Genomic DNA, 57671 nt, shown 5'->3' with positions numbered 1-57671 from the left:
TTGTTGAATAAAACGCTGCTGTTGTTCAGGTAATTTTTCGGCTTCAAATTGGCGTTCTAAACCAATCCAGCTCATTGCCCAATTTAACGATAAATTAATTAAAATATTGGCCAGAATGTGAAAATCTTCAGCATGCTGAAAATGTTGTACGCTTTCGACCCGTTGTAAATCATTAGCTAAATCTTCAATTAAAAAATCAATTTCACGGGCGATGGCTTGCCGTAAAATGGTCGAACCGCCCCAGCGTTCGGCAATTAAAAAAATCCATTGTTGTGGATGTTGATCGACAGATTTAAAAAATAGGGTCAATGCCTTTTCGGTCTGTGCATCGGGTTGGTATAAATAAGCTTGTCCCAACTGATACAAAATACCTTTAATGTGCAAGGCAACTTGATCGACCAAATCTAGCCCCAACTCATCCATATCTTGAAAATGCCGATAAAATGCGGTGGGCACCAGTCCAATCTGTCGTGAAATTTCTCTTAAGCTAATGCTGCTAAATGCACGTCCTGCGCTGCTGAGTTGCAGCACTGCCTCCATAATTGCCTGACGACTTTGTTGTTTTCGTTCTTCCCGAATCGACATTGTATTTCCTGATTCTGCCAGTGCCGCGCAGTCTAACAAAAACCTGTGTTTCACGATAATACTAAAAGATGAATGAAGCCACTTTGTAAAAATACAGGCAAAATTTACCGAAACAGCACACGTCAAGCTTTGGAAAAGCGACCTGCGCTGTGGCATCTGTTATACTTGCGGGCAATTTATTTGAGCCAAAAATAAGGACACATTATGCGTATTGACCAACGAGCTTTAGATCAATTACGTGAGGTAAAAATTACCCGTAACTATACTCGCTATGCTGAAGGTTCAGTGTTGGTAGAGTTTGGTCATACCAAAGTTTTGTGTACCGCAAGTATTGATAACTCTGTACCGCGCTTTTTAAAAGGGCAGGGACAAGGTTGGGTAACTGCAGAATATGGCATGTTGCCACGTTCAACTCATACCCGTAGTGACCGTGAAGCGGCGCGTGGTAAACAAAGCGGACGTACACAGGAAATTCAGCGCTTAATTGGTCGTAGCTTGCGTGCCATGGTCGATTTGAAGAAACTGGGTGAAAACACCATTACCATTGACTGCGATGTGATTCAGGCCGATGGCGGTACCCGTACTGCAGCCATTACAGGTGCAGCAGTGGCATTGATTGATGCTATGAATGTGTTGCTGGAAAAGAAAAAAATTAAGCATGACCCATTAAAGGGTTTGGTGGCTGCAATTTCTGTGGGCATGTACCAAGACCAAGTGTTATTGGATTTGTGCTATGAAGAAGATTCAAATTGCCAAACTGATTTAAACGTGGTGATGACACAAGCAGGTGAATTTATTGAAATTCAGGGTACTGCTGAAGATAAGCCGTTTAATCGTGTGCAATGTAATGCCATGTTGGAAATGGCAGAAAAAGGTATTCAGGAATTGGTAAAAAAACAGCAGCAAGCTTTAGGTTGGTAAGCTAAGCTTTTTGATGTTTTTCTGCTGTTTAAGAGCGCATCTTCGGATGCGTTTTTTTATGGATGAGATTTAGATTGCGATAGGAAGCGTGAAGCAAAAAGCTACAATATTGCAGGATGCGTTCTTTTAAGATGGAAAACTGTATGCAAAGAGCCTGAATGAAAAGAGGAGGAAAGCATGAAACTATTGATTATTTTAATGTCTGCCATGATGTTGTTTTTAACTGCATGTGATTCACGTACTGAGCGTGAAAATGAAGACAATCGTAGTGTACTCGGTCAAGCTTCTGACAACGACAACGACAACGACAACGACAACGACAACGACAACGACAACGACAACGACAACGACAACGACAACGACAACGACAACGACAACGACAACAAGGACGATGATTAAATTCAAAATTGAGGCATAAAAAAAGGAGGCTCATTTGCCTCCTTAAAATCAATTTTTGGAAAAAATTAAGGGTGCAGATTGCACCCTTAATTTTAAAAGTAATCGTTTACGCATTAAAACGCATTGATAAATCCACAGCTTTGACATCTTTGGTTAAAACACCCATCGAAATATAATCTACGCCTGTACTAGCCACTTCACGTAAATTTTCAATGGTGATGTTGCCCGACGCTTCAAGTTTACAACGACCTGCCACATGCTTGACCGCATCAATCATTTGTTGCTGGCTAAAGTTATCCAACATCACAATATCAGCTTTGGCTTCAAGGGCTTGATTTAGTTCATCCCAAGTTTCCACTTCAACTTCTACAGGTTTGCCCGGAGCAATGGCATGTGCTTTGGCAATTGCCTGAGTAATGCCGCCTGCTGCCATAATGTGATTTTCTTTAATCAAAAAGGCATCAAATAAGCCTAAACGATGGTTTTGTCCACCACCGACCGTGACAGCATATTTTTGTGCAATGCGTAAACCCGGTAAGGTTTTACGGGTATCTAGCAGTTTGGTATTTAAGCCTTCAAGTTGTTGCACATAGGCTGCGGTTTTAGTCGCAACAGCAGACAGGGTTTGCACAAAATTCAGCGCAGGGCGTTCTACCGTTAACAGGCTGCGTGCAGAACCTGCCAATTTCAAAAAGGCTTCATTGGCAGCAACGTGGTCGCCATCATTTTTTAACCACGTGACTTGCACATTGGCATCGTATGCTTGAATCAGGGCATTTACCCACGGTTGACCTGCCAAAATCATGTCTTCACGGCTAATAATGGTGGCAGTGGCCTGCTCATCTTCAGGGGTCAATAATGCGGTAATATCACCATCGCCAATATCTTCTTGCAAGGCTTGCTGAATATTGATTTGGATGGATTGTTCAAGCAAAGCTGGAGAGATGCTCATAAGATTTTCCGTGTCGATCTTGCCCATGAAAATTGCGCGTTATATTAACACTGTTCTGCGTCAGGATGTGTTTTTTAGCCACGTTCGGGTGTAATTTAAGATGTTCATTGTCACGCGTTGGCATTAAACTGAAATTTCTGTTCTATTTTTCTATTCTAATGGTTTGGGGATTGCCTTATGCAGCATGTGCCGTCGTTTCAGGTGGTTGAGGGTCAATTACAAGGGGCAAGACAAGTCCCATCTCCGAATTTCAACGCCCGTCCGACAGACCAAGAGATTCAATTGCTGGTCATTCACAATATTAGTTTGCCGCCGTCACAATTTGGTGGTGGTTATATTGAGCAATTTTTTCAGAACCAAATGGATTGGTCGCAGCATCCTTACTTTCAGACCATTCAGGGCCTGCAGGTTTCGGCACATTTGTTGATTTTAAGAACAGGCGAGGTGCTGCAATTTGTTAATTTTGCAGATCGGGCGTGGCATGCGGGGCGTTCTAGTTATTTGGCACAGCCTGAATGTAATGACTATTCAATTGGGATTGAATTAGAGGGCAGTGATGACTTGCCTTTTGAAACAGCGCAATATCAGAGTTTGGTGCAGGTGGTACACAGTTTGCAGCAGGCCTATCCGAGTATTCAACAGCATATTGCAGGACATTCCGATATTGCACCGGGACGTAAAACTGATCCAGGGCCGTATTTTGACTGGCAGTATTTTCGTGAACAGTTATCTCAACTTAAAGCTTCGACATCACAGGAAAAATTGATCAATCAATAACAAAACTTTGTTGATGCTTTGATTACAATAGCGACTAAATTTTTAATTGGGTGGTAACGATGGCGCTTTGGCGATCGACCTTTATTGTCAGTGCAATGACCATGCTGTCACGGGTGCTAGGATTAGTCCGTGATGTGGTATTGCTGAATGTGTTTGGTGCAGGTAAAGATTTCGATACCTTTGTGGTGGCGTTTCGTATCCCCAACTTTTTCAGGCGACTGTTTGCCGAAGGGGCGTTTTCGCAGGCATTTATTCCTGTATTGACCGAATATAAAACCAGCCGCACTCATGCCGAAGTACAAATTTTAATTAGTCGGGTTTTTGGCTGTTTAATGACGGTAATGACAGGGCTAACCTTTACCGCCATGGTGGCTGCGCCTGCGGTGATGTATATCTACGCACCGGGTTTCCATAGCGACCCTGAAAAGTTTGCGCTAGCCACCGATATGTTCCGCCTGACCATTCCTTATTTGTTGTTTATGTCGCTGACGGCATTTGCCAGCAGTATTTTGAACAGCTATGGCTCATTTACCACGCCTGCCTTTGCGCCTGTATTGCTGAATGTGGCGATGATTGCAGGTGCATTATGGCTCACACCGTACATGGCAGAGCCGATTATGGCACTGGGTTGGGCGGTGATTATCGCGGGTGCTTTACAACTTGCGATTCAAATTCCAGAACTATGGCGTAAAAAGCTGCTGATTCCCCCTAAAGTTGATTTCAAGCATGAAGGGGTGGATCGGATTATGAAGCTGATGCTGCCTGCTTTATTTGGGGTATCGGTCACGCAAATTAACCTGCTACTCAACACCATTTGGGCATCTTTTATGCAGGATGGTTCGGTGTCGTGGTTGTATAGTGCGGAACGTATGACAGAGCTACCTCTGGGCTTAATTGGTGTAGCGATTGGGACGGTCATTTTACCGTCACTGTCTGCGCGTCATGCAGAACAAAATATGGATAAATTCCGCGGCATGATGGACTGGGCTGCACGGGTGATTATTTTGGTGGGTGTCCCTGCCAGTATTGCACTGTTTATGTTGTCAACGCCTATTATTCAGGCCTTGTTTGAGCGTGGTCAGTTTAGTTTTAAAGATACGCAAATGACCGCTTTGGCCTTGCAATGTATGAGTGCAGGGGTGATTTCATTCATGCTGATTAAAGTCTTTGCACCGGGTTTTTATGCACAGCAAGACACCAAAACACCAGTACGTGTGGGTTTAATGGCTGTGGCTGCCAATGCGATTTTAAACGTGGTGTTTATTGGCTTCTTTAAACTGATTGACTGGCAAGCTGAACACATGGCATTGGCACTGGCATCATCAGGTTCGGCTTTGGTGAATGCAGGCATGTTGTATTTCTATTTGCATCAACGCAAGATTTTCCGTTTTGGTGCGCACTGGAAAAAACTCATGGTGCAGTTTGCAGTGGCAAATGCCGTGATGATTGCTGCGTTGTGGTATGCCTTAACTTGGTATAACGGTGATGTATCACAATGGATGCGTGTGGCAGAAGTCACTGCGCTGTGTGTGGTGGGCGTAGTGGCCTATGGGGTTGGATTGTTGGCAACGGGTTTTAGACCACGTCATTTAAAACCTTAATGAAGCGAAGTTGATCTGAAAAAATACCGCAATTTAAATTGCGGTATTTTTTTGTTTAAAGATGATGCGGCTTTGGATTATTTTACAATTTCTAAAAGTTCCACATCAAAAATAAGCGTGCTGTTTGGCTCAATTGCATCGCCTGAGCCAATTTGACCGTAGGCTAGAGCAGCAGGAATAAAGAAGCGATATTTGGCACCAACTTTCATGAGTTGTAAGCCTTCAGTCCAACCTTGAATGACTTGGCTGACCTGAAATTCTGCAGCTTGATCGCGGGCGATAGAACTGTCAAATACCGTACCATCAATTAAACGACCTTCATAATGGACTTTAACGGTAGAGGTGGCTTTGGGTGATTTGCCCGTACCTGCCTGTAAGACTTGATATTGCAAGCCAGACTTGGTGACTTTGACCCCTGCCTTTTTGGCATTATTGTTTAAAAAGGCTTGCCCAATTTTAGCATTGCTATCGGCTACTTTTTTAAGCTCAATCAGTTGTTTGGCTTCGGCTTGCTTTTTGAATTGAGTCAGCACTCGTGCCATTTCTTCATCGCTTAAACTGGCGGCTTGGTCTTGTGTTGCCATTTTTAAGCCAGCAATGAAGGCTTCGAGATCAATATCTTTTAAGGTTTCCGCATTGCTGCGCCCCATTAAATAACCAAAGCTATAACCGACCTGATCTGCAACAGGACTTTTATTGGTCACGGTTTTGGCAAAACTGCCACTGCTGAGCAGTGCGATACACACAAGGGCAAGGTGTTTTTTCATTCTTTTCGTCCTAAGACCATACAGGAGAGCCAAGCTCTCCTGAAAGGGTGATGTTGTTATTTCACTTCAATCAGTTCAACATCAAAAATTAAGGTGCTGTTGGCAGGAATCATGCCTGGTACACCTTGTTCGCCGTAGCCCAGTTTCGATGGAATATACAGCGTAGCTTTACCGCCTTCCTTCATGAGCTGTAAACCTTCAGTCCAGCCCGGAATGACTTGATTCAGTGGGAATTCAATTGGCTCACCACGTTGTACCGAGCTGTCAAATACTTTGCCATCGACCAGTTTACCCGTGTAGTGCACTTTGACCACAGAGCTTGCCGTTGGCTGTTTGCCTGTGCCTTCTTTAATCACTTGATATTGCAAGCCAGAAGCTGTGGTTTGTACGCCTGCTTTTTTGCCATTTTCAGTTAAGAATGAATCACTGGCTGTTTGTGCAGCTTGCGCTTGAGTGGCTTGTTTTTGTTGCAACTCTTGCTGGAATTGCTCATAGGCTTTTTGTAATTCTTCTTCGGTGTAGGCAGGTTGTTTACGCGCATGACCTTCACGAACACCTGTTACAAAGCTGTTGATGTCTAGCTCTGGTGGGGTTTGATGTGCCACTTCATAACCCAAAGCGTAGCTGATTTTTTCAACCGCAGAAGCATTTGCCGACGCTTTAGAGGTCGCCACTGCTGGGTTTTGAGAGGCATAATAAACAGGAACAAGTGCAGCACCGCCTAAAATTACAGCAACAGCGATGGGTAAGGCTTTACTCATAGGTTTTCTCAAATTCATTTTATAGTTAAAAAAGCAGCATTCATCTTAGCAGACTTTTTCACAGACTTTTCTAGTTTGGCACGTGGCTTTGCAGCCTGTGTCGATTCAACTTTTTTAATATATGCTGCTTACGCAGTTTATTCTATAACAGACTGAATATCTAAAACATTTTTTATACATAAATCTTATCAATTCAGGACTAGATGTGGGTCATTTAAGAAAAGTCAGATTGCGTTTGGGCTGTAGGTAAATTTTTATTGTAATCGCATAAATGATCAAGACAGCGTCCTGATGGGTTGTTGTCCAATAATAGGATTAACCTTCGGTTCGACCCACTTTTGTTTCGGCAAAAGTGGGCAAAACCATTGTCATCCACAAAACCTGTTTAATTCTTGTATCTCATTCATTATTTCGCAGAAACAATAATGGTCTAATGCTACGCAGGTTGTGGATGACACTTCCGAGTATCCTCATGTGATCTAGGTTTTTAGATGAGCGGTTTTACCTAAATAAAGATAGAAATATATTTGACTATCATGACTTATCTTAAAAGTCAGTCAAAGTCGGCCTTTAACACAACCCGATAGCGTGCCTTGCCCTGATGCAAATGTTCAATTGCCTGATTGATTTGTGACATCGGAAAAACTTCCACCTGTGGGGCAATCTGTTTGCGTGCGGCAAATTGTAGTAATTGACGCAGCGCTGCAGGCGAACCTGTCGATGAACCAGTAACCGATTTTGCACCGCCAATTAAGCTGCCCGCCTTAATTTGCATGGGTTCTAGCGCTACACCTAGCATGTGAATAGTGCCATGTGGTGCAAGCGTACTTAAATAAGCATTCCAGTCCAAGCTTACGTTTACCGTACTTAAAATCAGGTCAAACTTGCCACGCTGGGTTTTAAGGGCAGCAGCATCACGGCTGTTCACTACATGGTCTGCACCCATAGCCAGTAATTCTGCGGTTTTGTCTGGATTGGAACTGAACGCCGTAATTTCACAGCCCCATGCTTTTAATAATTTGATGGCGATATGCCCCAAGCCACCAATACCAATCACCGCAACATGATGTACTGCCTGAATTTGATGTTTCAAGATCGGATCAAATACGGTAATTCCACCACAGAGCAAAGGCCCTGCACTGACAGGATCGACCTCATCGGGTAATGGAATTACCCATTGCCAACCTGCACGGACTTTATCGGCAAAACCACCTGCATGTCCCACAATGGTTGCGGTAGTGCCATTGCTGCACAGCACTTGTTCGCCTGCAATACAGGCATCGCAGTGTTGGCAACTGTCTGCAGTCCAGCCAATGCCTACACGTTGCCCCACGGTTAAGCCTTTGGCCTCACTGCCTAATTGGGTAATCGTGCCAATAATTTCATGTCCTGCCACCACAGGATATACCGAGGAATGCCAGTCATTTTGAATGACTGAAAGATCGGAATGGCATAAGCCACAATATTCGACTTTGACTTCTACCTGATGCGCCTGCAGTTCACCCGCATCAAATTGATAGGCTTGCAGGGCTTCACCTGCCTGCATTGCGGCATAGGCTCGAATGGTATTACTCATATTGCACCGTCCTTGTCATCGACTGACTGTATTGATTGGTGATCTTGCTGTTATGGGGTGAGCAGTTTTGAATACTAAAGCTTGGATGTTGTTTTAAAGTGACAGTGATTTTCATGGTCATCGACCATGCCCACAGCCTGCATAAAGGCATAGCAGGTGGTCGGGCCTACAAATTTAAAACCATTTTTCTTTAAGGCTTTCGACATGGTAACACTGGCGTTGGTTTGTGCAGGTGCAAGACGATAGTCAGGTACATCATTCCTAATAGGTCGCTGTGCGACAAAATCCCAAAGCCATGTCACGACGTCTATATCGGCATCTTTTAGTTTTTGCCATGCACGTGCGTTGTCACGAATTGCTTGTAATTTGCCTCGATGTCGAATCAATCCAGCATCTTGTAATTTGAGCGCAATATCATCATCACTGAAGGCGGCAATTTCAGCAATGCTGTATTGAAAAAAATGCTGACGATACGCTTCACGTTTTTTTAATACAGTAATCCAAGACAAGCCTGCTTGCTGTCCCTCTAAACACAGCATTTCAAATAAATGCACTTCGGCAAATACAGCTTGTCCCCACTCTAAATCATGATAGGCAATATAGAGCGGATCATCGGAACACCAGCCACAGCGTTGTATCGTCATGGGTCATGCTCCTTGTTGAATAGATAGCTGAATAGATGTGAATGGGACGGACTTAAAGCTGAAATGCTGCCCATTGGTCATGTTGGTTATCCCAATAATATAGTTCTGCCTGTTGCAGATCGTGAAAGGAAATCCAGTTGTCTTTACCAACTTTATCTGAATAACCTGTGCTGATGAGCAGGGCATCTTCAGTAATTTCCATGACCCAGCCTTGATGGACTTGTCCTGCCAATACAATTTTTTGTTGATTGCCAGATTCTGCAAATTCCACCAATCGATTTATCAAGGCTTCAGACATGAAATGTTCCTAACAAAATTAACGTAAATAAGGATAAGGATTGACCGCACCGCGTCCTTTACCATTTAAATAAAGTCCGTAATGCAAATGTGCGGCAGTGTGTCGGGCGTTGCCTGTATTGCCGACATAGCCAATATGCGTTCCTGCCTTGACATAATCGCCCACGTTTAAACCGCGTTTATGTCCATCCAAGTGTGCATAGTAATGCCAAGTGCCTGCAGGCCCTAATATCCAAATTACTTTACCACCTAAGCGATTATCGCGTAAGTCTGCAATTAAACCTTCTGTAGCGCTATACACTTTGCTGCCTTTGGCGGCAAGAATATCAATGCCTTCATGCAAACGTCCGCTACTACGAGATGCACCCCAAGTGTCATTCAACTGATGCGCTTTAATGCCCTGCACAGGAATGGGCAAGCGAGTTTTTAAACTCATTTGATTGAGTTTTTGCACCAAGGCAGGCGGGAGTGGGGTACTAGGACGTTTCGGTGCAGAACTACAGGCCGCAATCAATAAGGTAAAGAGTGACAGGCTTAAAACAGCAATCCATCGAAACATAAGACATCCTTGTAATGGCAGTGAAAGCAAAGATTTCATTCATCACGATGCTTGACTATGTCACAGATTGATTGCCGAGATCAATTTTTTCATGGCCGTCGGAATGCCCAAATCGCTGGCTTGTTGCGGACTATACCAATCTGCATTCAGTTCTATTGCCAAGTGTTCTTGTAGATCAGCATCGACCTGAAAACACAGTGCTTCAAGCTGCCAAGTGAAATGGGTAAAGCTATGTGAAATCTGTGCGCGTTGCTGTACCTGTTTAAGGCTCAAGCTTTGACACAGTTGCTCAAAAGCCTGTGCATCTTCAATGACAGGCAAACACCATAGTCCACCCCAAAGTCCTGTATTGGGACGTTGTTGCCATAACCACTGATCTGCGCATTGCAGTACTAAGACCTGTGCAGATTTAACGGGTACGGCTTTTTTCGGTTTTTTAAAGGGCAATTCCTGCTCTAAACCTTGTTGATGTGCTTTGCAGTGTTGTTGCATTGGGCAATATAAGCACAGTGGTTTTTTGGGGGTACAAATGGTGGCGCCCAAATCCATAATAGCCTGCGTATAGTCGTGATTACGCACTTCGGGGCAGAGCTGTTCTGCCAGTTGCCACATGGCACGTTCATGTACAGGTTTGGATAAATCATCTTCAATAGCAAAAAAACGTGCTAAAACCCGTTTGACGTTGCCATCCATAATGACGCCGTATTGGCGTAAACCCAGCGACATCATGGCACCACCCGTAGAGCGACCAATGCCCGGCAAAGCCATCCACTGTTCGAGCGTACTTGGAAAATGTCCTTGCTGTGCCACAATGGCTGCGGCTTTATGCAAGTTGCGGGCGCGGGCGTAATAGCCTAAACCTGCCCAATACGGTGCAACTTCATCCCAAGTTGCACGTCCTAAATCTTGCACTGTCGGAAAGCGCTGCAAAAAACGCTCAAAATATTGCAATACGGTTTTGACCTGAGTTTGTTGCAGCATGATTTCAGACACCCACACCGCATAGGGATCATCGGCGACTTGCCACGGCAGGTCATGGCGTCCGTGTTGATCGAACCACGTGAGGAGAGCATCGGAAAATGAAAAAGCAGTCATGCGAACCCAGTTTGTAAAGTAGCGGCTTAGTATAGCCAAACTGGCGTGGGAATTACGTGCATAAAAAAAGAAGATGAGCGTGCATCTTCTTCTTTAGGTTTGGTTTCACTTGGTTTGGGATAAAACGAGTCGTGGTTTAAATTTGACCGCTCATACCCCAACGGTTATCCAATTTTAAGGTCTGACCTTCATAGCGTGGAATAATGTGGATGTGTAAATGCTCAGATTTAGCATCAAACACATCGCCATCATTAAAACCAACATGGAAACCTGCAGGTTGATGACGCAATTGCAACTCATTGCGCGCCAATTCTAATAAAGACAATAAACTTTTACGTTCTTTGTCTGTAATGTCAAAAAAAGAGCCGACGTGACGTAGCGGAATGATTACGCAATGTCCTTTAGACAGGGCATTGGGTTCAGGCAAAATTACCCCAAATTCATTTTTTGCCAAAACATCATAATCATCAAAATTGCAATAAGGGCATTGCTCAGTCATTGTTATATCCTCTTCTTTAAAATTTTCTTGGCTTGCGTTGAGTATATGCTGCGTAATGTGAACAGCAGATTAATCTGCTAAACGACGATCTAGCACTTCATACATGGCAGCTAAACCTTGTTGCTCTGCCGATGCGTTGTAGCCTAAATCGACCCCATTGGCTTTGGCACGTTCATCAGCTTGAGGGTTACTAAAGCCGTGTTTGGCATCTTCAAAAATAATCACTTCATGCTCTACTTGAGCCGCGTGCATTTCTTCACGGAAACTTGCGACGTCGTCTAAAGTCACCATGCTGTCCAGTTCACCATGCAACACCAAAATCTCGGCTTGTACCTGACCTTGTTGTGCAGGGGCTTTCGGGCTGAGGTTGGCGTGGAAGGTCACCACTGCTTTTAATGCTGCGCCAGAACGAGCCAAATCCAGAACGACTTTGCCGCCATAACAGAAACCAATTGCAGCGAGTTTATCGCGATTTACTTCAGGTTGGGCAGCTAAAGTGTCCAAAGCTGCAGACGCACGAGTCACAATTGTGTCAGCATCTGCAAAAGTTTGCATCATCCATTCATTGGCTTGGGCTGCGGTGGTGGTGACTTTTTTATCGCCATACATATCAATCGCTAAGGCTGCAAAACCATGTTCAGCCAATTCACGCGCGCGTTGTTCGGTGTATTCGTTACGTCCCCACCATTCAGGTGCGACAATCACCCCCGCGACAGCTTGTGCTGTTTCTGGTGCAGCAAAATAACCGATCAGTTTGCTGCCATCTGCAGCCGTATATTCAATTTCGCGAGTTTTGATTGCTAAAGCCATGCCTTATTCCTTATCGTTTTCAATGCCATGATTAAAGCATAATAATATGGCACGCATTTTTAAAAACAGGGTAAATACTGCCTATAAATGTGAGAAAATATTTTTAAAATAGCCAAATTGGCATTTGTTGCGTAAAAAGCGGACATAAAAAAAGAAGGAAAAATCCTTCTTTTTTATCTGATTTTTAGGAATTTATAGACGAGGTCACTAGATTTTTCCGCGAGAGAGGAAACCAACAATTGCCAAAATCACAGCAATCACCAATAAAATAATGGCAAAGTCTTTGGATAAACCTGCGACACCACCAAAACCAAGTAAACTCGCGATTAACGCAATCACTGCGAAGATTATAGCCCAACGAAACATAATTGTTCTCCATGTGTTTTTATAGCTTCTGAATTTAGTATAGGGAGCTGAACGCAGCACACTGTTTTGTTTTTGTGTATTAAATGTTCAGTTGTTTGAGTTAAGTGTTTGATTCATTTAAAGACTAAACAAAAGCAACAAGTTGAAACAAGGCTGTTATAATGACGCAGTTTTGTTATTTTCTGTGCGCTATGTCTGATCAATTACGACCTGAATTTTGGAAAAACTATCCGCTGAATGCCTTAAATACTGCGGAATGGGAAGCCTTGTGCGATGGTTGCGGTTTATGCTGTTTGGTCAAACTAGAAGATGAAGACACGCAAGAAGTGGCCTATACCAAAGTGGCGTGCAAGTTACTGGACTGTAACACAGCACGTTGTTCAGATTATGCCAATCGCTTTGACTTTGTGCCCGATTGCATTCAACTTACCCCCGAAAAACTAGAAAAAATTCACTGGTTGCCGCCAAGTTGTGCCTATCGTCGTTTAAAACAGGGCAAAAATTTGCCATCTTGGCATTACTTAAATACGGGCTCACGCCAAAGTGTGATTAAAGCCAAAAAATCTGCGGCAGGGCGTTGTATTTCAGAACTGGATGTTGCAGAAGAAGATATAGAAGATTATGTGGTGCGTTGGGTGCGTTAATTCATACTGCAGAATAAACTTTGAATCGTGTTTTAGCGATAAATCGGTACGATTAGAAATACTCCAAAGCTTGAGATCATAGTAGACTAGGTTGAAGTCAAGTATAGAAATAACAAGATGTCAGAGAGTCATATTCCACTGCCTGAGCGTTTGCGTCCACGCGATTTATCGCAAATTATTGGTCAAGATCATCTTTTAGGTGAGCAAGCGCCGTTACGCCAAATGATTGATCAGGGGCATTTGCCTTCAATTATTTTCTGGGGGCCACCAGGGGTGGGGAAAACCACCATCGCTTTGCTGTTGGCGCAGGCGGTAGATCGTCCTTTTATCAGCCTTTCTGCCTTGAATACTGGGGTCAAAGAGCTGCGTGAAATTATTGCCGAAGGCGGCGATTTGCTCACACCAGTGGTGTTTATTGATGAAATTCATCGCTTTAATAAGTCGCAGCAAGATGCCTTATTAAATGCGGTGGAAAAGGGCAAAATCACCTTAATTGGTGCGACCACTGAAAATCCATCTTTTGAAGTCAATAGTGCGCTGCTTTCACGTTGTCAGGTCTATACCTTAAAGGCTTTAGATGCCGATTCGATTCAGACTTTGCTGACTCAAGCCATTCAGCAAGATCAATTCTTAAAAGACCGTTATATTCAGATTGAAGAATTTGATGCTCTGATTCAGTTTGCTGCAGGTGATGCACGCAAGGCTTTAAACCTACTGGACTTGGTGGCAAGCACCTTTGAACCCGAGGTGGAAAATATCATCACCAACGCGATTGTGGTCAAGGTTGCGCAACAAAACATTGCCCGTTATGACAAGTCAGGCGAGCAACATTATGATTTGGTATCGGCTTTTATTAAGTCAATTCGTGGCAGTGACCCCGATGCTGCATTGTATTGGATGGCGCGCATGCTCAAAGGCGGTGAAGACCCGAGCTTTATTGCGCGTCGCATGTTGATTGCTGCTTCGGAAGATATTGGCAATTCAAATCCGAATGCCTTGTTATTGGCAGGCGAGTGTTTCCGCTCGGTACAAGTGCTGGGTATGCCCGAAGCGCGGATTATTTTAGGACAATGTGCAGTATATTTGGCAACCAGTGCCAAAAGTAACAGTACTTATTTGGCAATTAATAAAGCCATGGATTTGGCTGAAAAAACCGCCAACTTACCTGTGCCACTGCATTTGCGTAATGCACCGACCAAACTGATGAAAGAACAAGGCTATGGCGTAGATTATTTGTATCCGCACAATTACCCAGAGCATTTTGTGCTACAGGACTATTTGCCGCCTGAACTGAAAGGCACAAAGTTGTATGAGTCGGCACGTAATAAACGTGAAGTGGAAGGTGAGCGTTTACAACAACGTCGTTGGCAGCAGACTCAATCCTAAGCGATTTGGTATAGCTGAAAAGATATTTGTAAAAGTATTGGCATAAAAAAAGCTCAAGAATCAACTTGAGCTTTTTTAGATTTGTTTGCAGCCTTGAGTGCTGCATTCAAAGGTTTAAAGCGGTTTGATGTTTACAGCATTCGGGCCTTTTTGACCTTGCGCAATGCTGAATTCAACTTGCTGACCTTCGTGTAAAGTCTTGAAGCCTGAGTGTGCGATTTCGCTGAAATGCGCAAACACATCTGGACCAGATTCTGGTTGAATAAAACCAAAACCTTTAGTTTCGTTAAACCACTTTACCGTGCCTTTCATTGTCGGATTTGACATAGGGAAATATCCTGCTGAATTTTAATATGTTGCAATCTAAAAAAGATTTGGAATAACTGGGAAAAAGATGCGACTTAAAATCTGAACAAACGAAGGATTACAAAATAAAACTACGGACTTAGACGATTAAAACGAACTTCATATTTTTCTAGTATGACAACAAGCATACACGGAATTGCAGAATACACAATTTAAATTCAGATAAATTTAAAAATAGGCAGACAGACTGGGCATTGTGGATGGGGCGATTTTTTCAAAGATTTGGTTTGTAAACCCTGTTTGGTCTACAGCAAAATACAAAAAACCGAGCAATGTTGCTCGGTTTTGGGAATTCAGCTTTTAAAATTGAAAAGCTTGAATTAGATATTGTCTAAGTCGATGCCTAAACGTGCAGCAACTTCTTCATAAGCTTCAACCACACCGCCTAAACCTTGACGGAAACGGTCTTTGTCGAGTTTCTTCTTGGTGTCTTTGTCCCATAAACGGCAACCGTCTGGAGAGAACTCATCACCCAACACAATACGGTCGTGGAATACACCAAACTCAAGTTTGAAGTCGACCAAAATCATGTTACCTGCATCAAACAATGCTTTTAATACATCGTTGACTTGGTAAGTTAATTCTTTCATTTTTACCAATTGTTCAGCATTGGCCCAACCTAAAGCAATCGCTTGAGATTCGTTTACCATTGGGTCGCCAAGAGCGTCATCTTTAAAGAACAATTCAAATGTAGGTGGGGTCAGTTCTTTACCTTCTTCTACACCTAAACGACGGCAGAGTGAACCTGCAGCGTAGTTACGAATAACGCACTCTACAGGAATCATGTCTAACTTTTTCACCAATACTTCGTTTGGTGTAAGTAGTTTTTCAAAGTGAGTTTCGATACCCGCTTCAGCCAATTTTTCCATGATAAAGGCGTTAAAACGGTTGTTCACCTTACCTTTACGATCTAGTTGTTCGATTTTTTCGCCATTGAACGCAGAGGCATCATCACGAAAGACTAAAATCAGGTGGTCTGCACTGTCTGTGGTATAAACAGATTTTGCTTTACCAGTATAGAGCAAGGTTTGTTTTAACATGAGGGAACCTTTTTCAAAAAAAAATGCCTAGTACGGCTAGGCTGGCCAATTTTGGTAAATCTGGGCCAACAGATCTGCAGCTTTTTCTTGATCTGCAAAGCTGTTATCGGCATTGAATACAGCTAGGTTGTTGCTCGAACCGACAGAGGTCAATCTTAAGACATAAATCTGTTGATCGACCTTAATGGTTGCCTCGTAACGGTTCTTACTTTGACCAACAATGCTGTAATTCAGACTGCTGAGGGTGGCAAGTGTGTATTGCCAAATTGTAGCAGAATTTCCATCAATTTTGAGCAACGGATTTTGGTTTCCGTCAACTACGGGTTGAGGACGTCCAATTTGCGTACTGTCTTGAACTGTGTTGCTGCTGGCTTGCATGGCTTCAGGACGTGGCATCGCAAAACGGTTGCCACGTGCATTTTCAAGCTTAGGTGCATTTGCCGTTGCTAAAGGGTCAACGCTTGGTGCAGGATACAACGGTGTTGCAGGTCGAACCACAGAACCTTCTGGATATTGAAGTGGTGCTAAAGTAGCGGCGTCTTTATAGTCCAATGAACCATTATTGATGGCAAGAGAACTACAACCAGCCAAACTCAATACTGAAAGTGCGGCGATAAAACCAAAACGTAATTGCATCATACTAAGCTCTTTTATTGAATGACACCCGCAGCCTGAAGGGCTTCGCGTAACGGTGCACGATATTGTTCTGCAAGCGGAGTTAATGGCAGGCGAATTCCTGTACCAATTAATCCCATTTCATGAAGTGCCCATTTCACAGGAATTGGGTTCGATTCACAAAATAGAATATTGTGTAAATTTGCAATCGCACTGTTTTGTTGCTCTGCACCTGCAGCATCACCTGCGATTGCAGCCGCGCAAACTTGGCTCATGGCTTTTGGTGCAACATTGGCGGTTACAGAAATATTGCCTTTTGCACCGTGCAGCATCAATTGATATGCCGTAGCGTCATCGCCTGAATACACCACCATGTTTTTGCCTGTTAAGCCAGCCAATAATTGCTGACCACGTGGCACATCGCCCGTTGCATCTTTTACGCCCACAATATTTGGGATGTCTGCAAGACGGATGACCGTTTCATTTGACATATCTACACCAGTACGACCCGGTACATTATATAAAATGATAGGTAAATCAACTGCTTCTGCAATTGCTTTATAGTGCTGGTATAAACCTTCCTGAGTTGGCTTATTATAATAAGGCGTTACCAATAAGGCCGCATCTGCGCCCAATTGTTGTGCTTCTTTGGTCAGTTCGATGGCTTCATGCGTTGAGTTTGCACCAGTACCAGCAATGACAGGAATACGCTTATTTGCGACGCGAATAATTTCTGCGATCACTTTGGTGTGCTCTTCCATACTTAAGGTCGATGCTTCACCAGTTGTACCTACAGCAACAATACTGTTGGTACCTTGTTCTATGTGCCACTCAACGAGCTTCTCGAGACCTTTCCAATCTACGCTGCCATCTTCTAACATTGGGGTGACAATTGCGACAATTGAGCCTTGAATGGTCTGTGCTTGCTGAGTCATTTTTTAAAAAGATCCTATTTTTCCATCCACAGAGGTGTAGAAAAGGTAGATGTGGATGGTTGCAGTATTTTGATTTGGGTCAAAATTCAATCAAATTGATTAAATAATGCTTAGCCAAATTATGACTGATTCAGTGTGTCAGAACAATATGCTTTCGTCAAAGCAATCATAAACTTTGTTTAATGTAGTATTTTAGGATCAGCAGCTTGTTGTTCAAAATAAAAAAATAATAACCATCTCCTTTGTACCCAAATTTTCATTGGTATGGCGCAACCCTCATCAGCACTTTTTTAGCCTCAAGTTTGAAATACAACGCTGAATATAGGGTCTGTTGACATTTCATAAATGGCTTGCGCTGTAGGCTAAAACTGAGCAGATCAGGCATGAAACGCAGGGAATAGCGAGACTATTGCCAAGTTTCATAACGCAATCTGAGAAAGTTTTAGCCACATGAGCAAGAACAAAGCGCTGCTTTGTTTGCTGCGCAAGGGGGCGAGCATATTTTTTGCTGCTATTGCGTTATGTGCCAGTCATTTAGAATGACTAAATTTCCTGTCTCATGCTTTATATCAGCTAAAAAATCTTGCGAGATATATCTCTCACGTCGCAAACATAGATGAATTGTCAACAGACCCTAGATATTTATATAAAAAAACGCTCAATTCAGACCTTATAGCTCTTATATCTGACTGTTTTAATCGGGATATTTTGATTTTTGATTCTTAAGAATAATAGCTTTTAAGTCTACCTATGTTGTCGCTGACTTCTTAAATGGTGAGAAATCTTGCGCTGAATTTACTGCATTAAGCGGGAAAATAGCGTGTAATTTGCCAGATTTATTGTTTTTTTCGCTATGTTTTTTTCTACATGCTTCGCAACACGTTTGCGCTGATCTGAAAAAATTCACTTTGGTCTAACACTTATTGATAGCTATTGCTGCAGTTTAAAACTGCGCAAGATGCAGGCTTTCACATGGCTATCTAATTCTAGTAGAGGGACCCAATGGATAGATCAACACAACATAGCGATCAGCGGCATGCGGTTATTACCGTCGCGATCTGCTTTTTAATTGCAGTGATTGAAGGTCTGGATATTCAGGCAGCAGGTATTGCTGCGGCAGGTATCCGTGAGCATTTTGGTTTAGACAGCTCGCAGCTTGGGGTATTTTTTAGTGCGGGTATTTTAGGTTTATTGCCAGGTGCTTTGGTTGGCGGACGTTTTGCAGACCGTATTGGTCGTAAAAAAGTATTAATCTGGTCTACAGCAGTCTTTGCTTTATTTACCTTATGTACGGTGTGGGTGAATAGCTTTGAAAGCCTATTGGCGGTGCGCTTCTTGGCAGGTGCGGGTTTAGGGGCAGCCATGCCAATTTTAATTACTTTGGCATCTGAAGCTGTTTCGCCACAAAACCGTGGTCGTGCTGTGGGCTTGATGTATTGTGGTATGCCTGTGGGTGCAGCCATTTTATCTTTAATTGCCAGTACAGATTTTGGCTCAAACTGGAAAAACATTTTCTATTTGGGTGGTTTGCTGCCATTTATTGTCATTCCATTGATGATGTGGTTATTGCCAGAATCACGTGAATTCTTAAAAGCACAAGCGGCAGGTAAAGATGTCACAGCACAAAATGCTGCGCCAAAAGCATCTTTTAAAGATTTGTTTAATTCACAAAACTTATTGCGCACCTTATTTATTTGGGTGAGTTACTTCTTTACCTTGATGGTGGTTTACATCATGTTGAGCTGGTTACCATCTTTATTTATGGAATTAGGTTTCTCGCGTAAAGAAGGCAGTACTGCACAGTTCTATTTCATGGTGAGTGCGACAGTCGGTACTGTAATTTTGGGTATGCTGACCGACCGTTGGAAAAAAGCCTACGTGATTTTATTGATGTATGGTGGTATTTTGGCAGGTTTATTTGCTCTAAATGCAGCGGGTTCACTCATGCAAATGTATATGGCTTCAGCTTTGGTCGGTGCTTTTGTGATTGGCTGTCAGGGCGTGTTATATGCTTTTGGTAGTATTGTCTACCCAACCGAAGTACGTGGTACTGGGGTCGGTGTTGCCTCTGCTGTTGGTCGTGTAGGCGCAATGCTTGGCCCTGCTATTGCAGGTCAGTTGTTGGCAGCAGGCTTTGGTGCGGCTGGGGTTATTTCAGCAGCCATTCCATGTATTATTATTTCAGCCATTTTCATGTTGTTATTGGTACGTCGTATTCAAACTGTTTAAAAGGATGAGAACAGTTGAAAGACCAAATAGCCTGCACCTGCAGGCTATTTTTTTGTATGTTGATCGCTGATTTTTGAGAGAAAATGCTCGAATGAAGTGTGACAAGTACTGTCGCAAAGCTGCCTGTTCTACTGGGTGGCAATGACGCAAGCAGGGTATAATAAGTCCTAAAAAACAGTAAATATAAGAGTATCATTTGAAGCAGAAAAAATTGATTGCAGAATTTCAGTTGGATCAACAGCAGTTTTCGCTGTATCTGATTGAATATGAATTTATTTTAGAACTGAAACGCCATTTTCGAGCAACACGGACTTCTCCAAAACAAAACGCGTGGCTGGCATTTGCCGATCAAGCTACTTATGAAGATGTCAACGCAGGTATTGATGCCTTTCAGGTGATGCGTTTAACCCGACAGCATTTGGTCAATTATTTAACTCGGCATCCACTGCCTTATTTTTATTTTCATGCCGCGACTGCACGCAAAGCCAAAATCTATCCACGTTTTGTACGGCAATTATTGTTACAGCTACCGAACTATCAACATTGTGCCGAAAACGATTCTTTTTATTTTTATCAAAGCGATACAACTCAGACTTAAATTTCAGCTATGCTGAGGGTAGCGTTTAAGATGGGAAAGGAAACAGCATGCAGCAGCTGAATAATGCCTTGATTGTGGTTGATGTGCAAAATGGTTTTTGTCCAGGAGGTAATTTGGCGGTTGCAAATGCCGATCAAATTATTCCCTGCATTAATGCGTTGGGACGTGTGTTTCAGAACATTGTGATCACCCAAGACTGGCATCCTGCAACGCATGTGTCCTTTGCTGCCAACCATGCAGGCAAACAGGACTATGAGCAGATTCAGCTCAGTTATGGCGAGCAAGTGTTGTGGCCTGTGCATTGTGTGCAAGGCACAGCTGATGCTGAATTACACCCAGATTTAGATTTGCCTACAGCACAATTGATTATACGCAAAGGTTTTCACGAGCAAATAGACAGTTATTCTGCCTTTATGGAAGCAGACCGCAAAACCACCACAGGCTTGGCGGCCTATTTAAAAGCCCGTGAAATTGATACGGTTTATATTGTGGGCATTGCCACCGACTTTTGTGTGGCGTGGACGGCAATAGATGCCTGTGAGTTGGGTTTTAGCACCTATGTGATTGAAGATGCCACCAAAGCGATTGATTTAAATGGCTCTTTAGAACAAGCATGGCAACAGATGTTGGCACAAGGAGTACAGCGAGTACAAAGTCAGCACTTACTTGGCTAAAACTAGATAACGAACTGGCCGCGAAAGGGAAGGGCGAAATCTTCCTTTTTGCTATAAAAATAGATTAAATGTAAAATAAAATAAATAAAAATCAATTTTTTACATATACCCAATTTTGACGAAATGTTCTGCGATTGATTGTGGGTGTAACATGATTGTCATAATCTCTACCTACCATGCCTTGCACAGAGGCGAAATAAGCAGACTGTCTTAAAAACAGCATAGAGAAGATATGGAACACTTTCAGCATTCATCTGATACTTATTTTAATCGTGAACTCTCTTTAATTGAGTTTAACCGTCGGGTCTTGGCGCAAGCTTTAGACCCAGAGTTACCTATTTTAGAGCGACTCAATTTTTTAATTATTTTTTCACGTAATTTAGATGAGTTTTTTGAAATTCGCGTTGCAGGTTTAATGAAGCAACTCGATTTGAATGCCATTACCCGTACCCCAGATGCCATTCCGACTGAACAGGTCTTGGTAGAACTGTCTGATAAAGTGCATCAGGCGGTGAAGCAGCAATACGACACTTTAAATTATGCCATTTTGCCGCAGCTGCAAAGTTTAGGGATTCACTTTATTCAATACCATGACATTGTGGATAAACATAAAGCGTGGATTGCCGATTATTTTGCCCGTCAGGTACAGCCTGTTTTAACGCCAATTAGCCTAGACCCATCGCATCCATTTCCGCGTTTGGTCAATAAAAGTCTAAACTTTATTGTCAGTTTACAAGGCAAAGATGCTTTTGGACGTGAAATTGAAATGGCGATTGTGCCTGCGCCACGCTCTTTGCCACGTTTAATCAATTTGCCAAAAGAAGTGGCAGGTAGTGCGACTGAACATATTTTCTTGACTGCGATTATTCAGCAGCATATCAATGATCTGTTCCCAGGCATGAAAGCCACAGGTTGCTATGCGTTTCGAGTGACCCGCAATGCCGACCTGATTTTGGCCGAAGATGTCGATGATTTGGCAGTTGCCTTAAAAGATGAATTATCGTCACGTCGTTTTGGGCGTGCGGTACGTTTAGAAATTGAAGATGATTGCCCGCAAGATATTATTGATTATTTGCTCAGAGAGTTTGATTTAGATGAGCAGCAATTATATCGGATTAGCGGGCCGATTAACCTGTCGCGTCTGACCAGTAGTTTTGACCGACCTGAATTGAAATATCCACCTTTTGCACCTGTGATTCCAAAAATATTTCGGAAGCAAAAACCGATGTTTGAGATTCTGAAAAAGCAGGATGTGTTGCTACATCACCCATTTGACTCTTTTCAGCCGGTGATTAATTTACTCAAAGAAGCGGCGAAAGACCCAAATGTGTTGGCGATTAAGCAAACGCTGTATCGTAGTGGCCCAGATTCTGAAATTGTGCAGGTACTTGCAGAAGCCGCACGTAATGGCAAAGAAGTCACTGCCGTGATCGAGCTACGCGCACGTTTTGATGAAGAATCCAACATTATGGTCGCCAACGTCTTGCAAGAGGCAGGCGCAGTGGTGGTGTATGGCATTGTCGGCTATAAAACCCATGCCAAAATGATTTTGATTGTGCGTCGTGAGCAAGATCAGTTGGTGCGCTATGTACATTTGGGTACAGGCAACTATCATGCGGGCAATGCACGTATGTACACCGACTATGGTTTGATGACCACACATCCTGATATTTGTGAAGATGTGCATCGGGTGTTTCAGGAACTCACAGGCATGGGCAGATCGGCAAAATTAAAAAACTTGCTGCATGCACCATTTACCTTGCACAGTGAATTGCTCAAACTGATTGAACAAGAAATCGGGTTTGCACAAGCAGGCAAAGCTGCCCGAATTATCATTAAAGTCAATGCATTGACTGAGCCTGAGTTAATTACGGCTTTGTACCGTGCTTCGCAGGCAGGGGTACAGGTCGATTTAATTATCCGCTCGATTTGTTGTTTGATTCCAAAAGTGAAAGGTATGTCTGAGCGTATTCATGTCCGTTCGATTGTGGGACGCTTTTTGGAGCATACCCGCGTGTATTATTTTGAGCATGGTGGTGCAAAAAAATTGTACTGCGCCAGCGCAGACTGGATGGGGCGCAACTTATTTTCACGGGTGGAAACTTGCTTCCCTATTTTGGATGAGAAAATTAAACAGCGTATTGTAGAAGATGGCTTGCTGAGTTATTTGCATGACAATCAAAATGCGTGGGAGCTACAAGCCAATGGCGAATGGCAGAAAGCTGCTGTGGTGGGGCAGGCTGCTGTACACAATGCGCAAATGTATTTGGTCGAGCAGAAGCAGTTGAATGTGTAAATTGGGCTGCAGTAAATGGATGTGATCTAGCATCTGTGAGTATAAAAAACCTGAGTATGTGTGCATACTCAGGTTTTTATGCTTTTAAGGCATCTCATGGATTATTTTAAGAAGCTCTTGAATGTTTGCCTTTTAGAATTTCAGTTCGCAGGCTTTGCGCCAACTCAGCCGATTGGCTGTCCATGCCATTAACCATAAAGGCATGGCGCATCAGCACATTGGTCGGATTTGGCATACTCACTAATTCATAATGCGTAGACAGTTCATCTAGTAATTCATTCGGTAAATGCACTGCATTTTCACGAGCAGATAATTGATGCACCAAACGCTCTGCTGCCTGCACTGCAGATAACTGCATGGCTTCGACTGCGGTTGATAAACCACTGCGAGTTTGCAACACAAAACGCTTTTCTTCACGATAACGCTTATACAGCACTTCAGACAATAACTGGAACACCGTGCCAATCATGGCCATACAGGCTGCTGCATTTGGTGTATTGGCTGCAATACTGAGTGTTGCGCCATCTTCATGGAATGGTTGTACTGTTTGAATGTCGGAACGGTTTAACTTGTAGTGTTGTACGCACAGTTCAATGCTTTTGTTCAGGAAAATCTGACATAAGCTAAAATAAGGCACAGACACACTTTGCGTGACCGTGTCTAATAATTGTTTCGGGTCATAAAACTGAATATTCAGCGCAATGTTGTTTTGCTCTTGGCTTTGCTCAATGGATTTGTTTGCTTTAGGCGACATCACAGGTTTAGGCTGTTGCTGTGCCTGCGCAAGTGCCAAAGCCGTTTGATGTTTTTCTTGTTCAAGGGCTTGCGTCAATAATTGTAATTCGTGTTTAAGGCGAGATTCATTATTAATGCGTGCTAAATATTCACTACGACTTGGACGGGCAATCGCGCGATAAGCCAACCATAACAAGCCATGAACCAATAATGATAAAAGTGTCGCTAACCATTGGGTACGCAGAATTTCACCAATACTTGGCTGAATTAAGGTAATTTCAATGCTGCCGACTTTCTTTTCATTGATGATTGCATCGCGGACAAAGACTTCACCTTCACGGGTACGTGACTGTCCACCTGTCGCCAAGACCTGATTTTGCGCATCTAAAATACGAATAGAAGCAATGCTTGGATTGGTGGCATAACGATTCACCAATAATGCCAGTGATACTGTATTGGCAGGTTCCAGCTCAGAAAGGCTGTCTGTGACCAGTTGGCTGGTCATTAACTGCCCCTGATTGGCGCGGTTTTCATTTAATTGGTGTGTTGTTGCAAGCACCAATAAAAAGGTGTGAAAAGCAAAACTTACAATCAATAGGCTAGCAAATAGCCCTTGTCTAGGCGCATTCAAGGTAAAACTTCCAAGGCATTTATATTCAATTTAGATTATGATTCTCACAATAGTTGTAGCTCAGACCCGAGTCAATTCATGCGAGAAATCATTCTTATATCATTTTTAGGACCTGACCAACCTAATCAGTTTACTCGATTAATGCAGGTATTGTCCGCTCATTCCTTACAAATCTTAGATGTTGGCCAAGCTGTTATTCATAATCAACTGACTTTAGGTATTGTTGTTGCATCAGAAGACCAGACTGCAACTGCTTTAGCCATGAAGGAGATTCTGATTTTAGCACATGATATTGGCTTAACTGTGCGTTTTAAACCAATCTCTGCAACTGAATATGAGCAATGGGTCAAAGAAGGCGGTCGTACCCGTTATATCGTGACTGCACTGGCACCAGAGCTGAATGCCTCACATTTACAGGCGGTCACGCATATTGTATCTAGCCAAGGTTTTAACATTGAAACTGTAACCCGTTTGTCGGGTCGCCCACAGCTTAATGTAGCCGAAGATGAACCTAAACGTGCTTGCATTCAGTTTGGATTAAGTGGACAAATGCTAGATGCAGTTGCCATGCGTGCTGCGTGTTTAAGCCTGTCGAATGAACTGAGTGTGGATGTCGCGGTACAAGAAGACAATGCCTACCGTCGTAACCGCCGTTTGGTGTGTTTTGACATGGACTCAACGCTCATTGAACAAGAAGTGATTGATGAGTTGGCGATTGAGGCAGGTGTGGGCGATCAGGTGGCGGACATTACCGAACGTGCCATGCAGGGTGAACTGGATTTTCAGCAAAGTTTCCGCGCGCGCGTAGCATTGCTCAAAGGTTTAGATGCTGCTGTGTTGCCTAAAATTGCCGAACGTCTGACCGTGACCGAAGGTGCTGAACGCCTGATTTCAACCCTGAAATCTTTGGGTTATCGCACCGCTATTTTGTCGGGCGGTTTCCAATATTTCGCAGAATATCTGCAGGAAAAATTGGGGATTGATGAAGTGCATGCCAACATTCTAGATGTGGAAAATGGCATGGTTACAGGCGAAGTAAAAGGTCACATTGTGGATGGTGCGCGTAAGGCATTATTGCTACGTGAACTGGCAGACAAAATGGGGATTTCTTTGGAACAAGCCATTGCGGTGGGTGATGGTGCGAACGACTTACCAATGCTTTCTATTGCAGGTTTAGGTGTGGCGTTCCGTGCTAAACCGTTGGTACGTCAAAACGCCAATCAAGCCATTTCAAGCGTGGGCTTAGATGGTGTGCTGTACTTATTGGGCGTGCATGACAAAGACTTGAACCGTGCCTAATATGACAATTCAATGAAAAAAACGCAGCAGTCATGCTGCGTTTTTTGTTTGTATAATCAGCAGATAACGATGAACGGTAAACAAAAACTGTCGATAAAAACCGCAACAGCATTGAATGAAAAAAATATTTTTTAAGGCAAAAAAATAAGGTGTTTTTTTGTAATGACACGCGAATAAAGAGCTAGCTTAGCTTCCCGAAAACTACAAAATTTAAAAAATGTAATGACAATATAATATTGCGACAAGGTGTGTCGCTTTATAAAAATACAAGTCTTTTTTTATCTAGAAAACGCAGCATAATGCAGACATAGAATTTAAATCGACATCCATTATTTATTTAAACGGTATTTGAAGTCGCAGACCAATTCAAAAAGAGGCTGCATCTTTAGACGGAGGTTTTTATGCTAACAGCGAATTTAGCGACCATTGTAGGCTTAAGCCTCGTCGCAGCTGCGTTGATTGCTGTTTTCTTTTCGCCTTATCGTCGCTGGTTAAACTTTATGTTGGCAGGTATGGTGTTTTGGGGTTTATTGGAAGTGGTGCGCTACAGTGTGCAAAGCGTATTTGAACTGCCAATTACCTACAGTTACTTGTCGGCAATTTTCTTGGCGATGACTTTGGTGACTTTATTATTATTACGAGAAGACCGTCGGGCAGAGCGTGCTTTGGCAAAACGTCGCTATATCGAACATACCCCAGTCTATGAAGACGATCAGCAGCAGTGCTCAAGCCGCTAAATCGTACAGACTAAATTCAAAAACTTTAAAAAGATGCAACTGGTTTGCATCTTTTTTGCTTTATCTGTACGGCAGTTTGCGCCATCCAAACAGCGACAAAATTTTAACACCCTCCTAAAGATTGTTATACAAAGCCTTGCAGCAAAAAGCGGGAGTTGTGATAGGATGAGTCTGTTCATTATCCAACAATTACAATAGGCTTCACTGTCATGAAACTTTCTGCAATTCCTGTGGTCAAACTTCCTTTGGTTGATGTCAGCACCGATCCACTTGACCTTCTCGTGGCAGGTTTGGCATTGCGTATGAAACAACTGGCACGTACCAGTCCAAAATTTATTGAGTTGGTGCATGAACGCCAGTTCCGTATTCAAATTGGCACAGACTTGGGTATGGCGCGTCAAATTATTGTCAACAATGGACATATTGACACTGTGGCAGGCGATGCAGAAAAAGCCGATTTTATTTTGCAGTTTGCAGACAGCGAGCAAGGCGTAAAAACCTTAATGAAAGGTGATCCAACTGCATTTATGACAGGCATGCAAAATGGCAGCATTAAAATGGAAGGTGATTTTGGCTTATTGGTGTGGTTTAACCAAGCAGCGAAATTGATTCCACCTAAACTACCAAAACCTGTAAAAGAAAAAATTAAAATGGCACGCCAGTTTATTAAACAAAAAACGGGTAAATAAGCTGCTCAGACCCAAACAAAAACCTCTGATCAATTTTTGACAGAGGTTTTTTTATATGTGATTTACTCGACTTCCAAACAAAAAGTCACAGGCCCGTCATTTACCAAATGCACTTTCATATCGGCAGAGAAAATACCTGTTTCCACCCTGTCAAACTGACTTTTGGCATAGTCCACCAATTGTTCATACAGCGCTTTGGCATCGTTTGGGGGCATCGCAGGGCCAAAATCAGGACGTAAACCTTTTTGAGTCTGTGCCATGAGGGTAAATTGTGAAACCAATAACACACTGCCATTGGCCTGACTGACATTCCAACCCATTTTGCCTTGTTCATCATCAAAAAAACGATATTTTAAAATTTTATCAATCAGCTTTTTGCCTTTCTCAAAATTATCGTCTTTGCCTAAGCCCAAAAATACCAAAATACCCTGTTGAATCTCGCCAGTGATTTCACCATCGACCACGACTTTGGCTTCAAGAACTCGTTGTAATAATGCGCGCATGGGGGACTAATTTTCTCAGTGTGGGGGATGGCTGCAGATTGTAGCAAACTTAGGCACTTTGGCGTGCATTAACATCAATCACGAAAGCATCACAACGGTAGCTGCCCGCAGAGAGGTAAAATATCTTGGGAAGGCTACACTTCAGCAAAGTTGTAACAAGATTGTCGATAAAAGCCCTTTTTTGCTGAATAAAGTATGCTTTAATGCAAGAAGTACCGCGAAATGATGATCCCTATGACCCCCATTATTCAATCTCTGCTCGATACTGATTTATATAAATTCACCATGTTACAGGTGGTGCTGCATAAATTTCCGCAAACGCACAGTGTGTATCAATTCCGCTGCCGTAATCTTGAAGATACCGCGTATCCACTGAGCGATATTTTAGCTGAGTTGAATGCGCAGCTTGATCATTTGTGTCAGTTGAAATTTAAAGAAGATGAATTGCAGTATTTGCGTAATTTACGCTTTATTAAAAGTGACTTTGTCGATTATTTAGAATTATTTCAGCTCAAGCGTCGTTTTATTCACGCCAGTATTGATGCGCAAGGTCGTTTGGATATTCGGGTAGAAGGCCCGATGGTACAGGCCATGATGTTCGAGATTTTTGTCCTGGCAATTGTCAATGAACTGTATTTTCAGCGCATCCGTAATGATGAGGTTTGGGCAGAAGGTGAGCGCCGTTTACAGCAAAAAATTGCCCTGATTCAAAGTTACCAACAGCAGCAACTGCCTGAAGATCCACCATTTTTGGTTTCAGATTTTGGTACGCGCCGCCGTTATAGTTTTGCATGGCAAAAGCACGTGATTGCGGCTTTTCATCAAGCTGTACCTGAAGTGTTTCGTGGTACTAGTAATGTACTGTTGGCTAAAGAATTAGGCATTACCCCAATTGGGACAATGGCACATGAGTTTTTACAGGCATTTCAGGCGCTAGATGTACGTTTACGTGACTTCCAAAAAGCCGCACTAGAAACTTGGGTGCAAGAATATCGGGGTGATTTAGGCATTGCCTTGACTGATGTGGTCGGGATGGATGCTTTCCTGCGTGACTTTGATTTGTATTTTGCCAAGTTATTTGATGGCTTGCGACATGACAGTGGCGACCCGTATGTGTGGGGCGATAAAGCTTATGCACATTATAAAAAGCTAAAAATTGACAGTAAAACTAAAATGCTGACCTTCAGTGATGGTTTAAATGTCGAAAAAGCATGGGCCTTGCATCAGTATTTTAAAGACCGTTTTCAGGTTAGTTTTGGGATTGGTACCAACTTAACCAATGATATGGGGCAAACTGCGCTAAATATTGTGTTGAAATTGGTGGAATGTAATGGTCAGTCGGTGGCGAAATTGTCCGATAGTCCGGGTAAAACCATGACCGATAATGACACCTTCTTGGCATATTTACGCCAAGTTTTTGAAATACAAACGCCTGTTTAAAACCTGAGCACATTGAAAAAACCGAAGAAAATCTTCGGTTTTTTTCTAGATTAAAGCATGTGATTGTTAAAATTCTGCGAAAGTTATGAAAAAAACAGCATGCTATCAAAAATGACCTATACTAAGTTAAAGTTGATTGCCAAACAGACTGAACCGCATAAAAATGAGCACTTCTCCATTCAATTTTGGACTGCTGATTGAAGCAGAAGATTTAGTTCCCTTTTTAGGGCATGAAAAATTGCGCATTGTCGATTTGAGCCGCAATTCGGTGTACGAGCAATTGCATCTTCCGCATGCTTTACAGGTCAAACCGAGCATGTTGCTACGTCAGGATGAAGATACATCGGGTTTATTGCCTGAACCCGAGGCTTTACAAGACTTGATTCAGTATTTGAGTATTTCCCCTGAGCATCATGTGGTCGCCTATGACGATGAAGGTGGCGCATGGGCAGGGCGTCTGATTTGGAATTTACACTGTTTAGGCTTTGAAAATACCAGTTTACTAAATGGTGGGATTCACGCATGGTTGGCAGCAGGTTTTCCAACTACTTCTGAGGTTGAACCGCTAACACCCGTCAGCATGCTTGTTCCTGTTGCCGAGCAAAATCAGTATAGAATTCAATATGATGAGCTATTAGAAAAGTGCCAAAACCAGTCGGTGCAACTTTGGGATTGCCGCACCATAGATGAATATACAGGGCTGCGTTTGGCTGCACGACGCGGCGGTCACATTCCTGGGGCATTGCATTTTGAATGGAGTACTGCCCTTAATCGTGAAAATCATTTAAAATTGCATCCCTTAGAACGCACACGACAGCGTCTGGAACAACTCGGATTCAATTTAAACGAACCTGTAGTGGTGTATTGTCAGTCACATCACCGTTCAGGTTTGGCCTACATTTTAGGGCGTTTATTGGGTTGGAAAATTCAGGCCTATGATGGTGCGTGGAGTGAATGGGGCAACCGCCCTGACAGTCCTGTTATTACTGGAGAGTTGCCGTCTTGAGCCTCACATCACGTTTAAAAAAACAAATTTTCATTCAGGCACAACGCGTTGTGCCACAACATCAATTATCACGTGTTGTGGGTAAACTTGCAGCCAGTGAGCATCCTGTGCTCAAAAATGCGGTGATCACTGCATTCAAGGCGCAATACGGCATTGATATGTCTTTGGCAGAACAAAGCAATGCCTTGAAATATAAATCTTTTAATGAATTTTTTACCCGTTCTTTAAAGCAGGGTGTGCGGGAAATTGACAGCAATCCGAACAGCATTGTATCGCCTGCAGATGGGGCGATTTCACAGTTGGGTAAAATTGAAGATGGGGCAATTTTTCAGGCCAAAGGTCAGCAATTTACTGTTGAAAACTTAATTGCCGACCCGCAATTGGCTGAACCATTTAAAAATGGTCAATTTGCAACCGTGTATTTATCTCCGCGTGATTATCACCGTGTACACATGCCTTTTGCAGGCACACTCACCGAAACTTTATATGTGCCAGGTGAGTTGTTTTCTGTCAATCAAACCACAGCCGAAAATATTCCGGGTTTATTTGCCCGCAATGAGCGCATGGTGTGTTTGTTTGATACCGAACTGGGGCGTATGGCAGTTGTTTTAGTGGGTGCCATGATTGTAGCGGGCATTGAAACCGTGGCGACAGGCAAAGTGAAACCATCAGGGCGTTTGGAGCTGAATCAGCACCAATTATTCCTTGAAAAAGGTGCAGAATTAGGACGTTTTTATTTGGGTTCAACCGCGATTGTTTTGTTTGAAGAAAATAAAATGCAGTGGGATGCTGAATTCAAAGCCAATTCTGTAGTGGAAATGGGGAAAGCCCTGGGACATATCGTTTCTGCTGAATAAAATATGTGAATAAAGAAATAAAAAACGCCAAAGTAATTTGGCGTTTTTTTGTTTTTTAAATCTGTAATTTATTGTCTATTTTAGCTCAACCAGCGCTTAAGTTTCGTAATACAAACGCTCTTTTGGGAACACGACTTTAAATATAGAGCCTTGATTTTCTTTAGATTCGACTTCTAAGTGTGCATTATGCTGCATCAAAACGTGCTTCACAATTGCTAAACCTAAACCTGTGCCGCCTGTTTGTCTGCTACGCGCGCTGTCTACACGATAAAAGCGTTCAGTTAAGCGTGGTAAGTGTTTCGGATCAATCCCGATGCCAGTATCTTCTACAGTAAAATAGCCTTGATTGCCATTATCATGCCAGCCAATGGTAATCGTCCCGCCTTTTGGGGTGTATTTAATTGCATTGGTGATTAGGTTGCTAAAGGCGCTGGCCAATTCTACATCTGAACCAATCAGATCATAATGACTGTCAATATTTAAGTTGAGTGTATGTCCATAATCGACGTTATAGGCATGTGCATCGTCAAATAATTGATTCATTAAACTTGGCATTTCAATGATTTGATTTTTGGCGATGGTTTTTTCATTTTCCAGACGTGACAGCAGCAGAAGGTCATTCACTAAAGCATTCATGCGTCGGGTTTGTGACTGCATTTGCTCAAAAGCACGTTTCCAACGCGGGTTAATATCATCCTGATCGGTAAAGGTTTCGATATAACCACTCAGCACCGTTAGCGGAGTGCGTAATTCGTGTGAAATATTATCGACAAAGTCTTTACGCATTTGTTCTAGGTTATGCATACGCGTCATGTCGTAAGCAAATAACAAACGGCTATCGCCACCAAACTGAGTCATTTTGACTTGCACATATTGCCCTTCATGCACGCTAGATTTCATTTTTAAACCGTCAGGTGCTTGATCAATATGATTAAAATATTCAATAAAACTAGGTTGGCGCAAAATAGTGAGGATGTTGCGTCCACGGTCTAAAGGCTGAATACCCAATAGCTTTTCAGCAGCAGGGTTCCACCATTCAATTTGATGATTTTCATCAATCAGCATCACGGCTTCATCCAACGCCACCAATGAAGACTGGGCGCGATCAATCAACCCGACCATTTCGGCCTGAACGATACGTTCCTGACGTTGTGAGCGATAAACATTGAACAGTAATGCACCCCAAATACCATGCAGATTTGGCGGCACATCATAAGGACGATTGGAAATCCAATCATTAACTAAATAGAGGGAGCGCATTTGCTGAAGAAAAAACAGCAAAAAGGCGAGGCTAATACAAATCCAAAAATACCCAATCCCAAAACCAATCAAGCTTGCAATAATTAGGAAAAAGGCCAATAAACGAAAATCTTGTTTGGCAAAAGTCCATAAACTGCTGTAACGAACTTGTTTGAGGTCACGGGCGAGTTCAGGGACTGGGTAAGGTTCGTACATAAAATAATTTTAGCCTAAAGCAACATCCGCACGTGTCGAGAAGCGATAGCCTGTACCACGTACCGTTTGTACAAAACGGTCTACGCCATACGGTTCTAAAACTTTACGTAAACGACGAATATGCACATCAATAGTTCGGTCTTCAATATATACATTGCCGCCCCAGACTTGGTCAAGCAATTGCGCTCGGGTGTAAGCGCGCTCTGGGTGCGTCATAAAGAACGCCAATAGACGATATTCGGTTGGGCCCATTTCTAAAATATTGTCACCAAAACTGACACGCTGGCTGACTGGGTCCAAAATTAAACCGTTGGCATCAATAGTTTTTTCACCGCTTAAGGCATTGGCACGACGTAAGACCGCTTTAATACGTGACACCAGTTCACGGGTCGAGAACGGCTTAGTCATGTAGTCGTCCGCGCCAGCATCTAAACCTTGAACTTTGTGATCTTCTTCGCCACGTGCAGTGAGCATAATCACAGGAATTTCAGCAAGGTTGTCATCGCGTTTTAGGCGACGGCACAAGTCTACACCGCTGACACCGCCTGGCATCATCCAATCAAGCAAGATAAGCGCTGGACGTTGATCGACAATCATCTGATGAGCTTGTTTTGCATCTTCTGCTTGTAAGCACTGAAAGCCTGCCATATCTAAAGAGGTATGGATCATCTCCCGAATTGGAAGTTCGTCATCGACGATTAAAATGTAGTCATCTTTCACAACGCAATATCCTATAGATGTTAACGGTGGACCGTTTTATTTATGACAGGCTTATTACAAAGATTAATTATGACAGTATCATTGCAGAAAGGGCTGAATGGGCTATTTTTGCAATAATTTGTGACAAAATAGTGTCGATTTGATGAAAAAACTGAACAGATTCAGTCAAAGTAAATAGGGTCTGCTGACACTTCGTCTATGTTTGCGACGTGAGAGATATATCTCGCAAGATTTTTTAGCTGATATAAGGCATGAGGCAGGAAATTTAGTTATTCTAAGTGACTGACTCATAAAGCAATAGCGGCAAAAAAATATGCTCGTTCCGAAGGACTGTAGCTAAAACTTTCTCAGATTGCGTTATGAAACTTGGCAATAGACCCACTATTCCCTGCCTGATCTGCTCAGTTTTAGCCTACAGCGCAAGCCATTTATGAAATGTCAGCAGACCCCTCTGAATTTGAAAAATATTATGAATATTTTTCGATTTTATGACAATGTCGAAGAATCTTTCACAAAAGCTTGCTCTTTTTCCGAAAAGGTCTGTAATAACGATAAAAATACAATACGGCAAGAAGACAAGACATCTTCCATGGATTGTTTGAAATCGCTCATCACCCAGCGAATCGCAATTTGGGTGACATAACCATTTAAGCCTGTCGCTACCAGTGAAATTTCTCGGTTGGGGCGGTCTAAATGCGGCATCATCAGCATGACAAAGGCCTGAATCATGCGGTCAAAACGCGACATAGTTTCGTGAATGGTGGCTTGGTTATGTAGTTCTTGCACCAGCATGGCATCAATATAAATAATACGTGCCATTTGCGGGTTATTTTTTAGCGTGGTCAGTAAAGCAGTCAGTCCTGCATCAATCATTTTTTTAGGATCAGCCGAGGCTTGCATAATGGCTTGCATGACATTTTGCTGTAATTCATCAATCAATTTTAAAAAAATGGTCTGAAACAGTTCTTCGCTTTTTTTAAAGGATTCGTAGAAATAGCGCTCGGTTAGTTTGGCTTCGGTACAAATATCTTTTACGGTCACGGCAAAAAAACCATACGTGCCATAGGCTTGAATACCTGCCTCAATCAGTTTTTCACGACGCGCCTGTTTGCGCTCAGTTAAAGACAAGCCTTTAAACTGACGTTCTTTTTGTTGTTTCTGGGTGGTTTTTTCTGTTTCTGCAGTCACGGGCAGTTGTTCTGTCATGTTCAGTTAAGCCAAATAAGAACCGTAATTAGGCTTTATACTAGCAATAATTATCTGTTAAACCTATGTTTTCAGATTCATTTGCGATATTCGTACTGGCTTATATTGACAATACTTATTGTCAAAATTATATTTAAACCACAGCGCATCGCACAGCCCTACAAAACAACAAGCAGGTCTGAACTGTGCACGCCACATACTCAAGGAAATCACATGAAAAATTTTAAAAATAAAGTTGCCGCAATTACAGGCGCAGGCTCGGGTATTGGGCAGCAATTGGCTGTTCTATTGGCGAAGCAAGGCTGTCATTTATCGCTCAGTGATGTGAATGAACAAGGTTTGGCGCAAACAGTGGATTTGCTCAAAGACAGTAATGTGCGCGTGACCATTAAAAAGGTGGATGTTTCTAAATTAGAACAAATGCGCGAATGGGCAGCTGAAACTGTGCGAGACCACGGCTCGGTCAATATGATTTTTAATAATGCAGGCGTGGCGTTGGGTTCTACTGTAGAGGGTGCAACTTACGAAGAGCTGGAGTGGATTGTGGGGATTAACTTTTGGGGCGTGGTATATGGCACCAAAGAATTTTTGCCTTTAATCAAACAAACGGGAGATGGTCATATCATTAACATTTCCAGTTTATTTGGTTTAACTGCACAGCCAACGCAGTCGGCTTATAACGCAACCAAATTTGCGGTGCGCGGTTTTACCGAGTCTTTGCGTCAGGAATTGGATTTGGAAAATTGTGGTGTGAGTGCGTTGAGCGTGCATCCAGGCGGGATTCGTACCAATATTGCCAACAATGCTAAAATGAACGACAGCATGCGCACTTTGGGCATGAATCCTGAAAAATCGGCACGTGCTTTTAATAAATTATTGCGTTGCCCGCCTGAAGAAGCGGCGCGCCAAATTTTAGAAGCGGTACAAAAAGACAAGCGCCGTTTATTGATTGGTAATGATGCCAAAACTTTGGATTTAATCCAGCGTATTGTTCCAACGGGTTATCAGAAAGTTACCGCATGGGCGACTAAGTTGGGCAAGAAACGCGGTTAATCTAACTTACAAATATAACAGACCATTCAGACCAAAACCTGAATGGTTTTTTTCTTCCAGACAAATTGATAATACGCACCTTGACCGATGCACAGACTCACAAATGCCAAGGCATAGGCATACCAAATTCCTTGCAAACCCCACCACTGACTGAAGAAATAAGCACACGGTACTTCAATTAAAACAATCGCTAAAATATTGATGATCATTGGAACATTGACCGTGCCACTGGCGCGCATAATGGAGGCAAAAATTGCACTGGCACCAAAAAATAAAATGGCCCATAACACAATAAATAAGAGCTGCTGACCCAGTACCACCACCGCAGGATCGGTAATAAACAACGCCATCAGATATTTAGAAAATAAATAACCCAAGGTGACTAAAATACCTGTAATCAGCAAATTCATGCCTAAGGCTGTACGGGTCACTTTAGCCAGTAATTCGGCTTTGCCTGCACCAATGGCTTGTGCAGCAAAAATTGAAGCGGCAATTGCAATAGATAGCGCAGGAAATTGAATATAGTTCAACACCTGATTAACTGCGCCATAGGCGGCAGTGGCCTCAGCACCATGCCGATTGACCAAACCGACAATCACCAAACCTGCCATAGAGGTAGTGACCATTTGTAAGCCTGTGGGAATCCCTAAGCGTAAAATCACCTTGCTTAAATTGGGTTGATGCCGAATTTGACGTAGTAGATGCACATCCATTTTTAAGGGATGATTCTTTTTATTCAGGTAAATCACCAAAAAAATTAAAACAGCCAGATAGCCCAGAATGGTGGCAATTGCAGGGGCAATAATGCCCAAGCGAGGAAAGCCAAAATAACCTGCAATCAGGATGGGGGTAATCACCAATCCCATTAAACTAGTCAAACTCAGGGCAATGAGTGGCGTAAGGCTATCGCCCACTCCACGTAAAATAGAGGTATAAATAATATAAACAAACAGCAGTGGGCTGCCTGCCAACATCCATTGCACATACGGCAGGGATAGATGCATCACTTTAGGGTCTGTGCCTAATAATATTAAAATTTGTTCGGCAAAAATCACCCCCAAACAGGCAATGAAACTGCCGCCAATTAGGGTCATAAATAAAGTCGAACCGACAATACAACGCACTTTTTCGACATTTTGTGCGCCCCACGCTTGCCCGACCAACACGGTCGATCCTGCCGAAAGCCCAATCACAAAGGCCATCAGGCAAAAAATAATGGGAAAAAATACCGACACCGCAGCAATGGCTTCCACACCGAGCATTTGCCCGACAAAAATCGTGTTAATGGTGCCCGAAAGATTTTGCAAAATATTGGTGGCAATCAGTGGCAATAGAAACACCAAAAAGGTTTTCCAAAGCTGAGGGTGATCGACCAGTGCCTGAGGTCTTGCCATGCCAAATCCTGCGCTTCAATATGCGGTTGTTTGAAATTTCACCCTAGCATGATTTGGTCATAAAAAGCCTTAGCTTTTCAGTAACTCAGTGACATTTCAGTGGAGCTTCATCGCTTAAATTGCCGATAAAATTTCACCTGCACGCAACAGGGTTTCGGTTTTTTTAGCAAAGCAGAAACGGATTAAACGTAAATCATCGGGTGGGGTTTGATAAAATGCAGACACAGGAATACCGACAATGCCGTGCTGCTCGGCTAGAAAATGGCACATATCGACAGCATTTAAGCCGGGACGGATATTGCTGTAATCTAAATTTTGAAAATAAGTGCCTTGTGCAGGGCTGAATTGAAAGCGTGAATTGGCAATGCCTTGATTAAACAAATCACGTTTGTCCTGATAAAACTTTGCCAGTTCTGCAATATGTTCAGGGTGCTGCTGCATATAATTTGCCAAAGCCACTTGCACAGCGCTAACTCCGCAGAAATTAATAAATTGATAGGCTTGGCGAAAGAGCTGCATTAAGGCAGGTGCAGCCGCACAGTAGCCTGTTTTCCAGCCTGTGACATGAAAAGTTTTACCAAAGGAACCCACGACAAAACTGCGTTCCCTAAGCTCAGGAAAAGACAGTGCAGAGCGGTGTTGATGCGCATCAAAGACCAAATGTTCATAGACTTCATCGGACAGCACCACAATATTATGTTCCTGAATAACATCAATTAAATGCTGCCAATCTTGCGCTGACCATACTGTGCCTGTGGGGTTATGTGGTGTGTTGATGATGATCATGCGGGTTTTGGCATGAATCGCATCTTTGACCATATTCCAGTCCACCTGAAAATGTGGAGCCTGCAGCGGAATATGAACGGCTTTTGCACCCAACAATTTTACACAGGGTGCATAACTGTCATAACTTGGATCAAAAATAATGACTTCATCGCCTGCCTGCAGCACGGTTTGCATGATGCTAAAAATAGCCAGTGTTGCCCCTGGGGTGATGGTAATTTCACTGATCGGGTCGAGCATTAGCTGATCACGCTGTAAAAATTGCTGTGCCAGTTGTTCGCGTAGTGGCAAGTAACCATCGCCCGAAGGATATTGATTGAAGCCTGCGTGTGTGGCTTGGCTTAAAGCATCCAGTAATGCTGCAGGTGGGGGAAAGTCGGGAAAACCCTGCGATAAATTTAAGGCATTCAGTTGTTGTGCCAAGTTAGACATGGTACTAAAAATACTCAGACCTTGAGCAGGCAGTTTCGCGTGAATATCGAGCATAGAGAGTTCTGGTTATGGCAGCAGCTTGTTTTACATCGTAGCGTTTTCAGGGGGGAATGCAAATGGGGTAAAGGGTGATGATGTGGCTTGAATAGATCGTTCGAGGCGTTATTTTTGATTGAACACCTCAAGATCGACTTATCAAAAAAATTTCATCTCAAATCAACTCCACCAATGCCCGAATAATCCCCAATCCCAGACCAATAAATGCACCTACCACTACACCATTGACCCGAATCATGTGTAAATCACCACCGACTTCGTTTTCAATTTTGCCAATCATTTCGCGCGAGTCCCATTCATGAATGCGCTCACTAATAAAGCGAATCACTTTTTCACTATATTGATCTGACAAGTTCACCGCAATCGTACTCATTTTTTCATTCAGTAATTGACGTACTGCGGTATTGGCAATGATATTTTCACCGACTTGCTGAATGGCAATACGCAGGTTTTGCGCAATTCCCGAATCAGATTTTTGTAAATCTTCCTTAATCGCATTGCAGAGAATCACCACTGCACCACTAATAAAATTCAAGACTTGCGGACTGTCTAATAGGGCATTTTTAGTGTCATTTAGACGTAGACTGGCACTGCTGTTGTTATCTGCCAGTTGTAACATCAGTTGTTGCCCAGCATCTTCAATTTTTTGTCGCCAAGGATGTTCAGGGTCTGCCAACATAGATTCGACCCGTTGCAGTAAAGAATCTATGGTGCGTTGCTGCACATCAATTCCAATCCAGCTCGCACCTTTGGCCAGTTTCCACACGCCAAGCTCTTTAAACAATTGACGGGTCAATTCACGGCTTTTTTCAGGATGTTTCAGCATCCAGTCATGGGCAAGGTCTAAACCGCGTTGCAGCACATCCTGATGAAAGTCATTTTCCAAAACCGCACGCAGCATTTCACTGGCCAAGTGGTTGACCTGAGTATTGCGAACCCATTGCACACTGTTGCTTTGAATAAAGCGCCCAATTTGTTCTTGCCCGACAAATTCAAAAATTTTCGGTACAGTTTGCTGAATGACTTGGGTCACTTGCGCATTATTTTGCGGATTCGCCAACCATTTACCCACGGCTAAGGATAAGTCAGTGCTATGCAGGCTTTTTTGTACCACTTGGGGCGATAAAAAGTTTTCCTGCACAAAGCGCCCCATCGACTCGGCAATACGGTCTTTGTTGCGTGGAATAATTTCGGTGTGATCACGTAAGAATTTAGGAATTGGCATTTTGCCAAAAGGATTGCGAAACAGCACCGTAATCGCATACCAGTCTGCCAGACCACCGACCACGCCTGCTTCGGCAGACAGCATTAGAATGTGAATCAACCACGTATATTCAGGCAGTAATTTTGCGGTTAGCATTAATGCCAGCCATGCCAGCACGGCAATCACTAAAGCAATGGTGGCAAAGCGTTTACTGCGTTGCAGGCTCGGAGAGCTATGCTGCGAGCTGCTCGCTAAAGTGTGGTCAGACGCTGTATTCATGCAGGCATCCTTATCTCATTAGGGCGCGGCAGGGGCAGAGGTTGGTGGGGGTAATGGTTGTCCTGTGGGACTTAAACCATATTTTGCCCCCAGTGATTGTAAAATTAGGCTCGCATCAAAGGCATCTTCAGGTGCAGATTTTTGATCTTTAAAACACTGAATGGTGTAAGACACTTGAGTCGGATCGAGGGTCACCACTTGCGGCATATCATAGAATGGGTCAGGCCAGAATGGTGCGCGACGATGATAATATCCATACGGCGAATAGCTATACGGATAGTAACTTGGTGCAGGGTAAACCACGGCTTGTCTAGGTGGTTTCTGGCTACGGTTACTCGGATCATCTAAAACTTTAAAAAAGCGAAAACCGTGTTGCAGCGTGGTTTGTGCTGCTTTCACCAAAGTAATTTCTTCTGCAGTGCCAAAACTCATGTTATGACCCGCTAAAAAACTAATCCGATAGGTTTGCGCATTCAGTGGTGTGGTGCTGTATTGCCCCAACTGCTCAAAGCTGAGCGGTTTAGAGGATGTCGTGGCACAGCCTGTAAACAGCAAACTGCTGGCAAGGGCAAGACCGAGTAGGGAATATTTCATGTGAAAGCTCCTGTACACATCAACCAGCCAAGACAAGCTCGCCAGTTAGAAACTGCTATTGGGTTGGGTTAAAAACTCAAGTTCTTCTGCACTCGAAGGACGTCCCAACACCTGATTCCGATGTGGATAACGTCCAAAACGGTCAATAATCACTTTATGTTTCAGTTCATAGCCCAACACGGTGGGGTCATTCAAACTTTCAAACAACGTTAATGCGACTTCGTGAATACGTTTGGATTCACTGTGCATAAACGGCATATATAGAAAACGACGTTCGGTTGGGTTTAAGTCCTGATCCAATTTTAAGTGAATCATTTCTTGTGCCAACACCAAGGCCATTCCATCTTGGGCAAAGGCACGCGGGTCATTACGGTATAAATTACGTGATAATTGATCTAAAATAATGATTTCAGCCAAACGACCTGCAGGTGTTTCGCGCCATGTCCATAATTCTCCTTGTGCCGCTTGTTGCAGTACATCGGTAAATTTTTCTGCGAGCAGGGCATCAAATTCTGCGCTTTTGACAAACCAATTCGGTTCTGCAGCAGGAGAAAACCAAAAATCTAAAAAATCTTGATAATTCATACGCTTTATTATTTACCTCTGTTCTTTTGATTATAAAATCACAAATTTAGCATGTCTTATAGTGCAACTTTGTGATAAAAAATTGCCAAATTAAAATTTATTGACGTTGACCACTTTATAAAATGTCAGCATGCCCCAAAATCATCATTTTGTTAGAAAAAACAGCCCAAGCGCATGTGCTGATGCCAAATCAAGTTATACTTGAACGGTAGCAATTTCATCTCAGATCATCTGCATGATAGAGAAAATTGCCACCGACCCAAAATCAGCCTGTGGTTTATGTCGTATTTGTAGTGTATTGGATTAAGCGAGAGTGTAATGAGTCAACCCGAACCAAATGCGCAAGATGTTCTACCAACATGGGTAGACGCTGCGTTGCTTCAAGGGATGTTGCGCGGGATTGAACGCGAAAGTCTGCGTATGCAAAGCGATGGCTTCTTGTCGCAGCAAGCACATCCTCAAGCCTTGGGTTCGGCACTCACACATCCGCATATTACTACGGACTATTCCGAAGCGTTGATGGAGTTCATTACTCCACCGCAAAGCAGCATTCAACACGCGCTTGATTATTTGCGAGATATTCATAGCGTGGTGCATCAGCACTTAGGCGAAGGTGAAAAACTTTGGCCGCTGTCGATGCCATGTATGCTTGATGAAACCGATGACGGTATTCCACTGGCGCAATATGGCAGCTCCAATATTGGGCGCTTTAAAACTTTGTATCGCCGTGGTTTAGGTGTGCGCTATGGTCGCCGTATGCAGACCATTTCAGGGGTGCATTATAATTTATCCTTCCCTGAACATTTATTTGCCGCCTTGCAACAACATGAAAGTGATGAGCAGCTCAAAGCACTGAGTTTGCAAGATTATCGTAGTCATCGTTATTTAGGTTTAATTCGTAACTTTATTCGTTTAACACCATTGGTGATGTTTTTAGTCGGTGCAAGTCCATCGGTTTGTCAGTGTTTTATGACGGGGCATGAACATCATTTGCTGCCGTTGTTAAGAGGCACGTTGTATTTACCGTATGCGACTGCGTTGCGTATGGGTAACTTTGGCTATCAAAACTCGGCGCAGAAAAAACTTGGTATTCATTACAATGACTTAACAGGTTATTTAGATGGTTTGCAAAAAGCCGTGAAAACCCCGTACTTGCCATTTAGCCGCTTAGGTTTAGATGATGCTACGGGTGAGCCAATTCAAATTAATGACCATGTGCTGCAAATCGAAAATGAGTACTACAGTTTGGTGCGCCCAAAACAAGTACCACAAGAAGGTGAAACCCCATCTCAAGCACTTGCCAATCGTGGTATTGGTTATGTCGAATTACGTGCGGTAGATGTTAATCCGTATAGCCCAATTGGGATAGATGAACATACCGCAGGCTTTTTGGAAGTCTTAGCATTGTATTGTTTGTTGCAAGACAGCCCAGCCTTGTTAGATGCGGAACAAAGTATCATCGAAAAAAATCAGGCCGAAGTGGTCAATCGTGGGCGTGCGCCAAATGCGCACATTCAAGAGAGCGATGTTAAAACCCCAATTGAAGCGTGGGGACAGCAGTATGTCACCGCCATGCAACCTTTGGCTGCTTTACTCGACCAAAGTTATGCGACGCAGCTGTATTCTCAAGCTTTAGAACGCATGATGGCGCGTTTACATGAAGTCGATGAAACCCTGTCGGCACACATGATTGCCGATACTATTCGTCATGGCGGTACGTGGGGCTTTGGCAGTTATATGGCGCAGCAACATGCACATGCGTATGAGCAACATGCGCTGCGTCCTGAAACACAAACATATTTTGATGAAATTGCAGTGCAATCTATTCAGCAACAACAACAACTTGAACAAGCACAGGGTCTGAGTTTTGCAGACTATGTCGCACAATATAGATAACAGCTCAGAGATTTAAACATGCAATTGAGTTATCGTCTGCTAAGTGGTGTTTTATTTTTAGCCAGTGTCATTGGGATGACATTTGCATTGTATTTAGAGCATGTGCAAGGTTTAGCGCCGTGTCCACTGTGCGTTTTTCAGCGGGTGGGCTTAATTGCATTGGGTTTGGTTTCACTGATTGCTTTTGTGCATAACCCTAAATCTAACGTGGTTAAGCGTATTTACGCGCTGTTCGGCAGTATTGGAATTTTATGGTCAGTGGGTGTGGCAGCACGGCATGTGTGGCTGCAAAACTTACCGCCCGATCAAGTGCCAAGCTGCGGTCCAGGGCTAGATTATTTGGTAGATGCCTTACCCATGAAAGCCGTATTGCAACAAGTACTGTCGGGTTCAGGTGAATGTGCTGTGATTGACTGGACGTTCTTAGGGCAGTCTTTACCTGTGTGGTCATTGCTGTTCTTTAGCGTGTTGGCGATCATTAGTTTATGGCAATTGCTGCGTAACTATCCTTTTGTGGCATCGACTACATTTGGCAAAGTGAAGAAAAAATAAATTCCGGGAGCCTACCCACTGAATTGATAAAAATGCGTCATCCATAAAATTGCGATGGCGCATTTTTTTTGTGTATCTGTTGATAATCTATCTAAAAATCATCGTGTTGTAGCGTATTTTGAACTGTTTAGACTATGTTAGGTGAGCGCGATGCCTTCTAAGCTTGACCAATCACCAATAAACTCACGAATTTGCTGCTCTGGCACTTCTTCATGCGCAGGATAAAACCATTTCACCAATTGCTCAGCCACACTCGGATGATATTGCAACTGAAAATGGTTCAGACCATAGAACACAGCTTTGTGCGATTCAGGCAGTTTTAATTGAAAACGTGGGTTAGGATGTTCCCCCAAAGCACTTTTTATACTGACTAAATAATCGCCAATGACTTTGCGGGTCAGGTTCTGCTTTTTCTCAAACTCAATGCTGCCTGCCACGAAATAAGCATTAATATGGGTCGGCAAAGGTGCAGGTTTGCGGTTGTCATCGACCTGTCCAATTCGTGCCTGATTATGTTCCCAGTCATCATCTCGCACACTGCCATAGCGCAAATCTAAAATGCCGTTGCTGCGAATGTTGACCAAATGCCCGACAATTTTCACAATAGGAAAGCGACCTAATTTTTCCTGTAAATGGAAACCAAAACGCTCCAAAACAGCCCCATGATGTGGTGAACCCAAGCAGACCAGATTTTCGACCAAGTGAATCCAGTGCTGCAAATTTTGCTTACCGTAAAACAGCGCACTGCGCGACACCAAGCCACCCATGCTGTGCCCAATTAAATCAATACTGGTAATTTTAGGATGACGCTGAATTAAATCATCTAAGGTATTGGCAAGACTGCGGCCATTGGCAGAAATGCGACGCCCTGTATTGTAATTCAGATATAACATGGTGTTATGGTCACGTTGTGCCAGTAATTTTTCACCAAAACCACCAAATTGGTGTGTAGTCCAATCGAGGTGATTGCGGCATAAACCGTGCACAAAAATTACCACACGTCCAGACAAATCGCCTTGTTGGACTTCGCCATAATGGTCATAGAGCACCATAGGTAAGGCGAGCGGATTTTGCTGTTCGAGTAGATAATCTCCCAGTACGCCATTCAGTACACCGACTAAAAAATGCAGGCTTGGCGTGAGTGCTTTGTCATGTAAGTTGGGAAATTGCGCAATGATTTGACGTAAACCTGGTGCAACAAAGTGATAGCCGTATTGTTGTAAGCTGTGGAAGGCAAACTTATACAACTTTTGAAAAGTTGCGGTTTTTTGAAACTTTTGCGAGCGTTGTTCGCTCATGCCAAATACGCTGAGCAAAACTTCACGCTGAATGGTTTGAATCACTTCGCTCATCACGGCATTCAGGCGCGTGCTGACCAACTGTGCCAAGCCTTCTAGGATATCGGCCTGACTTGGAGGTGTACGATCCCATCTACAATACGTTTCATGCAGCGGTGTTAAACTTGGCATACTGTGTTGCCCCTTGTGTTCCCATATACCGAACGCTTTATTTTTACTTGGGTTCGCGGTATAAACTCAAGGGTCTGTTGGCATTTCATGAATTTACAGGACTGTAAATTTTTAGATGAATTGTCACCAAACCCGATACTTTTATTTTATCGTGTTCATCTTGAACTACTTGTAAAATACCGATGAATGCCAAGATGTTCGCATCTTTTTGTCTAACAATTGCATTTTTCCATGAAAATTAAATTAAAAACGCAAAATAAGTGCTGTATCAGCCAAAAATTGAATGGTGTTACTTAGAAATGTCACGCATGAATTTAATTTATTTACATGGTTTTCAGAGCAGTCCTTTGTCCATGAAAGGGCAGCTATTGTATGCCTATGTGCAGCAGCATCGCCCTGATATTCAGATGCATTTGCCCGATTTAAATGCTCCACCTTTAGCGGTTTTGGCAAACGTATCGGCATTGATTCGACGTTTGCCCAATGTGGCATTGGTGGGCAGCAGTCTAGGCGGCTTTTATGCGACACAACTGGTCGCACAGCATCATGTGCCTGCTGTTGTGATTAACCCTGCTATGCGACCATGGCAATTGTTTCAGGACTTGTTTGGCGATGTGCTGCCCTATGTGGTACATCCGAACTGGAGCTTAACTGCAGCGCAATTGGATGACTTAGCAGACATTGCGTTGCCAGTTGCGCAAGATGCAGACAAAATATTGGTGTTATTGCAACAAGGCGATGAAGTTTTGGATTATCGTGAAGCGCAGCGTTATTATAGTGCTGCCTCACCTTCGGCCATGATCATGACTGAAGCGCACGGCAATCATGCCATGGATAATTTTGCAGACAAAATTCCGATGTTACTGCAATTTTTATCGGATTCCCTAGCTTAAGGAAACAGTACAACGTGTCTCAATATACCGCTCAATCTCTTGAAGTTTTATCTGGTTTAGATCCAGTACGTCGTCGTCCGGGCATGTATACCGACACCACACGTCCAAACCATTTGGCGCAAGAAGTTATTGATAATGCGGTGGATGAAGCACTTGCAGGGCATGCCAATAAAATTACCGTAAAAGTCTATAAAGATGGCTCTTTGTCGGTAGAAGACAATGGCCGTGGTATGCCTGTCGATATTCACCCAGAATACGGGCAAAGCGGGATTGAAATTATTCTGACCAAGCTGCATGCAGGCGGTAAGTTCAGCACCGACAACTACCAATTTTCGGGCGGTTTGCACGGGGTCGGTATTTCTGTAGTGAATGCCTTGTCCAGTCGGGTTGAAGTGACCGTACAGCGTCAGGGCAACCTGTATAAAATGGCTTTTGATCAGGGCGAAGCTGCTGCACCTTTAGAAGTCTTGGAAGGCAAAGCCCCAAAACGTGCTTCGGGTACGTTGGTACATTTCTGGCCTGAAGCTAAATATTTCGATTCACCTAAATTTGCGCTAAAAGCCTTAAAACACAATTTAAAAGCCAAAGCGGTACTAGCTGCAGGTTTAGAAATTCATTACATTGATGAAATTAACGATGAAAAAATTGTCTGGCAGTTTGAAAATGGTCTAGTCGACTATTTGATGGATGAGCTGGAAGATCGAGAGATTGTACCTGCCCCTGCTTTTGTGGCGACAGGTGAGGCAGAGCGTGCCAGTGCAGAGTTTGCAATTTGCTGGAATGTAGAAGGCGGCGAGCAAATTCAAGAAAGTTATGTCAACTTGATTCCGACTGCGCAAGGCGGTACGCATGTCAATGGACTACGTTCTGGTGTGACCGATGCTTTACGTGAGTTCTGTGAATTACGCAATTTATTGCCGCGCAATTTAAAGCTATCTGCCGAAGATGTTTGGGATGGGGTTAACTACATTTTATCGTTAAAGTTCCAAGAGCCGCAGTTTTCTGGGCAGACCAAGGAGCGTTTATCGAGCCGTGAAGCGGCAAGCATTATGCAGAATATCGCCAAAGATGCCTTTGCCTTGTGGTTAAACCAAAATTCTGACATTGCCATGCAATTGGCAGAAATGGCAATTTCCAAAGCAGGTCGTCGTTTAAAAGCAGCGAAAAAAGTAGAACGTAAAAAAATCGTTTCAGGCCCAGCTTTGCCGGGTAAATTAGCCGACTGCGTGGGACAAACCCGTGAAGAATCGGAACTGTTTATTGTAGAAGGTGACTCTGCAGGTGGTTCTGCTAAGCAAGCGCGTGATAAAAACTTTCAGGCGATCATGCCAATTCGTGGAAAAATTTTAAATACGTGGGAAGTGTCTTCGGACGAGGTTTTGGGTTCGCAGGAGGTACACGATATTGCAATTGCGATTGGGGTTGACCCAGGTAGTGATGATTTATCTGAATTGCGTTACGGTAAGGTTTGTATTTTGGCCGATGCCGACTCAGATGGTTTACACATTGCCACTTTGCTGTGTGCTTTATTCGTGAAACATTTCCCAAGTTTGGTGGAAGATGGGCATTTATACGTCGCCATGCCGCCGTTATTCCGTATTGATGACGGTAAAGATGTGCATTATGCGCTGGATGAAGATGAGTTAGAAAACACGCTGAAAAAAGCCAAAACCAAAAATCCGCAAATTACCCGATTTAAAGGTTTGGGTGAAATGAATGCCAGTCAGTTACGTGAAACCACGATGGATCCAAATACACGCCGTTTGGTGCAATTGGATTTGGATGATAGTCATTTTACCGCAGGTTTATTGGATAAATTGCTGGCTAAAAAACGCTCTGCAGACCGTAAAGTGTGGTTAGAGCAAAAAGGTAATTTAGCCGATTTGGCGGTTTAAGCTGATTTAATTTAGAAAAAGCATCCATTATTTCAAAAAAGTAATGGATGCTTTTTATTGTAATTTTGATTGGTGTTTATAATTCAATATTTTCAGGCCATAAAAAATATCCACCATATTGACTGGTTTTAAATTCTGCACCTACGTCTTTGCCTTGTTGAGTGAGTATGTGCTTTCCAGCATCATTGATATTTAATAAGCCTTTTTCGGTAAAATGAGCCAACAATTCATTGGTTTTCATTTTATGTTTTGCTGCAAGTTTAGATGATGTTAATTTACCAACATTATTGTCATTGGTTTCTTCAACAGATTCATTTGTTGGTTCGGCTTTCACTTCATCTAAACTAATTCTAACTTCATCACTAATACGAATAATACGTTGCGCTTCTTCATAAGCATCTTTAAAGACATCTTGATCTTCATATTTGCGAATCAAAATGCCCATTTCGTTATTATTAATTTGGCTAAATTCATAAAGATTTAGACTAGAAATAATACATTCAGATTCATTGAGATAGCATTTAGCATGTAAGTTTTTACAAAAACTGAGCCGAACAAAATCAAGTTTTTGCATCCATTTTATTTCATCAGGATGTAAATCACTTTTTCCATAAACGATTCGAATATCAATTTTGAGTCGATCTTTATCTTCAAGTAACTCTTTAATACGGTCATTTAAACGTAAATATGGGCTAATTAAAATTAACCTTTCTTTGGCATTTTTTATCAGTTCTTCTAAGAAAAAATTGGTCGCGCTCGTATTTAAAAACTTAGCCATTTAACCCTCCTCATTGTGTCTAAATTATTATGTCCTGAGTATAGCGAATTTATTTAGGTAATGATTTGATGATTAAAAATATTCTAAAATTGAGGCGAAAAAAATGGAGCATCTTGTGCTCCATTTTTTATTGATCCTTAACTAAAGAACCAATATACAAATAATGAAATAATAAATACGCACATGACGTTCAACACCATGCCCACACTCATCATTTCACTTTGTTTAATTTGACCTGTACCAAATACAATCGCATTTGGTGGCGTTGCCACAGGTAACATAAAGGCACACGATGCACCAATACCAATAATCACCACTAAAATTTCTTTTGGAATACCCATTTGGTCTGCAATTGCAGCAAATACAGGAACCAATAACGCAGCAGACGCTGTATTACTGGTAAATTCAGTTAAGAAAATAATGAAGATGGTCACCGCAAAAATCACTACCAATGGCGAAGTATCACCAAAGGTATTGGCAAGGGTTTGACCCAATACCAAAGATGCGCCTGAATCTTTTAAGATCGCACTGAGGGTTAAACCACCACCGAACAGTAATAACACGCCCCAATCGGTATTTTCAGCTACTTGCTTCCAAGATGCAGTACCTAGCATGACTACCAAACATGCAGCAGCTAATGCAGTCCATGTATCGGGTTGGCTAATGCCGAAGGTTTCGCTAAGTTTTTTACCAAAAATCCACGCCACTGCAGTACATACGAATAAAATCATCGTTGCAACACGGGTTTTGGTCCAAGGAATCACTTCAGTTTCAAAATGAATTTTTTGATTTAAATTTGGACGCAATACCAAATATAAGCTGACCAACATTGCTGGTAGCAAAATCAGCATCATTGGTAAACCAATTTTCATCCAGTCAGCAAAGTCATAGTCTAACGCTTTGGCTGCAATAGCGTTTGGTGGCGAACCTACCAACGTACCCAAACCACCTAAACTGGCAGAGTAGGCAATCCCCAATAAAATGAAAACGAAGGTTTTACGCTCTTTAGTGGCATCGAGGTGTGATAACAAACCCAGCGCCAACGGTAACATCATCGCCGCCGTGGCTGTGTTGGAAATCCACATCGACAACGCAGCAGTGACAATAAAAATAGATAAAACCGAAATCCCCAAGTGACCGCCCGACATGGAAATAATCCACATCGCAATTTTACGATCCAGTTTCTGAATGTGCAGTGCAGTCGCTAAAGCAAAACCACCAAAGAACAGGAAAATAACAGGATCGGCAAAAGTCGCCAATGCCTTGCTGGTGCTAATTGGCTCAAGCACTTTGCTGGCATTTTCTACAGGCATGCCCAAAATTACGGCAAGCACCGGCACCAAAAGCGCGGTAATGGTAATGTGTACAGCTTCGGTGAGCCATAAAATACCAATAAAAAGCAACAGACTTAGACCCTTATTTGCATTTTCATCATAGGGCAAGACATTGTATAAACCGAAAGAGAGCAGGGCTGCAATTGCAACAATCACCCAGGTCTTGATCAGTTCTTTTCGCTTAATATTGGCTGGCACTTCTATATGGTTATTTTCCATAGAAGTTCACTCCGTCAAAAGGAATTAAAAGAAAAGAGGGAAGATTGGTCGATGCAAACGACCGAAGCAGTCTGAATAGACTGTTTTTTAAGCTGGTCTTAATTATAGGTGTAAATAATTATTTAAGCCAAAAAAAATCTAAATAATTTTCCATTTGTTATGTTTATTGGTCTGATTTATATCAATAAAGCAGGTGATTTTTGGATGATGAATAATCCTTGAGCAATCGCGTAAAGTGCCATAAAACCCAATAACGTAAATACAATCTGCTTAAATAATGTCTGGGAAATTTGTTTACGAATCAGACTGCCGATATACACCATCAGCATAGAGATGATGCAAATCAGGGCTAAAACTTTTAATTGTATGTGGCTAAACTGTTGAATTACTGGATATAAAACTGCCAATTGAATGAGTTTGGAAATAATAAAGTTTAAGTTGCTAATCACCACAATATCGGTTTTGCTGTGTTGAGTGCTGAGTAAATACATCATTAGAAATGGTGCCATGGCATTGGTCGCACCACCAATCACACCTGCCAGCAAACCAAAAATCAGCATATTTTTGAGTGAGGCAGAAATTTGCAAAGGACGTTGTCGAAATTGATCGGCCACGTACAATAAAATCAGTACGCCCATTGCCAATTTTAAATAACCTTCGTTCAGAATCAGCAGCAAACTGACGCCCAAATAGCTGCCAATCAGCGCACTGAAGATTAAACCCCAATATTTTTTGCAGTAGCCATATAAACTGCTGAATATAGATTGTGTGGCATCGCCCCGCAGCATGTAGATATTGAGAAGCAAACAGGGAATCAGAACCAAAGCAACCGCAGTACTGAGTGGATATAACATCGCCACCGCAGCCGTACTGAGCATAGGAAAACCAAAACCGCTCATGCCATGCAAAATTGCAGCAATCGCACAAAACAGCAGAATAATGAAATCGGTTTTTTGCATGTGGGCTTCACAGTGCTTTTTATTTGAAATTTAACTCAATGTAGCGGAGTTTTGCGCTAAGTACAAATGGGTTGCATGGTTATGAGCAAAGCATATTTATTGGAAACTATTTTAATGACCAATAAAAAAGCAAGACCGAAGTCTTGCTTTTTTGAACAGAGAAAAATACAGCTTAGAAATGGTATTTGACCAATGCGCTGACATCGTTTTGATCTACGCCTTTAATACCAAACTTGTTGTTCCAAACAGAGTGTTCGATACCCACGTATAATTTGGTTTTAGGTGAAATGTGTTTGCCCACATTCCATTTATATTGAGAAGTCCAGTTTAATTCGCTGGCATGGTCATCTTCTGCAGTAGACCAGTCTAGGAAGGCATCAGCCAAGAACTCTTCTGAACCAATTTTAAATGGTACAGCATAAGTGATGGTCATTTGATAATCATCTTTAGTGAGATCGTTGTCTGCTTTGTAGAAATTTACATTTGCATATTGCGTATATGGAATGTCTAAAGCAAAACCAATACCGTATAAAAAGTTATTGAATTCAGGATTAGCACCGTGTCCAGCATTATGTTCCCAAGTAGTTGCAATGAGAACATCTTTCACTGGGCCAAAAGATAAGTTTTGACCTGTAGTTTCACCCAAGCTTAAACGTGGCGCTAATTCAAAATAGGTTGAGTCATCATCATTGCCATCCCATTGTTGGTCAACGAAGAAGAACACATCAGAATATTTGAGTTTAGCTGCATATTCAGCAGTAAGAGTCGTACGATCTTCTGTACCTAATTTATAGTTTTCACCATAAAGAGCAGTCAGGCTAAAATCTTGCCAAATCGGTGCAGCTTGCGTAAAAGTTGCAGCAGTGGAGATTGCGCACAGCGCAGCAATATGTGTAAGTTTCATAAAAATAGACCCCAATAAAAGCGTTTCAAGGATACAGATTCTTTAGCAAAAATAAAGCAAAATTCGATTATTGACGGGTCATTTTGGGGTGTTTTCTATCAGCTTTTGGGTTGAATGCTTTTTAAACGATTTAAAACCAATGGTTAAAATGTAAAGGTGAATATTGCAGGTGTGACTAAACCCTTTAAAAGCATCAAGTTTCTCATTGGCAATAGATTGAACAACGTAGTGCTATCCAAATTGATCGCTTATTGAACATCTAAGCTGAAATTGGTGATAAAAGGGTTATTCTTTTGCTGCTTTTCTATAAATATTGCTTGCATATTTTTCAGATAGGCCCGATATTCAAGGTATAGGGACACGGTTCTGCAGAATTAAAAGTGTTCATCATTCACGTAGGAGGAAGTGATTCCAAACTAAGTTGAAGATGTACTTTATGCTGTAAAAACAGCACATTATAAACACGCCAAAACGTATATATAAAATTATGTGTAAGATTTTGGCACAACAAGATTCAGAAATAACGAACGCAAGAGGATGAAATCATGAACATTGAAATCCGTACCGATAAAAACATTCAAAACAGTGATCGATTAATTAGTTACGTTCGTGAAGAACTGAATAATGAATTCCAACGCCACAGTGAGCGCATTACCCATTTTTCAGTGCATTTTAGTGATGAAAATGGTGAAAAAGGCGGTGATGACGATATTCGTTGTATGATTGAAGCACGTCCAGCAGGTCTAAAACCAGTGGTTGTGAATCATCGTGGTCATAATATTGATACAGCCATTCACGGTGCGATTGACCGTTTAAAACGCAGCCTAGAACATGCGTTTGAGAAAAATGAAAATCCTCGTGGTGCTCGCCCAGAATTTGTAGATACAGATGTTGGTGGCGACGACGAATAAGGATCAGACAGATTCCAAGAGCCTCGCAAATTTTGCGGGGCTTTTTTGTGTTTGCATGTAGCCAATGCACTAAATTCACGATTTGCTGACATTTATCTCATACAAATGTCGCTTTATTGGGCATAATAGTTCTAAATTAAACATTGAATAAGAGAGCTCTCTGCATGTTAACTGCGCAACAACAAGTCTTGGTGCAAGCAATAGAAGAATTAGACCTTGCCCAAGTGCAACGCCTATTGGCAGACGGTTTAGACCCTAACTTTATGGATGCCGAAAAAGGCCCTGTAATTTCAGTCTGGTCAGATGGTTTATTTCAATGGTGGGAAAAAGTCTGCGAAGCATATGAAGCAGGTCAGCCACTCACAGAGCAGCAAAAACAGCAAGATTTGCAAGTGCATTTAGATATTTTAGAGGCCTTGATTCAAGCCAAAGTGAATTTGCATTTATGGGATGCCGAAGAAATTTACGGCCCATTGTGGGATGCGGCTTCTGCAGCATGTGTTCCTGCGGTACAGCGTTTATTAGATGAAAAAGTCGATCCGAACAGCAAAGATGAAGATGGTTTAACGATTTTATCTTCAATTAGTGATTTATTGTTTGATTGTGATTTTGATGAAATTCAGTGGTCGGATGCTTTGCTAGAAGAACAGCAGACTTTAGAATTGTTGCGTCGTTATGGCGCAAAAATGAGCAAAGAATTGGCCTAAGAGCAGAGATAAAAATATGTCAGCATTAAAAACAGTTGGGTTAATCGTGGCGGCAGGCATCAGCATGCAGGTGAGCGCGGCAGATTTTGAGTTTGATCGTCCTGGTGCAGGAATGAGTACGGGTATTACACCTGTAGGGAAGTTGGCTTGGGAACAAGCTTTGCCAAGTGCAAGTTATCAAGAAAGTAACGATGCTTCGGGCGAAAAAGTTAAAACCACTCGCCTTAATGCTGACATGCTGTTACGTACAGGTTTGGCGCAAGATTTAGAGTTACAGCTGGGCTGGCAAGGTCCTGCATGGAGTAAAAGCAAAACCGCAGGTCAATCGGTTGAAGAAGATGGTTTGGGCGATGTCAGCATTGGTTTGAAACAAGCCATTGACTTAAATGATGACAAACTTTCTATGGCCGTGTTGTTGCAAGCGTTAATTGCCACAGGCAATGATGGCTTTAGCGAAGAAGATGATATTTATAGCTTGGGTACGGCAGTCAGCTATCAATACAGTGAGCTGTTAAAAACAGGCATCAACATGCGTTACGATGTACAAAATAGCGATTGGGCGGTTACAGCAATTCCCAATATTCAGTATCGTTTAAGCGATCAATGGTCAGGTTTTTCAGAATTGGTCTATCGTAAAGCAGAAAGTCAGGACAATGAATATGGCTTAACTTCGGGGGTGATTTACGCACTGAATGAACGCACTCAACTGGATGCCAGTGTCGGTGTAGATTTAGACGGTGCAGATAAAAGTTACCATGCAGGTTTAGGTATGGCGTTCTTGTTCTAAGCCATTTAAACCATTTAAAGCTTTAAAATACGTTGTATGTTGCAGCAGGCTAAACTCATCAAGCTTGCTGCAGATTCGTTTTCATCCTAATAAAGTTCATGCCGAGGCGAGCAGAACATGAAGCAGTCCTTATTTCAGACCTTTTGGCAAGCTGCTGTTGATCTAATGGCTGATATTTTACGTTATGTGGCGCAGGGCTTATCTTGTCTGCTCGCAAGTCTATTTTTGCTGTGTTCGTTAAGCCTACACGCAGAAGCACCTTTACTCCCACCCGAACAAGCCTTTCAGTTTAGCGTTGAATCGGTCAATCCCCAGCAAGCTGAACTGCGTTGGAACATGCCTGAACAGTATTATTTGTATCAGCATCAATTTAAGGTTGAGCATGGACAGCAAATACTGGCTTTAGAGTTGCCTCCCGCAGAAGATGTTTATGATGAAAACTATGGACATACTCAGGTTTATTATCAACAAGTCAGTTTTAAAATTCCCACGCAGGCTGCACAGCGCTATCAAGTGAGCTGGCAAGGTTGTGCGCAAGATCGACTTTGTTATCCACCACAGCGCATTGAATTTCAGACAGACAGCACTGGTTTGGTGATTTTAGACAATCAAAGCGCAGCACAAAAAAATCTGTGGGGTGGACACAGTAGCCCAACCCAGAATGTGTTTTCGACAACTCAGACCAACTCCACGCTAGCATCTTCAACAAGTCCTGCAGCAGCACAACCCATCACAGCACAAGATCAAATATGGTCAGAAAAACTGGCACAAAGTTCGTTTGCCTATGGCTTGCTGCTGTTTTTGGGTTTAGGGGTTTTATTGGCCTTTACCCCATGCTCCTTGCCGATGCTACCGATTTTGACCTCCTTGTTGGTGCGTGAACATAAAGGTGTCAAAGCGTGGACGATTGCACTGGTCTTTGTCTGTAGCATGGCAATGGTCTATGCCATATTGGGTTTAATTGCGTCATCCGCAGGTTTGAATTTTCAGCGCTGGTTGCAGCAACCTGCGACTTTAATTGCTTTTAGTTTGCTGTTTGTGCTGTTTGCCTTAAATCTGTTTGGACTGTTTGAAATCAAGTTGCCGCGTGCTTGGGTCAATCGACTAGATCAGGCACAATCCATGCAAAAAGGCGGTAATTTGGCAGGTGCTGCACTCATGGGCATGTTGTCGGCACTTTTAGTTGGCCCATGTATGACTGCACCACTGGCAGGGGCGTTATTGTTTATTTCACAAACCCAAAGTCAGATGCAGGGGGCGTTGCTGTTATTTACGCTCGGTTTTGGTATGGGTACGCCGTTATTATTGGCCAGTGTGCTTGGGGCAAAAGCTTTACCACGCGCAGGTTTGTGGATGCATCAAGTCAAAGTGCTGTTTGCCTTTATTATGTTGGCATTGGCGTTGTATTTTATTCGTCCTTTATTGGGTGAAGCATGGATGCAATGGCTTAGTTTGGCACTTGGACTGGGTTTTGTCGGCTATGTGCTGCATCGTTTGAGCGGCTATCATGGTGTGCTGCGGGCGATTTATCTGAGTGCGTTATTGGTGGTGGTGCCGTATCTGATTTATAACCAATATCAACACAGCCAGCGTTTTTGGCAGCAGGAAAACGATGCGGTTTTAGAATGGCACCGTGCAACGACTGCAACGGAATTACAACAGTTACTTGCCCAAGCTCCGAAAAATCAGCGCATGATTATAGATGTCTATGCCGATTGGTGTGTGGCGTGCCGTCCGATTGAACAGCAGGTATTGACATCCTCCACCGTGAAACAGGCACTTGCAGAATTTTATTTAATTAAACTCGATTTAAGCCATTACGATGCCAGTCATCAAGCCTTGTTGAATCAATGGGAAATTTTAGGGCCACCTACCTTTTTATTTTTGGATGCACAACAACAAGAAATTCGCAGTCTGCGTTTAACAGGTGCATTTAACGAGAGCACTTTGTTAAATCAACTGCAGCAACTTCAAACCACACAGGAGTCATCGCCATGATGCAGCTGTATATTGCCAATAAAAATTATTCGAGCTGGTCGATGCGCCCGTGGTTGGTACTGAAGGCGTTTGATTTGGCTTTTGAAGAAATACAACTGAACTTTCCATGCGAGCGTGGTGAGGGCGATTTTAAACAACGTGTCCTAGAAATTAACCCCAATGGTAAAGTGCCTGCCTTGTTAGATCAGGGCATGTTGATTTGGGATTCTCTCGCCATTTGTGAATACTTGGCAGAGCAATATCCTGAACAGGCACTTTGGCCGCGTGATGTACAGCAACGCGCTTGGGCGCGTAGCATCAGCGCAGAAATGCACAGTGGTTTTACCGATTTACGCAGTTTATGTGGCATGAATATTCGCGCCAATTTAGCAGAAGTGGGTACAAAATTATGGCAAGAACATTCGGGTTTAAGGCAGGATGTGGCACGCATTGAACACATATGGTCGGCACGTCCTGCAGCAGATGGTTTCTTGTGTGGTGAATTTAGCATTGCCGATGCGTTTTATGCTCCTGTGGTGACGCGTTTTATGACTTATGCCTTGCCTGTAAGTGCCAACAGCCAACACTATATGCAGCGGGTGATGCAGCATCCTGCTATGCGCGCTTGGGTACACGCCGCATCACAAGAAGCAATGTGGGTCAATTATTTAGAGCCTTATCAAAAACCAGCAAAATGACTTGGAAAAAGCAGGATTAGGAAAAATACTGCGGAAGTTTTTGTACGGTAAAGTGGTCTTTTTTGTTCCAAAAATAAAACATAGTGTCTTAGTTTTCCCAATTATTCTATTTACGCTGCACGATTAAAATAGCGTTATTAAATGAATACAAGATTGGAACATCCCCATGAAAATTTTACACATCGACTCGAGTATTTTAGGTGAAAACTCAGTTTCACGTCAGTTAAGCCAAGCGATTGTGCAACAATTGACTGCAAAAAATAGCAATGCACAGGTCGATTATTTAGATTTGGCACAACAGCCGATTCCGCACTTAACTGCCGAAATTTTAATGGGGCAGGATGCAGAACAAGCGGCTTTGGGTGAAAAAATCATCCAACAATATATTGATGCCGATGTCGTGGTGGTGGGTGCAGCCATGTATAACTTTGGTTTGACTTCAACTTTAAAAGCATGGATTGATCGCATCAGCGTGGCAGGTAAAACCTTTAAATATACCGAGCAAGGGCCTGTAGGCTTGGCGGGTGAGAAAAAAGCCTATATCGCCAGTAGCCGTGGCGGTGTGTATGGTGATAACAGCCCTGCCGATTTTCAGGAAGATTTCTTGAAAACCATCTTCAACTTTACAGGGGTGAATGATG

Annotated in this window: 58 protein-coding genes (2 of these 58 cut by a window edge); 27 read left to right on the top strand and 31 right to left on the bottom strand. The window is 42.7% G+C overall.

What is annotated here, in order from left to right:
• Window positions 1–585, bottom strand: the 5' portion of a protein-coding gene (locus FTU35_RS07330) for a TetR family transcriptional regulator (RefSeq protein ID WP_136144683.1). Its footprint begins 72 nt before the window's first position; only the first 585 of its 657 coding nucleotides appear in the window; its start codon is at window positions 583–585; the stop codon falls past the left edge of the window.
• Window positions 586–789: 204 nt separating this feature from the next.
• Here FTU35_RS07330 and rph point away from each other — a divergent pair, with 204 nt between their 5' ends.
• Both rph and FTU35_RS07320 read left to right on the top strand, forming a co-directional pair.
• Complete coding sequence (gene rph / locus FTU35_RS07325; RefSeq protein WP_004974074.1) at window positions 790–1506, top strand: ribonuclease PH; 717 nt, start codon at window positions 790–792, stop codon at window positions 1504–1506.
• A 177-nt stretch (window positions 1507–1683) separates the two neighbouring features.
• Window positions 1684–1905 (top strand): hypothetical protein, encoded by a 222-nt coding sequence (locus tag FTU35_RS07320; protein WP_179994338.1) that lies wholly within the window; start codon window positions 1684–1686, stop codon window positions 1903–1905.
• A gap of 106 nt (window positions 1906–2011) precedes the next feature.
• Here FTU35_RS07320 and nadC read toward each other — a convergent pair whose 3' ends face one another.
• Window positions 2012–2857 (bottom strand): carboxylating nicotinate-nucleotide diphosphorylase, encoded by an 846-nt coding sequence (nadC, locus tag FTU35_RS07315; RefSeq protein ID WP_004974082.1) that lies wholly within the window; start codon window positions 2855–2857, stop codon window positions 2012–2014.
• Window positions 2858–3034: 177 nt separating this feature from the next.
• Here nadC and ampD point away from each other — a divergent pair, with 177 nt between their 5' ends.
• Both ampD and murJ read left to right on the top strand, forming a co-directional pair.
• Entirely contained in the window at window positions 3035–3634 is a 600-nt protein-coding gene (gene ampD / locus FTU35_RS07310; protein ID WP_004974083.1) for a 1,6-anhydro-N-acetylmuramyl-L-alanine amidase AmpD, read from the top strand.
• Between the two features lie 50 nt (window positions 3635–3684).
• Window positions 3685–5235 carry a murein biosynthesis integral membrane protein MurJ gene (murJ, locus tag FTU35_RS07305; protein WP_171287394.1) on the top strand — a complete coding sequence of 517 codons (1551 nt, stop codon included), beginning with the start codon at window positions 3685–3687 and terminating at the stop codon, window positions 5233–5235.
• A gap of 77 nt (window positions 5236–5312) precedes the next feature.
• Here murJ and FTU35_RS07300 read toward each other — a convergent pair whose 3' ends face one another.
• The 10 genes from FTU35_RS07300 to FTU35_RS07255 form a co-directional block, all read right to left on the bottom strand.
• A complete protein-coding gene (locus tag FTU35_RS07300) occupies window positions 5313–6002 on the bottom strand; it encodes an FKBP-type peptidyl-prolyl cis-trans isomerase (RefSeq protein ID WP_004974089.1) in 690 nt (229 codons plus the stop codon).
• A gap of 56 nt (window positions 6003–6058) precedes the next feature.
• Window positions 6059–6763: an FKBP-type peptidyl-prolyl cis-trans isomerase gene (locus FTU35_RS07295; RefSeq protein WP_004974091.1), complete on the bottom strand. Its 705-nt coding sequence runs from the start codon at window positions 6761–6763 to the stop codon at window positions 6059–6061.
• Window positions 6764–7316: 553 nt separating this feature from the next.
• On the bottom strand, window positions 7317–8339 hold the full coding sequence (locus tag FTU35_RS07290) for an NAD(P)-dependent alcohol dehydrogenase (RefSeq protein ID WP_004974093.1): 1023 nt from the start codon (window positions 8337–8339) through the stop codon (window positions 7317–7319).
• A 74-nt stretch (window positions 8340–8413) separates the two neighbouring features.
• Window positions 8414–8983, bottom strand: a complete 570-nt coding sequence (locus FTU35_RS07285; RefSeq protein ID WP_180064631.1) for a DNA-3-methyladenine glycosylase I — start codon at window positions 8981–8983, stop codon at window positions 8414–8416.
• Between the two features lie 52 nt (window positions 8984–9035).
• Window positions 9036–9281: a hypothetical protein gene (locus FTU35_RS07280; RefSeq protein WP_104852758.1), complete on the bottom strand. Its 246-nt coding sequence runs from the start codon at window positions 9279–9281 to the stop codon at window positions 9036–9038.
• Window positions 9282–9299: 18 nt separating this feature from the next.
• The gene (locus FTU35_RS07275) at window positions 9300–9839 is read right to left on the bottom strand and encodes a M23 family metallopeptidase (RefSeq protein ID WP_131261236.1); all 540 of its coding nucleotides are present in this window, start codon (window positions 9837–9839) and stop codon (window positions 9300–9302) included.
• A gap of 60 nt (window positions 9840–9899) precedes the next feature.
• A complete protein-coding gene (gene mutY / locus FTU35_RS07270) occupies window positions 9900–10934 on the bottom strand; it encodes an A/G-specific adenine glycosylase (protein ID WP_131261235.1) in 1035 nt (344 codons plus the stop codon).
• A 136-nt stretch (window positions 10935–11070) separates the two neighbouring features.
• Window positions 11071–11433, bottom strand: a complete 363-nt coding sequence (locus FTU35_RS07265) for an HIT family protein (RefSeq protein ID WP_070155794.1) — start codon at window positions 11431–11433, stop codon at window positions 11071–11073.
• Window positions 11434–11502: 69 nt separating this feature from the next.
• Complete coding sequence (locus tag FTU35_RS07260; protein ID WP_136144130.1) at window positions 11503–12243, bottom strand: dienelactone hydrolase family protein; 741 nt, start codon at window positions 12241–12243, stop codon at window positions 11503–11505.
• Window positions 12244–12450: 207 nt separating this feature from the next.
• A complete protein-coding gene (locus FTU35_RS07255; RefSeq protein WP_004974108.1) occupies window positions 12451–12609 on the bottom strand; it encodes a DUF1328 domain-containing protein in 159 nt (52 codons plus the stop codon).
• A 191-nt stretch (window positions 12610–12800) separates the two neighbouring features.
• Between FTU35_RS07255 and FTU35_RS07250 the strand changes: the two genes are divergently transcribed.
• Together FTU35_RS07250 and FTU35_RS07245 are read left to right on the top strand one after the other, a co-directional pair.
• Entirely contained in the window at window positions 12801–13253 is a 453-nt protein-coding gene (locus tag FTU35_RS07250; RefSeq protein ID WP_136144131.1) for a YcgN family cysteine cluster protein, read from the top strand.
• 117 nt (window positions 13254–13370) lie between these two features.
• Complete coding sequence (locus FTU35_RS07245; protein ID WP_004974112.1) at window positions 13371–14639, top strand: replication-associated recombination protein A; 1269 nt, start codon at window positions 13371–13373, stop codon at window positions 14637–14639.
• A 114-nt stretch (window positions 14640–14753) separates the two neighbouring features.
• Here FTU35_RS07245 and FTU35_RS07240 read toward each other — a convergent pair whose 3' ends face one another.
• The 4 genes from FTU35_RS07240 to dapA all read right to left on the bottom strand — a co-directional run bounded on the left by FTU35_RS07240 (window position 14754) and on the right by dapA (window position 17595).
• Window positions 14754–14966, bottom strand: a complete 213-nt coding sequence (locus FTU35_RS07240) for a cold-shock protein (RefSeq protein ID WP_004974113.1) — start codon at window positions 14964–14966, stop codon at window positions 14754–14756.
• A gap of 359 nt (window positions 14967–15325) precedes the next feature.
• Window positions 15326–16045, bottom strand: coding sequence for a phosphoribosylaminoimidazolesuccinocarboxamide synthase (gene purC, locus FTU35_RS07235; RefSeq protein WP_154320162.1), 720 nt, complete (start codon window positions 16043–16045; stop codon window positions 15326–15328).
• Between the two features lie 36 nt (window positions 16046–16081).
• Window positions 16082–16681, bottom strand: a complete 600-nt coding sequence (locus FTU35_RS07230) for a hypothetical protein (RefSeq protein WP_026438344.1) — start codon at window positions 16679–16681, stop codon at window positions 16082–16084.
• A gap of 14 nt (window positions 16682–16695) precedes the next feature.
• On the bottom strand, window positions 16696–17595 hold the full coding sequence (gene dapA / locus FTU35_RS07225; protein ID WP_131261232.1) for a 4-hydroxy-tetrahydrodipicolinate synthase: 900 nt from the start codon (window positions 17593–17595) through the stop codon (window positions 16696–16698).
• 1002 nt (window positions 17596–18597) lie between these two features.
• On the opposite strand from dapA, the gene mhpT reads away from it, so the two are divergent.
• The 4 genes from mhpT to ppk1 all read left to right on the top strand — a co-directional run bounded on the left by mhpT (window position 18598) and on the right by ppk1 (window position 23392).
• The gene (gene mhpT / locus FTU35_RS07220; protein ID WP_131261231.1) at window positions 18598–19824 is read left to right on the top strand and encodes a 3-(3-hydroxy-phenyl)propionate transporter MhpT; all 1227 of its coding nucleotides are present in this window, start codon (window positions 18598–18600) and stop codon (window positions 19822–19824) included.
• A gap of 196 nt (window positions 19825–20020) precedes the next feature.
• The gene (locus tag FTU35_RS07215) at window positions 20021–20422 is read left to right on the top strand and encodes a hypothetical protein (protein WP_131261230.1); all 402 of its coding nucleotides are present in this window, start codon (window positions 20021–20023) and stop codon (window positions 20420–20422) included.
• Between the two features lie 47 nt (window positions 20423–20469).
• Complete coding sequence (gene pncA / locus FTU35_RS07210) at window positions 20470–21096, top strand: bifunctional nicotinamidase/pyrazinamidase (RefSeq protein WP_104852749.1); 627 nt, start codon at window positions 20470–20472, stop codon at window positions 21094–21096.
• 232 nt (window positions 21097–21328) lie between these two features.
• Complete coding sequence (gene ppk1, locus FTU35_RS07205; protein WP_131261229.1) at window positions 21329–23392, top strand: polyphosphate kinase 1; 2064 nt, start codon at window positions 21329–21331, stop codon at window positions 23390–23392.
• A gap of 106 nt (window positions 23393–23498) precedes the next feature.
• Here the strand turns inward: ppk1 and FTU35_RS07200 are convergent, their stop codons facing one another.
• The gene (locus FTU35_RS07200) at window positions 23499–24758 is read right to left on the bottom strand and encodes a hypothetical protein (RefSeq protein ID WP_154320163.1); all 1260 of its coding nucleotides are present in this window, start codon (window positions 24756–24758) and stop codon (window positions 23499–23501) included.
• A 78-nt stretch (window positions 24759–24836) separates the two neighbouring features.
• Between FTU35_RS07200 and serB the strand changes: the two genes are divergently transcribed.
• The 3 genes from serB to FTU35_RS07185 all read left to right on the top strand — a co-directional run bounded on the left by serB (window position 24837) and on the right by FTU35_RS07185 (window position 27483).
• Window positions 24837–26057: a phosphoserine phosphatase SerB gene (gene serB, locus FTU35_RS07195; protein WP_004974136.1), complete on the top strand. Its 1221-nt coding sequence runs from the start codon at window positions 24837–24839 to the stop codon at window positions 26055–26057.
• Window positions 26058–26458: 401 nt separating this feature from the next.
• Window positions 26459–26794: a ciprofloxacin tolerance protein AciT gene (gene aciT / locus FTU35_RS07190; RefSeq protein WP_004974137.1), complete on the top strand. Its 336-nt coding sequence runs from the start codon at window positions 26459–26461 to the stop codon at window positions 26792–26794.
• A 209-nt stretch (window positions 26795–27003) separates the two neighbouring features.
• Window positions 27004–27483, top strand: coding sequence for a hypothetical protein (locus FTU35_RS07185; protein WP_004974140.1), 480 nt, complete (start codon window positions 27004–27006; stop codon window positions 27481–27483).
• A 62-nt stretch (window positions 27484–27545) separates the two neighbouring features.
• Here the strand turns inward: FTU35_RS07185 and dtd are convergent, their stop codons facing one another.
• Window positions 27546–27986, bottom strand: a complete 441-nt coding sequence (gene dtd, locus FTU35_RS07180) for a D-aminoacyl-tRNA deacylase (protein ID WP_004974142.1) — start codon at window positions 27984–27986, stop codon at window positions 27546–27548.
• A 234-nt stretch (window positions 27987–28220) separates the two neighbouring features.
• Here dtd and pncB point away from each other — a divergent pair, with 234 nt between their 5' ends.
• The 3 genes from pncB to asd all read left to right on the top strand — a co-directional run bounded on the left by pncB (window position 28221) and on the right by asd (window position 31289).
• Window positions 28221–29426 carry a nicotinate phosphoribosyltransferase gene (gene pncB, locus FTU35_RS07175; protein ID WP_131261228.1) on the top strand — a complete coding sequence of 402 codons (1206 nt, stop codon included), beginning with the start codon at window positions 28221–28223 and terminating at the stop codon, window positions 29424–29426.
• 163 nt (window positions 29427–29589) lie between these two features.
• Window positions 29590–30432 carry a sulfurtransferase gene (locus FTU35_RS07170; protein WP_167846417.1) on the top strand — a complete coding sequence of 281 codons (843 nt, stop codon included), beginning with the start codon at window positions 29590–29592 and terminating at the stop codon, window positions 30430–30432.
• Window positions 30429–31289 (top strand): archaetidylserine decarboxylase, encoded by an 861-nt coding sequence (asd, locus tag FTU35_RS07165; RefSeq protein WP_096901498.1) that lies wholly within the window; start codon window positions 30429–30431, stop codon window positions 31287–31289. The genes FTU35_RS07170 and asd overlap by 4 nt, the downstream gene beginning before the upstream one ends.
• Before the next feature lie 96 nt (window positions 31290–31385).
• On the opposite strand, the gene phoR is transcribed toward asd, so the two are convergent.
• The 3 genes from phoR to FTU35_RS07150 form a co-directional block, all read right to left on the bottom strand.
• The gene (phoR, locus tag FTU35_RS07160; protein WP_154320165.1) at window positions 31386–32744 is read right to left on the bottom strand and encodes a phosphate regulon sensor histidine kinase PhoR; all 1359 of its coding nucleotides are present in this window, start codon (window positions 32742–32744) and stop codon (window positions 31386–31388) included.
• Window positions 32745–32753: 9 nt separating this feature from the next.
• A complete protein-coding gene (gene phoB / locus FTU35_RS07155) occupies window positions 32754–33464 on the bottom strand; it encodes a phosphate regulon transcriptional regulator PhoB (protein ID WP_004974162.1) in 711 nt (236 codons plus the stop codon).
• 486 nt (window positions 33465–33950) lie between these two features.
• A complete protein-coding gene (locus tag FTU35_RS07150; RefSeq protein ID WP_154320166.1) occupies window positions 33951–34670 on the bottom strand; it encodes a TetR/AcrR family transcriptional regulator in 720 nt (239 codons plus the stop codon).
• Between the two features lie 213 nt (window positions 34671–34883).
• Here FTU35_RS07150 and FTU35_RS07145 point away from each other — a divergent pair, with 213 nt between their 5' ends.
• The gene (locus FTU35_RS07145) at window positions 34884–35723 is read left to right on the top strand and encodes an SDR family oxidoreductase (protein ID WP_154320167.1); all 840 of its coding nucleotides are present in this window, start codon (window positions 34884–34886) and stop codon (window positions 35721–35723) included.
• A gap of 26 nt (window positions 35724–35749) precedes the next feature.
• Here FTU35_RS07145 and FTU35_RS07140 read toward each other — a convergent pair whose 3' ends face one another.
• The 5 genes from FTU35_RS07140 to FTU35_RS07120 form a co-directional block, all read right to left on the bottom strand.
• Window positions 35750–37117: an MATE family efflux transporter gene (locus tag FTU35_RS07140; protein ID WP_096901501.1), complete on the bottom strand. Its 1368-nt coding sequence runs from the start codon at window positions 37115–37117 to the stop codon at window positions 35750–35752.
• 114 nt (window positions 37118–37231) lie between these two features.
• Entirely contained in the window at window positions 37232–38386 is a 1155-nt protein-coding gene (locus FTU35_RS07135; protein ID WP_026438346.1) for a methionine aminotransferase, read from the bottom strand.
• Window positions 38387–38543: 157 nt separating this feature from the next.
• On the bottom strand, window positions 38544–39872 hold the full coding sequence (locus FTU35_RS07130; RefSeq protein ID WP_154320168.1) for a DUF445 domain-containing protein: 1329 nt from the start codon (window positions 39870–39872) through the stop codon (window positions 38544–38546).
• Window positions 39873–39890: 18 nt separating this feature from the next.
• A complete protein-coding gene (locus tag FTU35_RS07125) occupies window positions 39891–40466 on the bottom strand; it encodes a hypothetical protein (protein ID WP_104852739.1) in 576 nt (191 codons plus the stop codon).
• Window positions 40467–40511: 45 nt separating this feature from the next.
• Window positions 40512–41051, bottom strand: a complete 540-nt coding sequence (locus tag FTU35_RS07120; RefSeq protein ID WP_154320169.1) for a DUF924 family protein — start codon at window positions 41049–41051, stop codon at window positions 40512–40514.
• Window positions 41052–41369: 318 nt separating this feature from the next.
• Here FTU35_RS07120 and gshA point away from each other — a divergent pair, with 318 nt between their 5' ends.
• Window positions 41370–42947: a glutamate--cysteine ligase gene (gshA, locus tag FTU35_RS07115; protein WP_154320170.1), complete on the top strand. Its 1578-nt coding sequence runs from the start codon at window positions 41370–41372 to the stop codon at window positions 42945–42947.
• An 18-nt stretch (window positions 42948–42965) separates the two neighbouring features.
• Window positions 42966–43499: a disulfide bond formation protein B gene (locus FTU35_RS07110; protein WP_131261221.1), complete on the top strand. Its 534-nt coding sequence runs from the start codon at window positions 42966–42968 to the stop codon at window positions 43497–43499.
• Window positions 43500–43636: 137 nt separating this feature from the next.
• Here FTU35_RS07110 and FTU35_RS07105 read toward each other — a convergent pair whose 3' ends face one another.
• On the bottom strand, window positions 43637–44968 hold the full coding sequence (locus FTU35_RS07105; protein ID WP_154320171.1) for an alpha/beta fold hydrolase: 1332 nt from the start codon (window positions 44966–44968) through the stop codon (window positions 43637–43639).
• Between the two features lie 308 nt (window positions 44969–45276).
• Here FTU35_RS07105 and FTU35_RS07100 point away from each other — a divergent pair, with 308 nt between their 5' ends.
• Window positions 45277–45861: a YqiA/YcfP family alpha/beta fold hydrolase gene (locus FTU35_RS07100; protein WP_154320172.1), complete on the top strand. Its 585-nt coding sequence runs from the start codon at window positions 45277–45279 to the stop codon at window positions 45859–45861.
• A gap of 14 nt (window positions 45862–45875) precedes the next feature.
• The gene (gene parE, locus FTU35_RS07095) at window positions 45876–47756 is read left to right on the top strand and encodes a DNA topoisomerase IV subunit B (protein WP_004974183.1); all 1881 of its coding nucleotides are present in this window, start codon (window positions 45876–45878) and stop codon (window positions 47754–47756) included.
• 76 nt (window positions 47757–47832) lie between these two features.
• Here parE and FTU35_RS07090 read toward each other — a convergent pair whose 3' ends face one another.
• The 4 genes from FTU35_RS07090 to FTU35_RS07075 all read right to left on the bottom strand — a co-directional run bounded on the left by FTU35_RS07090 (window position 47833) and on the right by FTU35_RS07075 (window position 51950).
• Window positions 47833–48534 carry a phospholipase D family protein gene (locus FTU35_RS07090; RefSeq protein WP_004974184.1) on the bottom strand — a complete coding sequence of 234 codons (702 nt, stop codon included), beginning with the start codon at window positions 48532–48534 and terminating at the stop codon, window positions 47833–47835.
• A gap of 137 nt (window positions 48535–48671) precedes the next feature.
• Window positions 48672–50087: a DASS family sodium-coupled anion symporter gene (locus tag FTU35_RS07085; protein ID WP_096901624.1), complete on the bottom strand. Its 1416-nt coding sequence runs from the start codon at window positions 50085–50087 to the stop codon at window positions 48672–48674.
• Between the two features lie 176 nt (window positions 50088–50263).
• The gene (locus tag FTU35_RS07080; protein WP_179991250.1) at window positions 50264–51046 is read right to left on the bottom strand and encodes a sulfite exporter TauE/SafE family protein; all 783 of its coding nucleotides are present in this window, start codon (window positions 51044–51046) and stop codon (window positions 50264–50266) included.
• 172 nt (window positions 51047–51218) lie between these two features.
• Window positions 51219–51950 (bottom strand): outer membrane protein OmpK, encoded by a 732-nt coding sequence (locus tag FTU35_RS07075; RefSeq protein WP_179991251.1) that lies wholly within the window; start codon window positions 51948–51950, stop codon window positions 51219–51221.
• A gap of 545 nt (window positions 51951–52495) precedes the next feature.
• Between FTU35_RS07075 and FTU35_RS07070 the strand changes: the two genes are divergently transcribed.
• The 6 genes from FTU35_RS07070 to FTU35_RS07045 all read left to right on the top strand — a co-directional run.
• A complete protein-coding gene (locus FTU35_RS07070; protein WP_004974190.1) occupies window positions 52496–52861 on the top strand; it encodes an HPF/RaiA family ribosome-associated protein in 366 nt (121 codons plus the stop codon).
• 164 nt (window positions 52862–53025) lie between these two features.
• Window positions 53026–53568, top strand: coding sequence for an ankyrin repeat domain-containing protein (locus FTU35_RS07065; RefSeq protein ID WP_004974192.1), 543 nt, complete (start codon window positions 53026–53028; stop codon window positions 53566–53568).
• Window positions 53569–53584: 16 nt separating this feature from the next.
• Window positions 53585–54355, top strand: coding sequence for a transporter (locus tag FTU35_RS07060; RefSeq protein WP_154320177.1), 771 nt, complete (start codon window positions 53585–53587; stop codon window positions 54353–54355).
• A 165-nt stretch (window positions 54356–54520) separates the two neighbouring features.
• Window positions 54521–56353: a protein-disulfide reductase DsbD gene (dsbD, locus tag FTU35_RS07055; protein WP_171501117.1), complete on the top strand. Its 1833-nt coding sequence runs from the start codon at window positions 54521–54523 to the stop codon at window positions 56351–56353.
• On the top strand, window positions 56350–57030 hold the full coding sequence (locus FTU35_RS07050) for a glutathione S-transferase family protein (protein WP_131261214.1): 681 nt from the start codon (window positions 56350–56352) through the stop codon (window positions 57028–57030). Before dsbD ends, FTU35_RS07050 begins: the two co-directional genes overlap by 4 nt.
• 166 nt (window positions 57031–57196) lie before the next feature.
• Window positions 57197–57671, top strand: the 5' portion of a protein-coding gene (locus tag FTU35_RS07045; RefSeq protein WP_004974205.1) for an FMN-dependent NADH-azoreductase. The gene runs 89 nt beyond the window's last position; only the first 475 of its 564 coding nucleotides appear in the window; it begins with the start codon at window positions 57197–57199; the stop codon falls past the right edge of the window.

Source organism: Acinetobacter sp. YH12095 (assembly GCF_013419245.1).
GTDB classification, from domain to species: domain Bacteria; phylum Pseudomonadota; class Gammaproteobacteria; order Pseudomonadales; family Moraxellaceae; genus Acinetobacter; species Acinetobacter towneri.
This window is presented reverse-complemented; position numbering and strand designations above follow the sequence as displayed.

Bases quoted from the DNA above. Each gene is read 5' to 3' on its own strand.
- purC (WP_154320162.1), bottom strand. From the start codon at position 16,045: ATGTTAAAACAAACCTTGCTCTATACTGGTAAAGCAAAATCTGTTTAT.
- FTU35_RS07125 (WP_104852739.1), bottom strand. From the start codon at position 40,466: ATGAAATATTCCCTACTCGGTCTTGCCCTTGCCAGCAGTTTGCTGTTT.
- phoR (WP_154320165.1), bottom strand. From the start codon at position 32,744: ATGTACGAACCTTACCCAGTCCCTGAACTCGCCCGTGACCTCAAACAA.
- FTU35_RS07300 (WP_004974089.1), bottom strand. From the start codon at position 6,002: ATGAAAAAACACCTTGCCCTTGTGTGTATCGCACTGCTCAGCAGTGGC.
- FTU35_RS07295 (WP_004974091.1), bottom strand. From the start codon at position 6,763: ATGAGTAAAGCCTTACCCATCGCTGTTGCTGTAATTTTAGGCGGTGCT.
- FTU35_RS07140 (WP_096901501.1), bottom strand. From the start codon at position 37,117: ATGGCAAGACCTCAGGCACTGGTCGATCACCCTCAGCTTTGGAAAACC.
- FTU35_RS07110 (WP_131261221.1), top strand. From the start codon at position 42,966: ATGCAATTGAGTTATCGTCTGCTAAGTGGTGTTTTATTTTTAGCCAGT.
- FTU35_RS07065 (WP_004974192.1), top strand. From the start codon at position 53,026: ATGTTAACTGCGCAACAACAAGTCTTGGTGCAAGCAATAGAAGAATTA.
- dsbD (WP_171501117.1), top strand. From the start codon at position 54,521: ATGGCTGATATTTTACGTTATGTGGCGCAGGGCTTATCTTGTCTGCTC.
- FTU35_RS07275 (WP_131261236.1), bottom strand. From the start codon at position 9,839: ATGTTTCGATGGATTGCTGTTTTAAGCCTGTCACTCTTTACCTTATTG.
- FTU35_RS07135 (WP_026438346.1), bottom strand. From the start codon at position 38,386: ATGCTCGATATTCACGCGAAACTGCCTGCTCAAGGTCTGAGTATTTTT.
- FTU35_RS07230 (WP_026438344.1), bottom strand. From the start codon at position 16,681: ATGCAATTACGTTTTGGTTTTATCGCCGCACTTTCAGTATTGAGTTTG.
- serB (WP_004974136.1), top strand. From the start codon at position 24,837: ATGCGAGAAATCATTCTTATATCATTTTTAGGACCTGACCAACCTAAT.
- FTU35_RS07150 (WP_154320166.1), bottom strand. From the start codon at position 34,670: ATGACAGAACAACTGCCCGTGACTGCAGAAACAGAAAAAACCACCCAG.
- dapA (WP_131261232.1), bottom strand. From the start codon at position 17,595: ATGACTCAGCAAGCACAGACCATTCAAGGCTCAATTGTCGCAATTGTC.
- FTU35_RS07290 (WP_004974093.1), bottom strand. From the start codon at position 8,339: ATGAGTAATACCATTCGAGCCTATGCCGCAATGCAGGCAGGTGAAGCC.
- FTU35_RS07130 (WP_154320168.1), bottom strand. From the start codon at position 39,872: ATGAATACAGCGTCTGACCACACTTTAGCGAGCAGCTCGCAGCATAGC.
- dtd (WP_004974142.1), bottom strand. From the start codon at position 27,986: ATGCGCGCATTATTACAACGAGTTCTTGAAGCCAAAGTCGTGGTCGAT.
- mhpT (WP_131261231.1), top strand. From the start codon at position 18,598: ATGGATAGATCAACACAACATAGCGATCAGCGGCATGCGGTTATTACC.
- FTU35_RS07320 (WP_179994338.1), top strand. From the start codon at position 1,684: ATGAAACTATTGATTATTTTAATGTCTGCCATGATGTTGTTTTTAACT.
- mutY (WP_131261235.1), bottom strand. From the start codon at position 10,934: ATGACTGCTTTTTCATTTTCCGATGCTCTCCTCACGTGGTTCGATCAA.
- FTU35_RS07090 (WP_004974184.1), bottom strand. From the start codon at position 48,534: ATGGCTAAGTTTTTAAATACGAGCGCGACCAATTTTTTCTTAGAAGAA.
- FTU35_RS07080 (WP_179991250.1), bottom strand. From the start codon at position 51,046: ATGCAAAAAACCGATTTCATTATTCTGCTGTTTTGTGCGATTGCTGCA.
- FTU35_RS07245 (WP_004974112.1), top strand. From the start codon at position 13,371: ATGTCAGAGAGTCATATTCCACTGCCTGAGCGTTTGCGTCCACGCGAT.
- FTU35_RS07280 (WP_104852758.1), bottom strand. From the start codon at position 9,281: ATGTCTGAAGCCTTGATAAATCGATTGGTGGAATTTGCAGAATCTGGC.
- ampD (WP_004974083.1), top strand. From the start codon at position 3,035: ATGCAGCATGTGCCGTCGTTTCAGGTGGTTGAGGGTCAATTACAAGGG.
- nadC (WP_004974082.1), bottom strand. From the start codon at position 2,857: ATGAGCATCTCTCCAGCTTTGCTTGAACAATCCATCCAAATCAATATT.
- FTU35_RS07285 (WP_180064631.1), bottom strand. From the start codon at position 8,983: ATGACGATACAACGCTGTGGCTGGTGTTCCGATGATCCGCTCTATATT.
- rph (WP_004974074.1), top strand. From the start codon at position 790: ATGCGTATTGACCAACGAGCTTTAGATCAATTACGTGAGGTAAAAATT.
- FTU35_RS07085 (WP_096901624.1), bottom strand. From the start codon at position 50,087: ATGGAAAATAACCATATAGAAGTGCCAGCCAATATTAAGCGAAAAGAA.
- FTU35_RS07260 (WP_136144130.1), bottom strand. From the start codon at position 12,243: ATGGCTTTAGCAATCAAAACTCGCGAAATTGAATATACGGCTGCAGAT.
- FTU35_RS07255 (WP_004974108.1), bottom strand. From the start codon at position 12,609: ATGTTTCGTTGGGCTATAATCTTCGCAGTGATTGCGTTAATCGCGAGT.
- FTU35_RS07240 (WP_004974113.1), bottom strand. From the start codon at position 14,966: ATGTCAAATCCGACAATGAAAGGCACGGTAAAGTGGTTTAACGAAACT.
- FTU35_RS07105 (WP_154320171.1), bottom strand. From the start codon at position 44,968: ATGCCAAGTTTAACACCGCTGCATGAAACGTATTGTAGATGGGATCGT.
- FTU35_RS07265 (WP_070155794.1), bottom strand. From the start codon at position 11,433: ATGACTGAGCAATGCCCTTATTGCAATTTTGATGATTATGATGTTTTG.
- pncB (WP_131261228.1), top strand. From the start codon at position 28,221: ATGACCCCCATTATTCAATCTCTGCTCGATACTGATTTATATAAATTC.
- FTU35_RS07100 (WP_154320172.1), top strand. From the start codon at position 45,277: ATGAATTTAATTTATTTACATGGTTTTCAGAGCAGTCCTTTGTCCATG.
- gshA (WP_154320170.1), top strand. From the start codon at position 41,370: ATGAGTCAACCCGAACCAAATGCGCAAGATGTTCTACCAACATGGGTA.
- FTU35_RS07145 (WP_154320167.1), top strand. From the start codon at position 34,884: ATGAAAAATTTTAAAAATAAAGTTGCCGCAATTACAGGCGCAGGCTCG.
- pncA (WP_104852749.1), top strand. From the start codon at position 20,470: ATGCAGCAGCTGAATAATGCCTTGATTGTGGTTGATGTGCAAAATGGT.
- FTU35_RS07170 (WP_167846417.1), top strand. From the start codon at position 29,590: ATGAGCACTTCTCCATTCAATTTTGGACTGCTGATTGAAGCAGAAGAT.
- FTU35_RS07185 (WP_004974140.1), top strand. From the start codon at position 27,004: ATGAAACTTTCTGCAATTCCTGTGGTCAAACTTCCTTTGGTTGATGTC.
- FTU35_RS07250 (WP_136144131.1), top strand. From the start codon at position 12,801: ATGTCTGATCAATTACGACCTGAATTTTGGAAAAACTATCCGCTGAAT.
- FTU35_RS07070 (WP_004974190.1), top strand. From the start codon at position 52,496: ATGAACATTGAAATCCGTACCGATAAAAACATTCAAAACAGTGATCGA.
- FTU35_RS07060 (WP_154320177.1), top strand. From the start codon at position 53,585: ATGTCAGCATTAAAAACAGTTGGGTTAATCGTGGCGGCAGGCATCAGC.
- FTU35_RS07120 (WP_154320169.1), bottom strand. From the start codon at position 41,051: ATGAATTATCAAGATTTTTTAGATTTTTGGTTTTCTCCTGCTGCAGAA.
- FTU35_RS07050 (WP_131261214.1), top strand. From the start codon at position 56,350: ATGATGCAGCTGTATATTGCCAATAAAAATTATTCGAGCTGGTCGATG.
- aciT (WP_004974137.1), top strand. From the start codon at position 26,459: ATGCTAACAGCGAATTTAGCGACCATTGTAGGCTTAAGCCTCGTCGCA.
- FTU35_RS07075 (WP_179991251.1), bottom strand. From the start codon at position 51,950: ATGAAACTTACACATATTGCTGCGCTGTGCGCAATCTCCACTGCTGCA.
- ppk1 (WP_131261229.1), top strand. From the start codon at position 21,329: ATGGAACACTTTCAGCATTCATCTGATACTTATTTTAATCGTGAACTC.